Annotated in this window: 71 protein-coding genes, 1 pseudogene and 2 other annotated features (1 of these 74 running past the window's edge); all 72 genes and pseudogenes read left to right on the forward strand. The window is 42.5% G+C overall.

Annotation, left to right across the window (positions count from 1 at the left end):
• Positions 1 to 204: 204 nt before the first annotated feature.
• Positions 205 to 669 (forward strand): transcriptional regulator CtsR, encoded by a 465-nt coding sequence (gene ctsR, locus ACQXR1_RS20845; protein ID WP_014662512.1) that lies wholly within the window; start codon positions 205 to 207, stop codon positions 667 to 669.
• Positions 670 to 682: 13 nt separating this feature from the next.
• Positions 683 to 1240: a protein-arginine kinase activator protein McsA gene (mcsA, locus tag ACQXR1_RS20850; RefSeq protein WP_304593073.1), complete on the forward strand. Its 558-nt coding sequence runs from the start codon at positions 683 to 685 to the stop codon at positions 1238 to 1240.
• Positions 1240 to 2331 (forward strand): protein arginine kinase, encoded by a 1092-nt coding sequence (locus ACQXR1_RS20855; RefSeq protein ID WP_003235007.1) that lies wholly within the window; start codon positions 1240 to 1242, stop codon positions 2329 to 2331. Before mcsA ends, ACQXR1_RS20855 begins: the two co-directional genes overlap by 1 nt.
• On the forward strand, positions 2328 to 4760 hold the full coding sequence (gene clpC / locus ACQXR1_RS20860) for an ATP-dependent protease ATP-binding subunit ClpC (protein WP_430772801.1): 2433 nt from the start codon (positions 2328 to 2330) through the stop codon (positions 4758 to 4760). The genes ACQXR1_RS20855 and clpC overlap by 4 nt, the downstream gene beginning before the upstream one ends.
• Positions 4761 to 4852: 92 nt before the next feature.
• Entirely contained in the window at positions 4853 to 6229 is a 1377-nt protein-coding gene (gene radA, locus ACQXR1_RS20865; protein ID WP_015252992.1) for a DNA repair protein RadA, read from the forward strand.
• A 3-nt stretch (positions 6230 to 6232) separates the two neighbouring features.
• Positions 6233 to 7315 carry a DNA integrity scanning diadenylate cyclase DisA gene (gene disA / locus ACQXR1_RS20870; RefSeq protein WP_306289248.1) on the forward strand — a complete coding sequence of 361 codons (1083 nt, stop codon included), beginning with the start codon at positions 6233 to 6235 and terminating at the stop codon, positions 7313 to 7315.
• Between the two features lie 115 nt (positions 7316 to 7430).
• Positions 7431 to 8531: a PIN/TRAM domain-containing protein gene (locus ACQXR1_RS20875; RefSeq protein WP_014662517.1), complete on the forward strand. Its 1101-nt coding sequence runs from the start codon at positions 7431 to 7433 to the stop codon at positions 8529 to 8531.
• Between the two features lie 14 nt (positions 8532 to 8545).
• Positions 8546 to 9244 carry a 2-C-methyl-D-erythritol 4-phosphate cytidylyltransferase gene (gene ispD / locus ACQXR1_RS20880; RefSeq protein WP_069148827.1) on the forward strand — a complete coding sequence of 233 codons (699 nt, stop codon included), beginning with the start codon at positions 8546 to 8548 and terminating at the stop codon, positions 9242 to 9244.
• Complete coding sequence (gene ispF, locus ACQXR1_RS20885) at positions 9237 to 9713, forward strand: 2-C-methyl-D-erythritol 2,4-cyclodiphosphate synthase (protein WP_014475594.1); 477 nt, start codon at positions 9237 to 9239, stop codon at positions 9711 to 9713. Before ispD ends, ispF begins: the two co-directional genes overlap by 8 nt.
• A gap of 90 nt (positions 9714 to 9803) precedes the next feature.
• Complete coding sequence (gene gltX, locus ACQXR1_RS20890; protein WP_014662519.1) at positions 9804 to 11255, forward strand: glutamate--tRNA ligase; 1452 nt, start codon at positions 9804 to 9806, stop codon at positions 11253 to 11255.
• A 2-nt stretch (positions 11256 to 11257) separates the two neighbouring features.
• Positions 11258 to 11488 (forward strand) — a binding site (T-box leader).
• Positions 11489 to 11556: 68 nt separating this feature from the next.
• On the forward strand, positions 11557 to 12210 hold the full coding sequence (gene cysE, locus ACQXR1_RS20895; protein WP_003225749.1) for a serine O-acetyltransferase: 654 nt from the start codon (positions 11557 to 11559) through the stop codon (positions 12208 to 12210).
• Positions 12207 to 13607, forward strand: a complete 1401-nt coding sequence (gene cysS, locus ACQXR1_RS20900; RefSeq protein WP_014478619.1) for a cysteine--tRNA ligase — start codon at positions 12207 to 12209, stop codon at positions 13605 to 13607. Before cysE ends, cysS begins: the two co-directional genes overlap by 4 nt.
• Positions 13608 to 13610: 3 nt before the next feature.
• Positions 13611 to 14042: a mini-ribonuclease 3 gene (locus tag ACQXR1_RS20905; protein ID WP_040081037.1), complete on the forward strand. Its 432-nt coding sequence runs from the start codon at positions 13611 to 13613 to the stop codon at positions 14040 to 14042.
• A complete protein-coding gene (gene rlmB / locus ACQXR1_RS20910) occupies positions 14026 to 14775 on the forward strand; it encodes a 23S rRNA (guanosine(2251)-2'-O)-methyltransferase RlmB (protein ID WP_003225755.1) in 750 nt (249 codons plus the stop codon). The genes ACQXR1_RS20905 and rlmB overlap by 17 nt, the downstream gene beginning before the upstream one ends.
• A 6-nt stretch (positions 14776 to 14781) precedes the next feature.
• Complete coding sequence (rae1, locus tag ACQXR1_RS20915) at positions 14782 to 15294, forward strand: ribosome-dependent mRNA decay endonuclease Rae1/YacP (protein WP_003225756.1); 513 nt, start codon at positions 14782 to 14784, stop codon at positions 15292 to 15294.
• A gap of 62 nt (positions 15295 to 15356) precedes the next feature.
• Positions 15357 to 16013, forward strand: coding sequence for an RNA polymerase sporulation sigma factor SigH (sigH, locus tag ACQXR1_RS20920; protein WP_003225758.1), 657 nt, complete (start codon positions 15357 to 15359; stop codon positions 16011 to 16013).
• Positions 16014 to 16105: 92 nt separating this feature from the next.
• The gene (rpmG, locus tag ACQXR1_RS20925) at positions 16106 to 16255 is read left to right on the forward strand and encodes a 50S ribosomal protein L33 (protein WP_003156421.1); all 150 of its coding nucleotides are present in this window, start codon (positions 16106 to 16108) and stop codon (positions 16253 to 16255) included.
• A gap of 33 nt (positions 16256 to 16288) precedes the next feature.
• The gene (gene secE / locus ACQXR1_RS20930) at positions 16289 to 16468 is read left to right on the forward strand and encodes a preprotein translocase subunit SecE (protein ID WP_004399676.1); all 180 of its coding nucleotides are present in this window, start codon (positions 16289 to 16291) and stop codon (positions 16466 to 16468) included.
• Positions 16469 to 16646: 178 nt separating this feature from the next.
• Complete coding sequence (nusG, locus tag ACQXR1_RS20935) at positions 16647 to 17180, forward strand: transcription termination/antitermination protein NusG (RefSeq protein WP_003225764.1); 534 nt, start codon at positions 16647 to 16649, stop codon at positions 17178 to 17180.
• Positions 17181 to 17347: 167 nt separating this feature from the next.
• Complete coding sequence (rplK, locus tag ACQXR1_RS20940) at positions 17348 to 17773, forward strand: 50S ribosomal protein L11 (protein WP_003156430.1); 426 nt, start codon at positions 17348 to 17350, stop codon at positions 17771 to 17773.
• A gap of 94 nt (positions 17774 to 17867) precedes the next feature.
• Positions 17868 to 18566, forward strand: coding sequence for a 50S ribosomal protein L1 (gene rplA / locus ACQXR1_RS20945; protein WP_003242022.1), 699 nt, complete (start codon positions 17868 to 17870; stop codon positions 18564 to 18566).
• Positions 18567 to 18611: 45 nt separating this feature from the next.
• Positions 18612 to 18752 (forward strand) — a sequence feature (ribosomal protein L10 leader region).
• Between the two features lie 65 nt (positions 18753 to 18817).
• Entirely contained in the window at positions 18818 to 19318 is a 501-nt protein-coding gene (rplJ, locus tag ACQXR1_RS20950; protein WP_014662526.1) for a 50S ribosomal protein L10, read from the forward strand.
• Positions 19319 to 19363: 45 nt separating this feature from the next.
• Complete coding sequence (gene rplL / locus ACQXR1_RS20955) at positions 19364 to 19735, forward strand: 50S ribosomal protein L7/L12 (RefSeq protein ID WP_003156436.1); 372 nt, start codon at positions 19364 to 19366, stop codon at positions 19733 to 19735.
• Between the two features lie 89 nt (positions 19736 to 19824).
• Positions 19825 to 20430, forward strand: coding sequence for a class I SAM-dependent methyltransferase (locus ACQXR1_RS20960; RefSeq protein ID WP_014662527.1), 606 nt, complete (start codon positions 19825 to 19827; stop codon positions 20428 to 20430).
• Positions 20431 to 20674: 244 nt separating this feature from the next.
• Positions 20675 to 24256, forward strand: coding sequence for a DNA-directed RNA polymerase subunit beta (gene rpoB, locus ACQXR1_RS20965; RefSeq protein ID WP_009966326.1), 3582 nt, complete (start codon positions 20675 to 20677; stop codon positions 24254 to 24256).
• Positions 24257 to 24317: 61 nt separating this feature from the next.
• Entirely contained in the window at positions 24318 to 27917 is a 3600-nt protein-coding gene (gene rpoC / locus ACQXR1_RS20970) for a DNA-directed RNA polymerase subunit beta' (RefSeq protein WP_004399688.1), read from the forward strand.
• A 178-nt stretch (positions 27918 to 28095) separates the two neighbouring features.
• Complete coding sequence (locus tag ACQXR1_RS20975) at positions 28096 to 28344, forward strand: 50S ribosomal protein L7ae-like protein (RefSeq protein WP_003242012.1); 249 nt, start codon at positions 28096 to 28098, stop codon at positions 28342 to 28344.
• 113 nt (positions 28345 to 28457) lie between these two features.
• Entirely contained in the window at positions 28458 to 28874 is a 417-nt protein-coding gene (gene rpsL, locus ACQXR1_RS20980) for a 30S ribosomal protein S12 (protein ID WP_003225781.1), read from the forward strand.
• 41 nt (positions 28875 to 28915) lie between these two features.
• The gene (gene rpsG / locus ACQXR1_RS20985) at positions 28916 to 29386 is read left to right on the forward strand and encodes a 30S ribosomal protein S7 (protein ID WP_003225784.1); all 471 of its coding nucleotides are present in this window, start codon (positions 28916 to 28918) and stop codon (positions 29384 to 29386) included.
• A 52-nt stretch (positions 29387 to 29438) separates the two neighbouring features.
• Entirely contained in the window at positions 29439 to 31517 is a 2079-nt protein-coding gene (gene fusA / locus ACQXR1_RS20990; RefSeq protein ID WP_014662529.1) for an elongation factor G, read from the forward strand.
• Positions 31518 to 31636: 119 nt separating this feature from the next.
• Positions 31637 to 32827 carry an elongation factor Tu gene (tuf, locus tag ACQXR1_RS20995; protein ID WP_003242008.1) on the forward strand — a complete coding sequence of 397 codons (1191 nt, stop codon included), beginning with the start codon at positions 31637 to 31639 and terminating at the stop codon, positions 32825 to 32827.
• Positions 32828 to 32926: 99 nt separating this feature from the next.
• Positions 32927 to 33883 carry an alpha/beta fold hydrolase gene (locus ACQXR1_RS21000; RefSeq protein ID WP_430772802.1) on the forward strand — a complete coding sequence of 319 codons (957 nt, stop codon included), beginning with the start codon at positions 32927 to 32929 and terminating at the stop codon, positions 33881 to 33883.
• 236 nt (positions 33884 to 34119) lie between these two features.
• The gene (gene rpsJ, locus ACQXR1_RS21005; RefSeq protein ID WP_003156464.1) at positions 34120 to 34428 is read left to right on the forward strand and encodes a 30S ribosomal protein S10; all 309 of its coding nucleotides are present in this window, start codon (positions 34120 to 34122) and stop codon (positions 34426 to 34428) included.
• A gap of 39 nt (positions 34429 to 34467) precedes the next feature.
• Complete coding sequence (rplC, locus tag ACQXR1_RS21010; protein ID WP_014662531.1) at positions 34468 to 35097, forward strand: 50S ribosomal protein L3; 630 nt, start codon at positions 34468 to 34470, stop codon at positions 35095 to 35097.
• A gap of 27 nt (positions 35098 to 35124) precedes the next feature.
• Positions 35125 to 35748 (forward strand): 50S ribosomal protein L4, encoded by a 624-nt coding sequence (gene rplD, locus ACQXR1_RS21015; RefSeq protein WP_003225792.1) that lies wholly within the window; start codon positions 35125 to 35127, stop codon positions 35746 to 35748.
• On the forward strand, positions 35748 to 36035 hold the full coding sequence (rplW, locus tag ACQXR1_RS21020; RefSeq protein ID WP_003156467.1) for a 50S ribosomal protein L23: 288 nt from the start codon (positions 35748 to 35750) through the stop codon (positions 36033 to 36035). The genes rplD and rplW overlap by 1 nt, the downstream gene beginning before the upstream one ends.
• Positions 36036 to 36066: 31 nt before the next feature.
• Positions 36067 to 36900: a 50S ribosomal protein L2 gene (rplB, locus tag ACQXR1_RS21025; protein WP_003225795.1), complete on the forward strand. Its 834-nt coding sequence runs from the start codon at positions 36067 to 36069 to the stop codon at positions 36898 to 36900.
• Between the two features lie 57 nt (positions 36901 to 36957).
• Entirely contained in the window at positions 36958 to 37236 is a 279-nt protein-coding gene (gene rpsS / locus ACQXR1_RS21030) for a 30S ribosomal protein S19 (protein WP_003156472.1), read from the forward strand.
• A gap of 16 nt (positions 37237 to 37252) precedes the next feature.
• Entirely contained in the window at positions 37253 to 37594 is a 342-nt protein-coding gene (rplV, locus tag ACQXR1_RS21035) for a 50S ribosomal protein L22 (protein ID WP_014662532.1), read from the forward strand.
• A gap of 3 nt (positions 37595 to 37597) precedes the next feature.
• The gene (rpsC, locus tag ACQXR1_RS21040; protein ID WP_003242001.1) at positions 37598 to 38254 is read left to right on the forward strand and encodes a 30S ribosomal protein S3; all 657 of its coding nucleotides are present in this window, start codon (positions 37598 to 37600) and stop codon (positions 38252 to 38254) included.
• Position 38255: 1 nt separating this feature from the next.
• Positions 38256 to 38690 (forward strand): 50S ribosomal protein L16, encoded by a 435-nt coding sequence (rplP, locus tag ACQXR1_RS21045; RefSeq protein ID WP_003225801.1) that lies wholly within the window; start codon positions 38256 to 38258, stop codon positions 38688 to 38690.
• A complete protein-coding gene (gene rpmC, locus ACQXR1_RS21050) occupies positions 38680 to 38880 on the forward strand; it encodes a 50S ribosomal protein L29 (RefSeq protein WP_003156482.1) in 201 nt (66 codons plus the stop codon). The genes rplP and rpmC overlap by 11 nt, the downstream gene beginning before the upstream one ends.
• A gap of 22 nt (positions 38881 to 38902) precedes the next feature.
• Positions 38903 to 39166: a 30S ribosomal protein S17 gene (gene rpsQ / locus ACQXR1_RS21055; RefSeq protein ID WP_003225804.1), complete on the forward strand. Its 264-nt coding sequence runs from the start codon at positions 38903 to 38905 to the stop codon at positions 39164 to 39166.
• A 40-nt stretch (positions 39167 to 39206) separates the two neighbouring features.
• Positions 39207 to 39575, forward strand: coding sequence for a 50S ribosomal protein L14 (gene rplN, locus ACQXR1_RS21060; RefSeq protein WP_003225805.1), 369 nt, complete (start codon positions 39207 to 39209; stop codon positions 39573 to 39575).
• 36 nt (positions 39576 to 39611) lie between these two features.
• Positions 39612 to 39923 carry a 50S ribosomal protein L24 gene (gene rplX, locus ACQXR1_RS21065; protein ID WP_003156486.1) on the forward strand — a complete coding sequence of 104 codons (312 nt, stop codon included), beginning with the start codon at positions 39612 to 39614 and terminating at the stop codon, positions 39921 to 39923.
• Positions 39924 to 39949: 26 nt separating this feature from the next.
• Positions 39950 to 40489, forward strand: a complete 540-nt coding sequence (gene rplE, locus ACQXR1_RS21070) for a 50S ribosomal protein L5 (RefSeq protein ID WP_003225809.1) — start codon at positions 39950 to 39952, stop codon at positions 40487 to 40489.
• 22 nt (positions 40490 to 40511) lie between these two features.
• Positions 40512 to 40697: a 30S ribosomal protein S14 gene (gene rpsN / locus ACQXR1_RS21075; RefSeq protein ID WP_003156488.1), complete on the forward strand. Its 186-nt coding sequence runs from the start codon at positions 40512 to 40514 to the stop codon at positions 40695 to 40697.
• Between the two features lie 31 nt (positions 40698 to 40728).
• Positions 40729 to 41127 (forward strand): 30S ribosomal protein S8, encoded by a 399-nt coding sequence (rpsH, locus tag ACQXR1_RS21080; protein WP_003241998.1) that lies wholly within the window; start codon positions 40729 to 40731, stop codon positions 41125 to 41127.
• Between the two features lie 29 nt (positions 41128 to 41156).
• Positions 41157 to 41696 (forward strand): 50S ribosomal protein L6, encoded by a 540-nt coding sequence (gene rplF / locus ACQXR1_RS21085; RefSeq protein ID WP_014662533.1) that lies wholly within the window; start codon positions 41157 to 41159, stop codon positions 41694 to 41696.
• Positions 41697 to 41728: 32 nt separating this feature from the next.
• Positions 41729 to 42091, forward strand: coding sequence for a 50S ribosomal protein L18 (gene rplR / locus ACQXR1_RS21090; protein ID WP_003225816.1), 363 nt, complete (start codon positions 41729 to 41731; stop codon positions 42089 to 42091).
• Positions 42092 to 42115: 24 nt separating this feature from the next.
• Positions 42116 to 42616, forward strand: a complete 501-nt coding sequence (gene rpsE / locus ACQXR1_RS21095; RefSeq protein ID WP_003328273.1) for a 30S ribosomal protein S5 — start codon at positions 42116 to 42118, stop codon at positions 42614 to 42616.
• Positions 42617 to 42629: 13 nt separating this feature from the next.
• A complete protein-coding gene (gene rpmD, locus ACQXR1_RS21100; RefSeq protein WP_003156497.1) occupies positions 42630 to 42809 on the forward strand; it encodes a 50S ribosomal protein L30 in 180 nt (59 codons plus the stop codon).
• Positions 42810 to 42839: 30 nt separating this feature from the next.
• Positions 42840 to 43280, forward strand: a complete 441-nt coding sequence (gene rplO, locus ACQXR1_RS21105) for a 50S ribosomal protein L15 (RefSeq protein WP_014662534.1) — start codon at positions 42840 to 42842, stop codon at positions 43278 to 43280.
• A 1-nt stretch (position 43281) separates the two neighbouring features.
• Entirely contained in the window at positions 43282 to 44577 is a 1296-nt protein-coding gene (gene secY, locus ACQXR1_RS21110) for a preprotein translocase subunit SecY (RefSeq protein WP_071581919.1), read from the forward strand.
• A 54-nt stretch (positions 44578 to 44631) separates the two neighbouring features.
• Positions 44632 to 45285, forward strand: a complete 654-nt coding sequence (locus tag ACQXR1_RS21115; protein ID WP_040081028.1) for an adenylate kinase — start codon at positions 44632 to 44634, stop codon at positions 45283 to 45285.
• A complete protein-coding gene (gene map / locus ACQXR1_RS21120) occupies positions 45282 to 46028 on the forward strand; it encodes a type I methionyl aminopeptidase (protein WP_003225828.1) in 747 nt (248 codons plus the stop codon). The genes ACQXR1_RS21115 and map overlap by 4 nt, the downstream gene beginning before the upstream one ends.
• 25 nt (positions 46029 to 46053) lie before the next feature.
• Positions 46054 to 46361: pseudogene (locus ACQXR1_RS21125) on the forward strand (KOW domain-containing RNA-binding protein).
• Positions 46339 to 46557: a translation initiation factor IF-1 gene (gene infA, locus ACQXR1_RS21130; protein WP_003156508.1), complete on the forward strand. Its 219-nt coding sequence runs from the start codon at positions 46339 to 46341 to the stop codon at positions 46555 to 46557. Before ACQXR1_RS21125 ends, infA begins: the two are co-directional and overlap by 23 nt.
• Positions 46558 to 46590: 33 nt before the next feature.
• The gene (gene rpmJ, locus ACQXR1_RS21135; protein WP_003156543.1) at positions 46591 to 46704 is read left to right on the forward strand and encodes a 50S ribosomal protein L36; all 114 of its coding nucleotides are present in this window, start codon (positions 46591 to 46593) and stop codon (positions 46702 to 46704) included.
• Positions 46705 to 46726: 22 nt separating this feature from the next.
• Complete coding sequence (gene rpsM, locus ACQXR1_RS21140) at positions 46727 to 47092, forward strand: 30S ribosomal protein S13 (protein ID WP_003235095.1); 366 nt, start codon at positions 46727 to 46729, stop codon at positions 47090 to 47092.
• A 20-nt stretch (positions 47093 to 47112) separates the two neighbouring features.
• Positions 47113 to 47508 carry a 30S ribosomal protein S11 gene (gene rpsK, locus ACQXR1_RS21145; RefSeq protein ID WP_009966385.1) on the forward strand — a complete coding sequence of 132 codons (396 nt, stop codon included), beginning with the start codon at positions 47113 to 47115 and terminating at the stop codon, positions 47506 to 47508.
• Between the two features lie 176 nt (positions 47509 to 47684).
• Positions 47685 to 48629, forward strand: coding sequence for a DNA-directed RNA polymerase subunit alpha (locus ACQXR1_RS21150; protein ID WP_003225835.1), 945 nt, complete (start codon positions 47685 to 47687; stop codon positions 48627 to 48629).
• Positions 48630 to 48707: 78 nt separating this feature from the next.
• Entirely contained in the window at positions 48708 to 49070 is a 363-nt protein-coding gene (gene rplQ, locus ACQXR1_RS21155; protein ID WP_003225836.1) for a 50S ribosomal protein L17, read from the forward strand.
• A gap of 127 nt (positions 49071 to 49197) precedes the next feature.
• On the forward strand, positions 49198 to 50043 hold the full coding sequence (locus tag ACQXR1_RS21160; RefSeq protein ID WP_014662538.1) for an energy-coupling factor ABC transporter ATP-binding protein: 846 nt from the start codon (positions 49198 to 49200) through the stop codon (positions 50041 to 50043).
• Complete coding sequence (locus tag ACQXR1_RS21165; RefSeq protein ID WP_014662539.1) at positions 50019 to 50888, forward strand: energy-coupling factor ABC transporter ATP-binding protein; 870 nt, start codon at positions 50019 to 50021, stop codon at positions 50886 to 50888. The genes ACQXR1_RS21160 and ACQXR1_RS21165 overlap by 25 nt, the downstream gene beginning before the upstream one ends.
• On the forward strand, positions 50885 to 51682 hold the full coding sequence (locus ACQXR1_RS21170; protein WP_014662540.1) for an energy-coupling factor transporter transmembrane component T family protein: 798 nt from the start codon (positions 50885 to 50887) through the stop codon (positions 51680 to 51682). The genes ACQXR1_RS21165 and ACQXR1_RS21170 overlap by 4 nt, the downstream gene beginning before the upstream one ends.
• A 9-nt stretch (positions 51683 to 51691) precedes the next feature.
• On the forward strand, positions 51692 to 52435 hold the full coding sequence (truA, locus tag ACQXR1_RS21175; protein WP_430772803.1) for a tRNA pseudouridine(38-40) synthase TruA: 744 nt from the start codon (positions 51692 to 51694) through the stop codon (positions 52433 to 52435).
• Between the two features lie 161 nt (positions 52436 to 52596).
• Positions 52597 to 53034 carry a 50S ribosomal protein L13 gene (rplM, locus tag ACQXR1_RS21180; protein ID WP_003241966.1) on the forward strand — a complete coding sequence of 146 codons (438 nt, stop codon included), beginning with the start codon at positions 52597 to 52599 and terminating at the stop codon, positions 53032 to 53034.
• A 20-nt stretch (positions 53035 to 53054) separates the two neighbouring features.
• Entirely contained in the window at positions 53055 to 53447 is a 393-nt protein-coding gene (gene rpsI, locus ACQXR1_RS21185) for a 30S ribosomal protein S9 (protein WP_004399691.1), read from the forward strand.
• A 443-nt stretch (positions 53448 to 53890) separates the two neighbouring features.
• Complete coding sequence (locus ACQXR1_RS21190; RefSeq protein ID WP_430772804.1) at positions 53891 to 54658, forward strand: class I SAM-dependent methyltransferase; 768 nt, start codon at positions 53891 to 53893, stop codon at positions 54656 to 54658.
• A gap of 184 nt (positions 54659 to 54842) precedes the next feature.
• Positions 54843 to 55286, forward strand: coding sequence for a YbaK family protein (locus ACQXR1_RS21195; RefSeq protein ID WP_430772805.1), 444 nt, complete (start codon positions 54843 to 54845; stop codon positions 55284 to 55286).
• A 59-nt stretch (positions 55287 to 55345) separates the two neighbouring features.
• Positions 55346 to 55964, forward strand: partial view of an N-acetylmuramoyl-L-alanine amidase CwlD gene (cwlD, locus tag ACQXR1_RS21200; protein ID WP_014662544.1) — the 5' portion only. 95 nt of this gene lie beyond the right edge of the window; the window shows 619 of its 714 coding nt (coding positions 1–619); its start codon is at positions 55346 to 55348; its stop codon lies off the right edge, out of view.

Here is a 55964-nt window from a genome sequence, read left to right on the forward strand (position 1 = left end):
GTTCTGTTTTATTGGTATCATAAAATTCCACTTAACTGTATAATATAATAACTTTATACCGAATTTTAAATCAGCATTCAGGTTTTATGGGCTGGGAAAATGGAAATAATAAAGGATAGAGCGAGAAAGTTGAAAATTCCTGAGAAACGGCTTATAGTAAGATTAAAGTCAAATATAGTCAAAGTCAGTAAAGGAGGGGGTTGAGTGGGACATAATATTTCTGACATCATTGAACAATATTTAAAACGAGTGTTAGATCAAAATGGCAAGGAAATTTTAGAGATTAAACGAAGTGAAATTGCAGATAAATTTCAATGCGTTCCTTCCCAAATAAATTATGTCATCAACACCAGGTTTACAAGCGAAAGAGGATATATTGTTGAGAGCAAACGCGGGGGCGGCGGATACATCAGGATCATTAAAATTAAAATGAACAATGAAGTTGTCCTGATCAATAATATTATTTCTCAAATTAGTACCCATTTGTCTCAAGCAGCCTCTGATGACATTATTTTAAGGCTATTAGAAGACAAGGTGATTTCAGAAAGAGAAGCAAAAATGATGGTCAGCGTAATGGACCGCTCAGTTTTACACATTGACTTGCCTGAACGTGATGAATTAAGAGCAAGAATGATGAAGGCTATGCTGACTGCTTTAAAATTAAAATAAGCGGGTGAAAAGATTGATTTGTCAAGAGTGCCACGAGAGACCAGCCACTTTTCACTTTACAAAGGTTGTTAACGGAGAAAAAATAGAAGTTCATATTTGTGAACAATGTGCCAAAGAAAATAGTGATTCATATGGTATAAGTGCAAATCAAGGTTTCTCTATTCATAATTTACTTTCGGGTTTGCTGAACATGGATTCTTCATTTCAAAATGCAGGGACTCAAATGTTCAGTCACTCGGAGCAAATATCTGCTTGTCCGAAATGCGGAATGACGTTTCAGCAATTCAGAAAAATTGGCCGCTTTGGATGTTCTGAATGTTACAAAACATTCCATAGCAACATTACACCTATCCTACGTAAAGTGCACAGCGGAAACACTGTGCATGCAGGGAAGATACCGAAACGAATAGGCGGCAATCTTCATATTAGACGGCAGATTGATATGCTGAAAAAAGAATTAGAATCCTTAATCCATCAAGAAGAATTTGAAAACGCAGCTCATGTGAGAGATCAAATTCGTTCTTTGGAACAATCACTCAAAAGTACAGATAGTGAGGAGGAACAGGGGTAATGTCGCTAAAGCATTTTATTCAGGACGCACTAAGCAGTTGGATGAAGCAGAAAGGACCTGAAAGTGACATTGTACTCAGTAGCCGCATACGTTTAGCAAGGAACTTTGAACATATTCGGTTCCCTACGCGGTATTCCAATGAAGAAGCCTCATCCATCATACAGCAATTTGAAGATCAGTTTTCAGAGCAAGAAATTCCTGGAATCGGCAAATTCGTTTTGATTAGAATGAATGATGCACAGCCTTTAGAAAAGCGTGTACTTGTTGAAAAGCATCTAATCAGTCCGAATTTGACAGAGTCTCCTTTTGGCGGCTGTTTGCTTTCTGAAAATGAGGAAGTAAGCGTCATGCTAAATGAAGAGGATCATATTAGAATACAATGTCTTTTCCCTGGATTTCAGCTCCTAGAAGCAATGAAAGCCGCGAACCAGGTCGATGACTGGATTGAAGAAAAAGTTGATTATGCATTCAATGAGCAGAGAGGGTACTTAACCAGCTGTCCTACAAACGTAGGTACAGGTTTAAGGGCTTCGGTCATGATGCATCTGCCGGCGCTGGTTTTAACTAGGCAAATAAATCGAATTATACCGGCAATTAATCAATTAGGCTTAGTTGTTAGAGGAATTTATGGGGAAGGCAGCGAAGCAGTAGGGAATATCTTTCAAATTTCAAATCAGATCACGCTTGGTAAGTCAGAGCAGGATATTGTAGAGGATCTTAACAGTGTTGCTGCTCAGTTGATTGAACAAGAACGATCTGCCCGAGAAGCGATTTATCAAACTTCTAAAATCGAACTTGAGGATCGGGTATATCGGTCTTATGGGGTCTTGTCTAATTGCCGGATGATAGAATCGAAAGAAACTGCAAAGTGCCTTTCAGATGTTCGGTTAGGCATAGACTTAGGCATAATAAAAGGACTTTCAAGCAACATACTTAACGAACTTATGATTTTGACGCAGCCAGGGTTTTTACAGCAATACTCGGGAGGCGCTTTGCGTCCGAACGAAAGGGACATTCGAAGAGCGGCTCTCATCAGAGAACGGCTTCACTTAGAAATGAATGGGAAAAGACAGGAGGATGAATCGATATGATGTTTGGAAGATTTACAGAACGAGCTCAAAAAGTACTGGCGCTAGCACAGGAAGAAGCACTTCGGTTAGGTCATAATAACATTGGCACTGAGCATATTTTATTAGGACTGGTAAGAGAAGGAGAGGGCATTGCTGCTAAAGCTCTTCAAGCGCTTGGACTCGGTTCAGATAAAATTCAGAAAGAAGTAGAAAGTTTGATCGGGCGCGGGCAGGAAATGTCTCAAACGATTCATTATACTCCTAGAGCTAAAAAAGTCATTGAGCTTTCAATGGATGAGGCAAGAAAACTCGGTCATTCTTATGTTGGAACAGAACATATTCTTCTTGGTCTGATTCGTGAAGGAGAAGGTGTTGCTGCGAGAGTTCTGAATAATCTCGGTGTCAGCTTAAATAAAGCAAGACAGCAGGTGCTCCAGCTTCTAGGAAGTAATGAAACAGGATCATCAGCGGCAGGAACAAACAGCAATGCGAATACGCCTACGCTTGATAGCTTGGCAAGAGACTTGACTGCTATTGCGAAGGAAGACAGTCTTGATCCTGTAATCGGCAGAAGTAAGGAAATCCAGCGTGTCATTGAAGTGTTAAGCCGTAGAACGAAAAACAACCCTGTTCTCATTGGTGAACCAGGTGTTGGTAAGACTGCTATCGCAGAAGGTTTGGCACAGCAAATTATCAATAATGAAGTACCCGAAATCTTACGTGATAAACGTGTGATGACATTAGACATGGGAACGGTTGTTGCCGGCACAAAATATCGCGGAGAATTTGAGGATCGCCTGAAGAAGGTCATGGATGAAATTCGCCAGGCAGGAAATATCATTCTATTCATCGATGAGCTCCATACATTAATCGGGGCAGGCGGAGCAGAAGGTGCTATTGATGCATCTAATATCTTAAAACCTTCACTTGCTCGCGGTGAGCTCCAATGTATTGGAGCAACGACTCTTGATGAGTACCGTAAATATATTGAAAAAGACGCAGCATTGGAACGCCGTTTTCAGCCGATCCAGGTTGATCAGCCATCTGTCGATGAAAGTATTCAAATTTTACAAGGTCTTCGTGACAGATACGAAGCCCACCACCGTGTTTCTATCACTGATGATGCCATTGAAGCTGCGGTTAAGCTTTCTGACAGATATATTTCTGACCGCTTCCTTCCGGATAAAGCCATTGACTTAATCGATGAAGCAGGTTCAAAGGTGAGACTGCGCTCATTTACAACGCCTCCTAACTTAAAAGAGCTTGAGCAGAAGCTTGATGAGGTTCGTAAAGAGAAGGATGCGGCAGTGCAAAGCCAAGAGTTTGAAAAAGCTGCTTCCTTGCGTGATACTGAGCAGCGCTTGCGCGAGCAAGTAGAGGATACGAAGAAATCATGGAAAGAGAAGCAAGGACAGGAAAACTCAGAGGTTACTGTGGATGATATTGCGATGGTTGTATCCAGCTGGACCGGTGTGCCTGTATCTAAAATCGCCCAAACTGAAACTGATAAGCTTCTCAATATGGAAAACATTCTTCACTCTCGTGTCATCGGCCAGGATGAAGCGGTTGCAGCTGTTGCAAAAGCCGTCAGACGTGCGAGAGCAGGGTTAAAAGATCCTAAACGCCCAATTGGCTCATTCATTTTCTTAGGCCCTACAGGTGTAGGTAAAACAGAGCTTGCGCGAGCACTTGCTGAATCCATTTTTGGCGATGAAGAATCCATGATCAGAATAGATATGTCTGAATACATGGAAAAACACTCAACTTCAAGACTTGTCGGTTCACCTCCGGGATACGTGGGATACGATGAAGGCGGTCAATTGACTGAGAAAGTCAGAAGAAAACCTTACTCTGTTGTGCTTCTTGATGAGATTGAGAAAGCGCACCCTGATGTCTTCAATATCCTTCTGCAAGTTCTTGAAGACGGCCGATTGACTGATTCTAAAGGACGTACAGTCGATTTCCGCAATACCATTTTGATCATGACATCAAACGTCGGAGCAAGTGAGCTGAAACGCAATAAATATGTCGGCTTTAACGTTCAGGATGAGACTCAAAATCATAAAGACATGAAAGATAAAGTGATGGGTGAATTGAAACGGGCGTTTAGACCTGAGTTCATCAACCGTATCGATGAAATTATCGTCTTCCATTCACTTGAGAAAAAACATCTTACTGAAATCGTGTCATTAATGTCTGATCAATTGACGAAACGCCTGAAAGAACAGGATCTTTCTATCGAATTGACTGATGCTGCAAAAGCAAAAGTTGCGGAAGAGGGCGTTGATCTGGAGTACGGAGCCCGTCCGTTAAGAAGAGCGATCCAAAAACACGTAGAGGATCGTTTATCTGAAGAACTCCTCAGAGGAAATATTCATAAAGGACAGCATATTGTTCTTGATGTAGAAGATGGCGAATTTGTCGTAAAAACGACTGCTAAAACGAATTAATATAAAAGACAGAAATGAGGCATACAGCATGTAAGTGTATGCCTCACTTTCATATCAAGAAATAGTAACAAGGGAGAGGTCTTACACTATATATGGCTAAAACAAAATCGAAATTCATCTGCCAATCCTGCGGCTACGAGTCTCCAAAATGGATGGGGAAATGTCCGGGCTGCGGTGCTTGGAATACAATGGTTGAAGAAATGATTAAAAAAGCACCGGCCAATCGGAGAGCGGCTTTTTCTCATTCTGTTCAAACTGTACAGAAACCTTCACCTATTACATCAATCGAAACATCAGAAGAACCCCGCGTTAAAACCCAGCTTGGCGAGTTTAACAGAGTACTCGGCGGAGGTGTCGTTAAAGGCTCCCTCGTTTTAATCGGCGGTGATCCTGGTATCGGAAAGTCAACCCTATTACTGCAGGTTTCCGCTCAATTATCAGGCTCATCAAACAGTGTCCTGTATATTTCGGGAGAAGAATCTGTAAAGCAAACGAAGCTTCGAGCTGACCGCCTCGGCATTAATAATCCGTCACTGCATGTTTTATCTGAAACCGATATGGAGTATATTTCGTCTGCTATACAAGAGATGAATCCTGCGTTTGTCGTTGTTGACTCTATTCAAACGGTATACCAAAGCGATATCACATCAGCACCGGGCAGTGTGTCACAGGTCAGAGAATGTACCGCCGAGCTAATGAAAATTGCAAAAACAAAAGGTATCCCGATTTTTATCGTGGGACACGTGACGAAAGAAGGGTCTATTGCAGGGCCGAGACTGTTGGAGCATATGGTTGACACTGTTTTATATTTTGAAGGAGAACGCCACCATACTTTCCGCATTTTGCGGGCTGTAAAAAACCGTTTCGGATCTACAAACGAAATGGGCATATTTGAAATGCGGGAAGAGGGGCTCACTGAGGTTTTGAATCCTTCAGAAATTTTCTTAGAGGAACGCTCTGCGGGTTCCGCGGGCTCGAGTATCACTGCTTCTATGGAGGGCACTAGACCGATTCTCGTTGAAATTCAGGCACTCATCTCGCCAACAAGCTTTGGAAACCCAAGGCGTATGGCAACGGGAATAGACCACAACAGGGTTTCTCTGTTAATGGCTGTATTAGAAAAAAGAGTGGGGCTGCTGCTGCAAAATCAGGATGCTTATTTGAAAGTGGCTGGCGGCGTTAAGCTTGATGAACCCGCAATTGATCTTGCCATTGCGATCAGTATCGCATCAAGCTTTAGAGACACACCTCCAAATCCTGCAGATTGTTTTATTGGAGAAGTGGGATTAACCGGAGAAGTGCGACGGGTTTCAAGAATTGAACAGCGTGTGAAAGAAGCGGCAAAGCTTGGTTTTAAACGCATGATCATACCAGCGGCTAATCTGGATGGATGGACAAAACCAAAAGGGATTGAGGTTATCGGAGTAGCAAATGTTGCAGAGGCGCTTCGTACTTCATTAGGAGGATAATAGATGGAAAAAGAGAAAAAAGGGGCGAAACACGAGTTAGACCTGTCATCTATATTGCAGTTTGTTGCTCCGGGTACACCGCTCAGAGCGGGGATGGAGAACGTCTTGAGAGCAAATACAGGCGGTCTGATCGTTGTTGGATATAATGATAAAGTAAAAGAAGTGGTGGATGGAGGATTTCACATCAACACGGCTTTTTCTCCGGCGCATTTGTATGAGCTGGCTAAAATGGATGGCGCGATCATTTTAAGTGATTCGGGTCAAAAGATCCTATATGCGAATACACAGCTGATGCCGGATGCCACAATTGCTTCATCAGAAACAGGAATGCGGCACAGAACTGCCGAAAGAGTAGCTAAGCAAACCGGCTGTCTTGTGATCGCTATTTCTGAAAGAAGAAATGTCATAACGTTATATCAGGAAAACATGAAGTATACACTAAAGGACATAGGATTTATTTTAACCAAGGCGAACCAAGCCATTCAAACACTTGAAAAATATAAGACAATCCTCGATAAAACGATTAATGCACTGAATGCGTTAGAGTTTGAGGAGCTTGTTACCTTCAGTGATGTCTTGTCTGTCATGCATCGTTATGAAATGGTGTTGAGAATTAAAAACGAAATAAATATGTATATCAAAGAGCTGGGGACAGAAGGACATCTGATCAAACTGCAAGTCATTGAATTGATTACGGATATGGAAGAAGAGGCCGCTTTATTTATTAAGGATTATGTAAAAGAAAAGATTAAAGATCCGTTTGTTCTTTTGAAGGAGCTGCAGGATATGTCCAGTTATGATCTGCTGGATGATTCCATTGTGTATAAGCTTCTCGGTTACCCTGCTTCTACTAATCTTGATGATTATGTATTGCCGAGAGGATACAGGCTGTTAAATAAGATACCGCGTCTTCCGATGCCGATTGTCGAAAATGTTGTAGAAGCATTTGGAGTCCTGCCAAGGATTATTGAGGCGAGTGCAGAAGAATTAGATGAAGTAGAGGGAATCGGTGAAGTACGAGCCCAAAAAATCAAAAAAGGATTAAAACGCCTGCAAGAGAAGCATTATTTAGACAGACAACTGTGATTTCGGTTAAAACCTTATGAATACGGGTATATTAATGTTGGTTTTTGTTTATTCTGATATTCGTAGGATGCATAAGACTTTGTGAAATTAAAATGTTAAAAAAGGAGGTGGGGGTATGTTAAAACGAATAGTTCAGGCGTTCTTCATTATTTTTGGCGGCGTTGTTGGTATATTTCTAATACCTGAATTGTTTGTACTGTTAAATATACAGGACATACCTTTAATAACAAACGCATATACGTCTGCGGCAATTGGGGCAATTATCTTTTTTCTCATCAGTATATGGGGTACAGAATACGTTGTGAACTGGGTGAAGTGGATAGAGGATTCATTGTTAAAAGCGCCGGTTCCAGATTTGTTATTTGGAAGTCTAGGCCTGGTTTTTGGACTTATAATTGCTTATCTTATCGTAAATGTTATTCCTTTAGACAATATACCTTACCGCATATTCAGCACAATTATCCCTGTATTTTTGGCTTTCTTCCTCGGTTATCTCGGCTTCCAGGTGGGCTTTAAGAAAAAGGATGAATTGATCAGCCTGTTTTCCATTTCCGCCAGAATGCAAAAGAAAAAAGGATCAGCTGAAGAAGAACATGAGGTTCAAGACAAGAAGCTGAAAATTTTGGACACTAGTGTTATTATTGATGGGAGAATAGCAGATATTTGCCAGACTGGATTTTTAGAGGGAGTTATCGTGATTCCGCAGTTTGTCCTTGAGGAGTTGCAGCATATTGCCGACTCTTCCGATGTGTTAAAACGAAACAGAGGACGCCGCGGTCTTGATATCCTGAACCGCATTCAGAAAGAATTAGACATTGAAGTTGAAATTTACGAAGGCGACTTTGAGGATATTCAGGAGGTTGACAGTAAGCTCGTCAAACTTGCGAAGCTGACATCTGGGGTCGTTGTGACGAATGATTTTAATTTAAATAAAGTATGCGAGCTTCAGAAGGTAGCAGTATTAAACATTAATGACCTTGCTAATGCGGTCAAGCCTGTTGTGCTTCCTGGCGAGGAAATGAATGTTCAGGTCATTAAGGATGGGAAAGAGCATAATCAGGGAGTTGCCTACTTGGATGATGGTACGATGATTGTCGTTGAAGAAGGACGCAATTATATCGGCAAGCATATTGATGTACTCGTCACAAGTGTGCTGCAGACAGCAGCGGGACGAATGATTTTTGCGAAGCCTAAGCTGTTGGAGAAGGCGCTGTAAAGGGAGAAAAAACAATGAGTTATGATGTGGTGATTCCTGCAGCCGGACAGGGAAAGCGGATGAAGGCAGGGAGAAATAAACTGTTCATTGAGCTGAAAGGAGACCCGGTGATCATACACACGTTAAGAGTGTTTGACAGCCACCGGCAGTGTGAAAAAATCATTTTGGTGATTAACGAGCAGGAGCGGGAGCACTTTCAGCAATTGCTGACCGATTATCCGTTTCAAACATCGATTGAGCTTGTTGCAGGCGGAGATGAGCGTCAGCACAGTGTTTATAAGGGGCTGAAAGCCGTAAAGCAAGAAAAGATTGTCCTTGTACATGACGGTGCCCGCCCATTTATAAAACATGAACAAATTGACGAACTGATCGCAGAGGCGGAACAGACAGGAGCGGCCATCCTCGCTGTTCCGGTAAAAGATACAATTAAACGCGTTCAAGATTTACAAGTCAGCGAGACGATTGAACGTTCAAGCTTGTGGGCTGTCCAAACGCCACAAGCTTTTCGTCTTTCTTTATTGTTGGAGGCTCACGCTGAGGCCGAGCGCAAGGGATTTTTAGGGACGGATGACGCCAGCCTCGTTGAACAGATGGAAGGCGGTTCGGTCCGTGTTGTAGAAGGCAGTTATACAAATATTAAGCTGACGACGCCAGACGATTTGACGTCAGCTGAAGCTATCATGGAATCAGAAAGTGGGAATAAACATGTTTAGAATTGGACAAGGATTTGATGTGCATCAATTAGTGGAGGGCCGTCCTCTAATTATTGGCGGAATTGAAATCCCGTACGAAAAAGGGCTGCTTGGCCATTCTGATGCAGACGTATTGCTGCATACTGTCGCTGACGCCTGCCTGGGAGCTGTGGGTGAAGGTGACATTGGCAAGCATTTTCCTGACACAGATCCTGAGTTCAAGGACGCAGACTCTTTCAAATTACTTCAGCATGTTTGGGGAATCGTGAAACAAAAAGGGTATGTCCTTGGGAACATTGATTGCACCATCATAGCGCAAAAGCCGAAGATGCTGCCATACATAGAAGATATGAGAAAAAGAATCGCTGAAGGCCTTGAGGCAGAGGTTTCACAGGTAAATGTAAAAGCAACAACGACAGAAAAGCTTGGATTTACAGGACGGGCGGAAGGAATAGCTGCTCAGGCGACAGTACTGATACAAAAAGGCTAACTTGTTTTGATGCTGGGTCTATTTGGTGGTAGAATAGATTCATACATTTTTGTCTGAGGCCATACATGACATGAAAGGAAGTATTTGAAAATGGGAAACGAAGTACGCGTCCGTTATGCACCGAGTCCAACCGGACATTTGCATATTGGAAATGCCAGAACGGCGCTTTTTAATTATTTATTTGCTCGCAATCAAGGCGGTAAGTTTATCATTCGTGTTGAGGACACTGATAAAAAGCGCAATATTGAGGGCGGAGAACAAAGCCAGCTGAATTATCTGAAGTGGCTAGGTATTGACTGGGATGAGAGTGTGGATGTCGGCGGAGAGTACGGCCCATACCGTCAGTCAGAGCGTAACGATATCTATAAAGTGTACTATGAAGAGCTCCTTGAAAAAGGGCTTGCTTATAAATGCTACTGTACGGAAGAAGAGCTTGAAAAAGAGCGTGAAGAGCAGATTGCCCGCGGAGAAATGCCACGGTATTCTGGGAAACACAGAGATCTGACTCAGGAAGAACAGGAGAAATTTATTGCTGAAGGCAGAAAGCCGAGTATTCGTTTCCGTGTGCCAGAAGGAAAAGTCATCGCCTTCAACGACATCGTAAAAGGCGAAATTTCTTTTGAATCAGATGGCATTGGCGACTTCGTTATTGTGAAAAAGGATGGAACGCCTACTTATAACTTCGCGGTAGCTATTGATGACTACTTAATGAAAATGACACACGTGTTGCGCGGTGAGGATCATATTTCTAACACACCGAAACAGATTATGATCTATCAAGCATTCGGGTGGGATATTCCTCAGTTCGGACATATGACGCTGATCGTAAACGAAAGCCGTAAAAAGCTCAGCAAACGTGATGAATCCATTATTCAATTCATCGAGCAGTACAAAGAGCTTGGTTACTTGCCAGAAGCACTGTTCAACTTTATCGGACTGCTAGGCTGGTCACCGGTTGGAGAAGAAGAGCTTTTCACAAAAGAGCAGTTTATTGAAATTTTTGATGTAAATCGTTTATCTAAATCACCAGCTTTGTTTGATATGCATAAGCTAAAATGGGTTAACAACCAATATGTGAAGAAGCTGGATCTTGATCAGGTTGTTGAACTGACGCTTCCGCATTTGCAAAAAGCCGGCAAAGTTGGTACTGAGCTTTCTGCTGAAGAACAAGAGTGGGTTCGCAAATTGATTTCCCTGTATCATGAGCAATTAAGCTACGGTGCCGAAATTGTTGAGCTGACTGATTTGTTCTTTGCGGATGAGATCGAGTATAATCAAGAAGCGAAAGCTGTTCTGGAAGAGGAGCAGGTTCCTGAAGTGCTCAGCACATTCGCTGCGAAGCTTGAAGAGCTTGAGGAGTTCACTCCAGATAATATCAAAGCATCGATCAAAGCAGTGCAGAAAGAAACTGGCCACAAAGGGAAAAAACTGTTTATGCCGATTCGTGTTGCTGTTACAGGGCAAACTCACGGTCCGGAACTGCCGCAATCAATCGAATTGATCGGTAAAGAGACTGCGATTCAGCGTTTGAAAAATATCTAAATAAATGATTGTTGACAGGGAAGAGTATAAAGCTTTAGGCCATTACAGAAAGGATCTTCATTGGCTGAGAGAGATCCATGAGCCGGGTTTTAGAAGTGCGCCCTTAAGACCTTTGAAGAACGTTTTTAAAAATCAGTATTCAAAGGCGGCCGCCGCCGTTACAGGCTGAAGTTGGGAGAGCAGGAGTCTGCTTTTCAAACAGAGTGGAACCGCGCGGTTAAAGCGTCTCTGTCATGTTTACATGCAGAGACGCTTTTTTTATTGGGCAGAGGAAATCAGATAGAGAAACGGGGGGAAGCATGTGTTTTTTAGAATGCTCAAAGAAGACATTGATACTGTTTTCGATCAAGATCCTGCAGCAAGAAGCTATTTTGAAGTGATTTTAACTTATTCCGGTTTACATGCTATATGGGCGCATCGGATTGCACATGCTTTATATAAACGAAAATTTTATTTCCTTGCACGCCTTATATCTCAAGTAAGCCGATTTTTTACCGGGATCGAAATCCACCCCGGCGCCACAATTGGGAGAAGATTTTTCATAGACCACGGCATGGGGGTTGTCATTGGGGAGACATGTGAAATCGGCAATAACGTAACCGTTTTTCAGGGGGTTACCCTTGGGGGAACGGGGAAAGAAAAGGGAAAAAGGCACCCAACGATTAAAGATGACGCATTGATAGCCACAGGTGCTAAAGTGCTCGGTTCAATTACGGTCGGTGAAGGCTCAAAGATTGGCGCTGGTTCAGTAGTGCTGCATGATGTTCCTGATTTTTCAACAGTTGTCGGTATCCCCGGACGGGTCGTTGTACAAAATGGCAAGAAGGTAAGACGCGATTTAAACCATCAGGATTTGCCCGATCCGGTTGCTGACCGCTTTAAGTCTTTGGAACAGCAGATTTTAGAGCTGAAGGCAGAACTTGAAGACAGAAAAGAAAGGATCAATCAAAAATGACAATCACACTTTATAATACATTGACTAGACAGAAGGAAACATTCGTTCCTCTTGAAGAGGGGAAAGTGAAAATGTACGTATGCGGACCGACAGTTTACAATTACATTCACATCGGGAACGCGCGTCCGGCTATCGTTTACGATACGGTTCGAAACTATTTGGAGTATAAAGGCTATGATGTGCAGTATGTCTCTAACTTCACAGACGTAGACGATAAATTAATTAAAGCGGCAAATGAGCTTGGTGAGGATGTGCCTACCATTTCAGAGCGTTTTATTAAAGCATATTTTGAAGATGTAGGTGCGCTCGGATGCCGAAAAGCCGACCTTCATCCGCGGGTGATGGAAAACATGGATGCCATTATCGAATTCGTAGATCAGCTCGTGAAAAAGGGCTACGCTTATGAATCAGAAGGTGACGTTTATTTCAAAACAAGAGCGTTTGAAGGATACGGAAAGCTTTCTCAGCAATCAATCGATGAGCTAAGATCAGGTGCACGCATCCGGGTCGGCGAGAAAAAAGAAGATGCTCTTGATTTCGCACTGTGGAAAGCGGCAAAAGAAGGGGAAATCTCTTGGGATAGCCCTTGGGGAAAAGGACGTCCGGGCTGGCACATTGAATGCTCAGCAATGGTGAAAAAGTATCTGGGTGACCAGATTGATATCCATGCGGGCGGACAGGATTTAACATTCCCTCACCATGAAAACGAAATTGCGCAATCTGAGGCATTGACAGGAAAAACGTTTGCGAAGTACTGGCTCCATAATGGCTATATCAATATTGATAATGAAAAAATGTCAAAATCACTGGGCAACTTTGTGCTTGTGCATGACATCATTAAACAGCATGATCCGCAGCTTTTGAGATTCTTTATGCTATCTGTTCATTATCGCCATCCGATTAACTATTCAGAAGAGCTTCTAGAAAATACGAAAAGCGCATTTAACCGTTTAAAAACAGCGTACAGCAATCTTCAGCACCGTCTGAACAGCAGTACGAATTTAACGGAAGATGACGATCAATGGCTTGAGAAAGTTGAAGAACACCGCAAAGCATTTGAAGAAGCGATGGACGATGATTTTAATACGGCGAATGCGATTTCTGTCTTGTTCGACTTAGCGAAACACGCCAATTACTATCTTCAGAAAGACCATACAGCTGATCATGTGATTACGGCGTTTATCGAGATGTTTGACCGTATTGTTTCTGTTCTCGGTTTTTCATTGGGTGAGCAGGAACTTCTCGATCAAGAGATTGAAGACTTAATCGAAAAGCGAAACGAAGCGCGCCGGAATCGCGATTTTGCGTTGTCAGACCAGATTCGCGACCAGCTGAAAAGCATGAATATCATTCTTGAAGATACGGCTCAAGGCACTCGCTGGAAACGGGGAGAATAACGGATGCTTGAATTTGATACGATAAAAGATTCAAAGCAGCTTAACGGTCTTGCGCTTGCTTATATAGGTGATGCCATTTTTGAAGTGTATGTAAGGCATCACCTGCTTAAGCAGGGCTTTACCAAACCAAATGATCTTCATAAGAAATCAAGCCGGATTGTTTCGGCAAAGTCGCAGGCTGAGATCCTATTTTTTCTGCAGAATCAATCATTTTTTACGGAAGAAGAGGAAGCGGTGCTGAAAAGAGGCAGAAATGCCAAGTCAGGAACAACACCTAAAAATACAGATGTTCAGACGTACCGCTATAGTACAGCATTTGAAGCGCTTCTGGGCTACCTTTTTCTAGAGAAAAGAGAGGAACGGCTTAGTCAGCTCGTAGCCGAAGCTATACAATTCGGGACGTCAGGGAGGAAAACAAATGAGTCAGCAACATGATTACGTCATAGGGAAGAATGCAGTGATCGAGACGTTAAAATCTGATCGGAAGCTGTATAAGCTGTGGATGGCGGAAAACACCGTAAAGGGACAGGCACAGCAAGTGATTGAGCTTGCGAAAAAGCAGGGAATCACGATTCAATACGTCCCGAGAAAAAAACTCGATCAAATGGTGACAGGACAGCATCAAGGCGTTGTGGCACAGGTTGCAGCGTATGAATATGCAGAACTGGACGATTTATATAAAGCGGCCGAAGAAAGAAATGAACAGCCTTTCTTCCTCATTCTGGACGAGCTTGAAGACCCTCATAATCTTGGTTCCATTATGAGAACAGCTGATGCGGTCGGCGCTCATGGCATCGTCATTCCAAAACGGAGAGCTGTCGGGCTGACAACAACAGTGGCAAAAGCTTCAACAGGGGCAATTGAACACATTCCTGTAGCAAGAGTCACCAATTTGGCACGGACGTTAGAAGAGATGAAAGAACGGGGAATCTGGGTTGTCGGAACGGATGCGTCCGCGCGTGAGGATTACCGCAATATGGACGGCAATATGCCTTTGGCTTTAGTCATCGGAAGTGAAGGAAAAGGGATGGGCCGACTCGTGAAAGAAAAGTGTGACTTTCTTATTAAACTCCCGATGGCCGGAAAGGTAACTTCACTAAATGCATCTGTCGCGGCTGGACTTTTGATGTATGAAGTCTACCGGAAACGAAACCCTCTGGGAGAATAAAGACCCATGGATATCCTGTTAGTAGACGGATACAACATGATAGGAGCCTGGCCGCAGCTGAAGGATTTAAAAGCGAACAGTTTCGAAGAGGCGAGAGACGTACTGATTCAGAAAATGGCGGAATATCAATCGTATACAGGAAACAGGGTTATTGTTGTTTTTGACGCGCATCTCGTAAAAGGGCTTGAGAAAAAACAGACCAACCATCGAGTTGAAGTGATTTTTACAAAAGAAAATGAGACGGCTGATGAGCGGATAGAAAAGCTCGCTCAGGCTTTGAATAATATCGCGACTCAAATTCACGTTGCGACCTCTGACTATACTGAGCAATGGGCGATTTTCGGACAGGGGGCATTGCGGAAATCGGCCCGGGAGCTTTTGAGAGAGGTAGAAGCGATTGAAAGGCGAATAGAGAGACGGGTAAGAAAAATCACTTCCGAAAAGCCGGCGGGTAAAATTGCTTTATCGGAAGAGGTTTTGAAAACGTTTGAAAAGTGGAGGCGGGGAGACTTAGATTAAGTTGACGCTTTTTTGTCCAATACTGTATAATATTTCTATCTACGTGCGCCGGGGGGATCGGAGTGAATCTACAGAACAACAAGGGAAAATTCAACAAAGAGCAGTTTTGCCAGTTGGAGGACGAGCAGGTCATTGAAAAGGTTCATGTTGGGGACAGTGATGCGTTAGATTACTTGATTACGAAGTACCGAAACTTTGTTCGGGCGAAAGCAAGATCCTATTTCTTAATAGGGGCGGACAGAGAAGATATTGTTCAGGAAGGTATGATAGGCCTCTATAAGTCTATTCGTGACTTCAAAGAGGACAAGCTTACCTCTTTCAAAGCTTTCGCAGAATTATGTATTACCCGCCAAATTATTACCGCAATAAAGACAGCTACTCGCCAGAAACACATTCCTTTGAATTCCTACGTCTCATTAGATAAACCGATTTTTGATGAAGAATCAGACCGAACGCTGCTTGATGTCATTTCAGGGGCGAAAACCTTAAATCCTGAGGAAATGATCATTAATCAGGAAGAATTTGATGACATTGAAATGAAAATGGGAGAACTACTAAGTGATTTAGAGAGAAAAGTACTCGTCTTATATCTCGACGGGAGAAGTTACCAAGAGATTTCCGATGAACTGAACCGACATGTGAAATCGATCGACAATGCCCTTCAGCGTGTGAAACGCAAGCTGGAGAAGTACTTGGAAATTCGCGAAATCAGTTTGTAATAGGAATTTAAGCTATATTGACAGTATTTTTCTGACTATGATATGTTACTAAAGATAAGAACTAATGTCTATTTAGAAAAAGGTGTAATGACATGAGAAAAAAGATTACGTTAGCATGCAAGACATGCGGAAACCGTAATTATACGACAATGAAGAGCTCTGCATCAGCGGCTGAGCGATTAGAAGTAAAGAAATACTGCAGTACTTGCAATTCACATACAGCTCATCTTGAAACAAAATAGTTTTTGCGCTTTTAAATTGTGGAGGTCTTTTACATGCGTATTATGAAATTCTTTAAAGATGTTGGGAAAGAAATGAAAAAGGTAAGCTGGCCTAAAGGAAAAGAGTTAACGCGTTATACCATTACGGTAATTTCAACAGTTATCTTTTTTGTTATCTTTTTTGCCCTCCTTGACACAGGAATTTCTCAATTAATTCGTTTAATAGTTGAATAATGATCAGCAATACGTGCTATAATAGATCATAATATTACTTGCCAAAACCCGTTCAGCGGGTTTTTTATTGTGGCTTAAAATGAAAGTTATCATAGGCTTGCCGCCTATTTTTTGAAGCGTTATGGTAATTCACTAAAACCAAATGCGGGGAGGGAAGGACTGGACAGTCCTGAAGAGAATGGAAAAGAATTGGTATGTTGTTCACACGTACTCTGGTTACGAGAATAAAGTAAAAGCCAACTTGGAAAAACGTGTTGAATCAATGGGGATGCAGGATAAAATTTTCCGTGTAGTCGTACCCGAAGAAGAAGAAACGGATATCAAAAACGGCAAGAAAAAAGTCGTGAAAAAGAAAGTATTCCCTGGTTATGTGCTTGTTGAAATTGTAATGACAGACGACTCTTGGTATGTTGTCCGCAACACGCCGGGCGTTACTGGATTCGTAGGATCTGCCGGATCAGGTTCAAAACCGACGCCGCTTCTTCCGGGCGAAGCAGAAACCATTCTGAAGAGAATGGGCATGGACGAACGCAAAACTGATATTGACTTTGAACTGAAAGAGACAGTGAAAGTAATAGACGGACCTTTTGCTAACTTTACTGGATCGATTGAAGAGATTGATTATGACAAAAGCAAGGTCAAAGTTTTCGTTAATATGTTCGGCCGCGAAACGCCGGTTGAGCTGGAATTTACCCAAATCGATAAATTGTAATGTGAAAAAACTTGAAATTGCTATATATAAATGATAATATAGCAAAGGTACGTCTTGGACTTATCCAAGGCAACTAGCATGATATTTCGTCATTCATATAAAGAATGAAACCTTGAGTGGGAGGGTTTACCCTATTACCACATCACGGACTTAAGGAGGTGTGTCTCGTGGCTAAAAAAGTAGTTAAAGTTGTAAAATTGCAAATTCCTGCTGGAAAAGCTAACCCAGCACCACCAGTTGGACCTGCACTTGGTCAAGCCGGTGTTAACATCATGGGATTCTGTAAGGAGTTTAACGCTCGTACAGCTGACCAAGCTGGTTTAATCATTCCTGTTGAAATTTCGGTTTACGAAGACCGTTCATTTACATTTATTACAAAAACTCCACCTGCTGCAGTATTGCTTAAAAAAGCAGCTGGAATTGAGTCTGGTTCTGGTGAACCAAACCGTAATAAAGTGGCAACCGTTAAGCGCGATAAAGTACGCGAAATCGCTGAAACGAAAATGCCTGACTTAAACGCAGCAGACGTTGAAGCGGCAATGCGCATGGTTGAAGGTACTGCCCGCAGTATGGGTATTGTAATCGAGGATTAATTTGTTTCTTGTCGGGTTGCGAGTTTTAACAAGTTCGCAACCCTTATTCGTGGGAGGTTATTCCGCTATAACCACATAAGGAGGAAATTTTAAAATGGCTAAAAAAGGTAAAAAGTACGTTGAAGCTGCTAAGCTTGTAGACCGTTCTAAAGCTTACGACGTTTCTGAAGCAGTAGCTCTCGTTAAAAAAACAAACACAGCTAAATTCGACGCTACAGTTGAAGTGGCTTTCCGTTTAGGGGTTGACCCTCGTAAAAACGACCAGCAAATCCGCGGAGCAGTTGTGCTTCCAAACGGAACTGGTAAAACTCAGCGCGTTCTCGTTTTCGCAAAAGGCGAAAAAGCGAAAGAAGCTGAAGCTGCTGGTGCAGATTACGTAGGCGATACTGACTACATCAACAAAATTCAACAAGGCTGGTTCGATTTCGACGTAATCGTAGCTACACCTGACATGATGGGTGAAGTTGGTAAAATCGGTCGTGTACTTGGACCAAAAGGTTTAATGCCAAACCCTAAAACTGGTACAGTTACTTTCGAAGTTGAAAAAGCGATCGGCGAAATCAAAGCTGGTAAAGTTGAATACCGCGTAGATAAAGCTGGAAACATTCATGTTCCTATCGGTAAAGTTTCTTTCGAGGATGAAAAACTTGTTGAGAACTTCACAACAATGTATGATACAATCCTGAAAGCTAAACCTGCCGCAGCTAAAGGCGTTTACGTGAAAAACGTTGCTGTAACTTCTACTATGGGACCTGGTGTCAAAGTAGACTCTTCAACTTTTAACGTAAAATAATATTGACATGACATCAACATTCTGATATGATTCAAAATGTTGTAAAATAGAATATCATTTATACCGTAGACAGTAGGGGCCTAATCGCTTAATCATCCTACCGAGGTGTATATTATCACAGCTATTACGTTACGTATGCTTGTATATACAGCCTCCATGTCTCATGGAGGCTTTTTATATGGAATCCGTCGTCTCAGTCGTGATCACCTAACGGTATAAGTGTTACACAAGAATCTACAGGAGGTGTAACCATGAGCAGCGCAATTGAAACTAAAAAAGTTGTTGTTGAAGAAATTGCTTCTAAACTGAAAGAAAGTAAATCAACGATCATCGTTGACTATCGCGGACTTAACGTTTCTGAAGTAACTGAACTTCGTAAACAGCTTCGCGAAGCTAACGTTGAGTTCAAAGTTTACAAAAATACGATGACTCGCCGTGCGGTTGAACAAGCTGAGCTTAATGGTTTGAATGATTTCTTAACTGGACCGAACGCGATCGCATTCAGCACTGAAGATGTTGTCGCTCCGGCTAAAGTTCTGAATGACTTCGCTAAAAATCACGAAGCTCTTGAAATCAAAGCTGGCGTAATCGAAGGTAAAGTTTCTACTGTTGAAGAAGTGAAAGCTCTTGCTGAACTTCCATCACGCGAAGGCTTGCTTTCTATGTTGCTTAGCGTACTTCAAGCTCCAGTTCGCAACTTTGCTCTTGCTGCAAAAGCTGTGGCAGAACAAAAGGAAGAACAAGGCGCTTAATCTAATCAGTTTTTCATAAATTAAAACAAAATGGAGGAATTACAAATGGCTTTAAATATCGAAGAAATCATTGCTTCCGTTAAAGAAGCAACTGTACTTGAATTGAACGACCTAGTAAAAGCAATCGAAGAAGAATTTGGCGTAACTGCTGCTGCTCCTGTAGCTGTAGCTGGCGGAGCTGCTGCAGGCGGAGCTGCTGAAGAGCAAAGCGAATTCGATCTTATCCTTGCTGGTGCTGGATCTCAAAAAATCAAAGTTATCAAAGTTGTACGTGAAATCACTGGTCTTGGCTTGAAAGAAGCTAAAGAACTTGTTGACAACACTCCAAAACCACTTAAAGAAGGTATTGCTAAAGAAGAAGCTGAAGAGCTTAAAGCTAAACTTGAAGAAGTTGGCGCTTCTGTAGAAGTTAAGTAATCTTCACTTACCTGGAGGGGAAGCTCGCTTTTATGAGGCGAGCTTTTTCTTTGCCATTCTTTAAGCCATGAAAAAAGGAGGTTCTAATAATGAGTGAGCACTATTATTCAGAAAAACCTTCAGTGAAAAGCAACAAGCAAACCTGGTCTTTTAGGCTTCGGAATAAAGATTTCACGTTTACCAGCGACAGCGGGGTTTTTTCTAAAAAAGAAGTTGATTTCGGCTCCCGCCTGCTGATTGATTCTTTTGAAGAGCCTGAGGTTGAGGGCAGCATTTTGGATGTAGGCTGCGGGTACGGGCCGATTGGTTTATCGCTTGCCAGCGACTTTAAAGACCGGACTATCCACATGATTGATGTTAATGAGAGAGCCGTAGAACTATCAAATGGAAATGCGGAACAGAACGGAATAACAAACGTTAAGATTTATCAAAGCGATTTGTTTTCAAACGTTGATTCTGCTCAAACATTTGCTTCTATTCTTACAAATCCCCCAATCCGAGCCGGAAAAAAAGTTGTCCATGCTATCTTTGAGAAAAGCGCTGAACACTTAAAAGCTTCAGGTGAGTTGTGGATCGTCATACAGAAAAAGCAAGGCGCGCCTTCTGCCATTGAAAAGCTCGAGGAACTGTTCGATGAAGTTTCTGTCGTTCAAAAAAAGAAAGGCTATTATATCATAAAAGCAAAAAAAGTTTGACTCGGTATTTTAACTATGTTAATATTGTAAAATGCCAATGTATATATTTTGCTTGATATGATGAATTGTCAATATCTATGTATAAATTATACAAGTATGGAAATGCTAATAAAATCGGTATTTGTTTTTGGATGTGGTTTTCTTAATTAGAAACCCTTTTTTCTTTTGTCTTGTAAAAGTATTTCTTTCTTTGGAAGAAATGCTTATTACACATATAATACGCATGATTTGAGGGGTGAATCAGTTGACAGGTCAACTAGTTCAGTATGGACGACACCGCCAGCGCAGAAGCTATGCTCGCATTAGCGAAGTGTTAGAATTACCAAATCTCATTGAAATTCAAACCTCTTCTTATCAGTGGTTTCTTGATGAGGGTCTTAGAGAGATGTTTCAAGACATATCACCAATTGAGGATTTCACTGGTAACCTCTCTCTTGAGTTCATTGATTATAGTTTAGGTGAGCCTAAATATCCTGTAGAGGAATCAAAAGAACGTGATGTGACTTACTCAGCTCCGCTAAGAGTGAAGGTTCGTTTAATTAACAAAGAAACTGGAGAGGTAAAAGACCAAGATGTCTTCATGGGTGATTTCCCTATTATGACAGATACAGGTACTTTTATCATTAACGGTGCGGAACGCGTTATCGTTTCCCAGCTTGTTCGGTCTCCAAGTGTATATTTCAGTGGTAAAGTAGACAAGAACGGTAAAAAAGGTTTTACCGCAACTGTCATTCCAAACCGTGGCGCATGGTTAGAATACGAAACTGATGCGAAAGATGTTGTTTATGTCCGCATTGATCGCACACGTAAGTTGCCGGTTACGGTTCTTTTGCGTGCTCTCGGCTTCGGCTCCGATCAAGAGATTCTTGATCTCATAGGAGAAAACGAATACCTGAGAAATACGCTTGATAAAGATAACACAGAAAACAGCGACAAAGCGCTGCTTGAAATTTACGAGCGTCTCCGTCCTGGAGAGCCGCCTACAGTAGAAAATGCGAAAAGCTTGCTTGATTCTCGTTTCTTTGATCCGAAACGATACGATCTTGCCAATGTAGGACGCTATAAAATTAATAAAAAACTTCATATTAAGAATCGCCTCTTCAATCAGAGACTTGCTGAAACGCTCGTTGATCCTGAAACAGGAGAAATCCTTGCTGAAAAAGGTCAGATTCTTGATAGAAGAACACTTGATAAAGTACTGCCATACTTAGAAAACGGAATCGGTTTCAGAAAGCTGTATCCGAATGGCGGTGTTGTTGAAGATGAAGTGACTCTTCAATCCATTAAAATCTTTGCTCCGACTGATCAAGAAGGAGAACAGGTTATTAATGTAATCGGCAATGCTTACATTGAAGAAGAGATTAAAAACATCACGCCTGCTGATATTATTTCTTCAATCAGCTACTTCTTCAACCTGCTGCACGGAGTAGGCGACACAGATGATATCGATCATCTTGGAAACCGCCGTTTACGTTCTGTAGGCGAGCTTCTCCAGAACCAATTCCGTATCGGTTTAAGCCGTATGGAGCGTGTGGTTCGTGAGAGAATGTCAATTCAAGATACGAATACAATTACGCCTCAGCAGCTGATCAATATTCGTCCTGTTATTGCGTCCATTAAAGAGTTCTTTGGAAGCTCACAGCTTTCTCAATTCATGGATCAGACGAACCCGCTTGCTGAATTAACGCATAAGCGCCGTCTGTCAGCATTAGGACCGGGCGGATTGACACGTGAGCGTGCCGGAATGGAAGTGCGTGACGTTCACTACTCCCACTATGGCCGTATGTGTCCGATTGAAACGCCTGAGGGCCCGAACATCGGTTTGATCAACTCACTATCATCTTATGCAAAAGTAAACCGTTTTGGCTTTATTGAAACGCCATATCGCCGCGTTGACCCTGAAACAGGGAAGGTAACGGGCAGAATCGATTACTTAACTGCTGATGAAGAGGATAACTATGTTGTCGCTCAAGCGAACGCTCGTCTTGATGACGAAGGCGCCTTTATTGATGACAGCATCGTAGCTCGTTTCCGCGGGGAGAACACCGTTGTTTCCAGAAATCGTGTAGACTACATGGATGTATCGCCTAAGCAGGTTGTATCTGCTGCGACAGCATGTATCCCGTTCTTAGAAAACGATGACTCCAACCGTGCCCTAATGGGAGCGAACATGCAACGTCAGGCTGTGCCTTTGATGCAGCCGGAAGCGCCATTTGTTGGAACTGGTATGGAATACGTATCAGGAAAAGACTCTGGTGCCGCTGTTATTTGTAAACACCCTGGTATCGTTGAACGCGTAGAAGCGAAAAACGTTTGGGTTCGCCGTTATGAAGAAGTGGACGGTCAAAAAGTAAAAGGAAACCTGGATAAATACAGCCTGCTGAAATTTGTCCGCTCTAACCAAGGTACGTGCTACAACCAGCGTCCGATCGTAAGTGTCGGCGATGAAGTGGTAAAAGGAGAAATCCTTGCTGACGGCCCTTCTATGGAGCTTGGTGAACTTGCACTTGGCCGTAACGTAATGGTTGGCTTCATGACATGGGATGGCTACAACTATGAGGATGCCATCATCATGAGTGAACGCCTTGTAAAGGATGATGTTTATACATCTATCCACATTGAAGAATACGAATCAGAAGCACGTGATACGAAACTTGGACCTGAAGAAATCACTCGCGATATTCCAAACGTCGGTGAAGATGCGCTTCGCAATCTTGATGACCGCGGAATCATCCGTATTGGGGCAGAAGTAAAAGACGGAGATCTTCTTGTTGGTAAAGTAACGCCTAAAGGCGTAACTGAACTGACTGCAGAAGAACGCCTGCTTCACGCCATCTTTGGCGAGAAAGCCCGCGAGGTTCGTGATACTTCTCTTCGTGTGCCTCACGGCGGCGGAGGAATTATCCATGACGTTAAAGTCTTCAACCGTGAAGACGGAGACGAACTTCCTCCAGGTGTTAACCAGTTAGTACGCGTATATATCGTTCAGAAACGTAAGATTTCTGAAGGGGATAAAATGGCCGGTCGTCACGGTAACAAAGGTGTTATCTCTAAGATTCTTCCTGAAGAGGATATGCCTTACCTTCCTGACGGCACACCAATTGATATCATGCTTAACCCGCTGGGCGTACCATCACGTATGAACATCGGGCAGGTATTGGAACTTCATATGGGTATGGCCGCTCGTTACCTCGGCATTCACATTGCATCTCCTGTATTTGACGGAGCGCGTGAAGAGGATGTCTGGGAAACACTTGAAGAAGCCGGCATGTCTCGTGACGCCAAAACAGTGCTTTACGACGGACGTACTGGAGAGCCGTTTGATAACCGTGTATCTGTCGGTATCATGTACATGATCAAACTGGCTCACATGGTTGACGATAAACTTCATGCACGTTCTACAGGCCCTTACTCACTTGTTACGCAGCAGCCTCTTGGCGGTAAAGCGCAATTTGGCGGACAGCGTTTCGGTGAGATGGAGGTTTGGGCACTTGAAGCTTATGGTGCGGCTTACACTCTTCAAGAAATTCTGACTGTTAAGTCTGATGACGTGGTTGGACGTGTGAAAACATACGAAGCCATTGTTAAAGGCGACAATGTTCCTGAACCAGGTGTTCCGGAATCATTCAAAGTATTAATCAAAGAACTTCAAAGCTTAGGTATGGATGTCAAAATCCTTTCTGGTGATGAAGAAGAAATAGAAATGAGAGATTTAGAAGACGAAGAAGATGCGAAACAAGCTGACGGCCTGGCATTATCAGGTGATGAAGAGCCGGAAGAAACAGCATCTGCAGACGTTGAACGTGATGTAGTAACAAAAGAATAATCTCTAGTTATAAAGGCAAGTGACATCGGTTAATCCGAAGATAAAAAGGGAGGTAGGCCCCTTGCTAGATGTGAACAATTTTGAGTATATGAACATCGGTCTTGCTTCACCGGATAAAATCCGTTCATGGTCTTTTGGTGAAGTGAAAAAGCCTGAAACGATAAACTATCGTACGTTAAAACCTGAAAAGGACGGTCTATTCTGCGAACGCATTTTCGGACCGACTAAGGACTGGGAATGTCATTGCGGGAAGTACAAGCGAGTTCGTTATAAAGGCGTAGTTTGTGACCGCTGCGGAGTCGAAGTAACACGGGCTAAAGTCCGTCGTGAGAGAATGGGGCACATTGAACTGGCTGCCCCAGTTTCTCACATTTGGTATTTCAAAGGTATTCCAAGCCGTATGGGTCTTGTGCTGGATATGTCACCTCGTGCTTTAGAAGAAGTGATTTACTTTGCTTCTTACGTTGTAACTGACCCGGCAAATACACCGCTTGAAAAGAAACAGCTTCTGTCTGAGAAAGAATACCGTGCTTATCTTGATAAATACGGTAATAAATTCCAAGCATCTATGGGTGCTGAAGCAATTCATAAACTTCTTCAAGATATCGATCTTGTAAAAGAAGTTGATATGTTAAAAGAAGAGCTGAAAACTTCACAAGGACAACGACGTACTCGTGCGATCAAACGTCTTGAAGTTTTAGAAGCCTTCCGTAACTCAGGAAACAAGCCTTCTTGGATGATCCTTGATGTGCTTCCTGTTATTCCTCCGGAGCTTAGACCGATGGTTCAGCTAGATGGCGGACGTTTTGCGACTTCTGATTTGAACGATCTTTATCGTCGTGTCATCAACCGTAACAATCGTTTGAAACGCCTTCTGGACCTTGGTGCGCCAAGCATCATCGTTCAAAACGAAAAGCGTATGCTTCAAGAGGCTGTCGATGCCTTAATTGACAACGGCCGCCGCGGACGCCCTGTAACAGGTCCTGGTAACAGACCGTTAAAATCTCTTTCTCACATGTTGAAAGGGAAGCAAGGCCGTTTCCGTCAAAACCTTCTTGGTAAACGTGTCGATTACTCCGGACGTTCTGTAATCGTTGTTGGTCCTCATTTGAAAATGTACCAATGCGGATTACCGAAGGAAATGGCGCTTGAACTCTTCAAGCCTTTCGTTATGAAAGAACTTGTTGAAAAGGGTCTTGCTCACAACATTAAGAGTGCGAAACGCAAAATTGAGCGCGTACAGCCTGAAGTTTGGGATGTATTAGAATCAGTTATTAAGGAGCACCCAGTACTGCTGAACCGTGCCCCTACACTTCACAGATTAGGTATTCAGGCGTTTGAACCAACGCTTGTTGAAGGACGCGCAATCCGCCTTCACCCGCTCGTATGTACAGCTTACAACGCTGACTTTGACGGTGACCAAATGGCGGTTCACGTACCATTATCTGCTGAAGCACAAGCTGAAGCACGCATCTTGATGCTTGCTGCTCAAAACATCTTGAACCCTAAAGATGGTAAACCGGTTGTAACACCGTCTCAGGATATGGTACTTGGTAACTATTACCTGACACTTGAGCGTGCCGGTGCTGTCGGTGAAGGCATGGTCTTCAAGAATACAGACGAAGCGCTTCTTGCTTATCAAAACGGATATGTTCACCTTCATACGAGAGTAGCTGTTGCAGCTAACTCCCTTAAGAATGTGACATTTACCGAAGAACAGCGCTCAAAATTGTTAATTACAACTGTCGGTAAGCTTGTCTTCAATGAAATTCTTCCGGAATCATTCCCTTACATGAATGAACCAACGAAGAGCAACATTGAAGAGAAAACACCTGACCGTTTCTTCTTGGAAAAAGGTGCTGACGTTAAAGCTGTCATCGCACAGCAGCCAATCAATGCACCGTTCAAAAAAGGTATTCTGGGTAAAATCATCGCGGAAATCTTTAAACGATTCCATATCACGGAAACGTCTAAAATGCTTGACCGCATGAAAAACCTAGGTTTCAAATATTCAACAAAAGCTGGTATTACAGTTGGGGTTTCTGACATCGTCGTACTCGATGATAAACAAGAAATTCTTGAAGAAGCGCAAAGCAAAGTTGACAACGTTATGAAGCAGTTCCGCCGCGGTCTTATCACTGAAGAAGAACGCTATGAGAGAGTCATCTCTATCTGGAGTGCTGCAAAAGACGTTATCCAAGGCAAACTGATGAAATCACTTGATGAACTCAACCCGATCTACATGATGAGTGACTCTGGTGCCCGTGGTAACGCATCTAACTTTACGCAGCTTGCCGGAATGCGCGGTCTGATGGCCAACCCGGCTGGACGTATCATTGAGTTGCCGATCAAATCAAGTTTCCGTGAAGGTCTGACAGTATTGGAGTACTTTATCTCCACACACGGTGCGCGTAAAGGTCTTGCCGATACCGCTCTTAAAACTGCTGACTCAGGTTACCTTACACGCCGTCTCGTTGACGTTGCGCAGGATGTTATCATCCGTGAAACTGATTGCGGAACTGACCGAGGCATTCTTGCTAAGCCTCTTAAAGAAGGAACTGAAACAATTGAGCGCTTAGAAGAACGCTTAATCGGCCGTTTTGCACGAAAACAAGTGAAGCACCCTGAAACAGGTGAAGTGCTTGTGAATGAAAACGAACTAATCGATGAAGATAAGGCGCTGGAGATTGTCGAAGCTGGCATTGAAGAAGTGTGGATCCGTTCTGCCTTCACATGTAATACGCCTCATGGTGTATGTAAACGATGCTATGGCCGAAATCTTGCAACTGGCTCCGATGTTGAAGTCGGTGAAGCTGTCGGAATCATTGCTGCCCAATCAATCGGTGAGCCTGGTACACAGTTAACAATGCGTACATTCCATACAGGCGGGGTTGCCGGAGACGATATCACACAGGGTCTTCCGCGTATCCAAGAGCTTTTCGAAGCGCGTAATCCGAAAGGTCAGGCAACAATTACAGAAATCGACGGTACAGTCGTTGAGATTAATGAAGTTCGTGATAAGCAGCAGGAAATTGTGGTTCAAGGAGCAGTGGAAACACGTTCTTATACGGCACCTTACAACTCCCGCCTGAAAGTAGCGGAAGGAGATAAAATTACTCGTGGCCAAGTACTGACAGAAGGTTCAATTGATCCGAAAGAACTTCTTAAAGTGACTGACCTGACGACTGTTCAAGAGTATCTTCTCCATGAGGTTCAAAAGGTTTACCGTATGCAGGGTGTTGAAATCGGTGATAAACACGTAGAAGTAATGGTTCGCCAGATGCTTCGTAAAGTACGCGTAATTGATGCCGGTGACACTGATGTGCTTCCAGGTACATTGCTTGACATCCACCAATTTACTGAAGCGAACAAAAAGGTGTTGCTCGAAGGCAATCGACCTGCTACAGGCCGTCCTGTCTTACTCGGTATTACAAAAGCATCTCTTGAAACTGATTCATTCTTATCTGCTGCTTCCTTCCAGGAAACAACGCGTGTCCTTACAGATGCAGCGATCAAAGGTAAGCGTGACGAGCTTCTCGGCTTGAAAGAGAATGTTATCATCGGTAAGCTTGTTCCAGCTGGTACAGGAATGATGAAATACCGTAAAGTAAAACCAGTATCAAATGTTCAGCCGACTGACGATATGGTTCCGGTTGAATAACTGATTTCATTCTGCTGAAAGACTGTTTTTGCAGTCTTTCAGCAGATATATTTATTAAAAAGTCACTCTATGAGAAGATAGAAACTAAAAAATGTCATACCTTGTTGACATTCGTCTCCTAGAATGATAATATAACCAAGGTGCTCGAAATAAACCTGTTACTTTGGAGGATATGTTTATGTCTTATGATAAAGTATCACAGGCCAAATCAATTATTATTGGTACGAAGCAAACAGTGAAAGCTCTAAAGCGAGGTTCAGTAAAGGAAGTAGTCGTTGCAAAGGACGCAGATCCGATACTTACGTCAAGTGTTGTTTCACTTGCGGAAGATCAAGGTATCTCTGTCTTAATGGTTGAATCCATGAAAAAGCTCGGCAAAGCCTGCGGAATTGAGGTAGGAGCAGCCGCTGTTGCCATTATTTTATAACGTACTTTTGTTTTTGCGTAAGATTCCATCTTGTGTAAAGACATTGTTTTTTGCCTTTTGATGAACCACCTGGGTATGTGGGTTATAAAACGTAATGAAGGGAGGAAAAAATCATGCCTACAATTAATCAGCTAATTCGCAAAGGACGCGTGAGTAAAGTAGAAAACTCAAAGTCTCCTGCACTTAACAAAGGATACAACAGCTTTAAAAAAGAGCACACTAACGTATCTTCTCCACAAAAACGCGGGGTATGTACTCGTGTTGGTACAATGACACCGAAAAAACCGAACTCAGCACTTCGTAAATATGCTCGTGTTCGTTTGACTAACGGAATCGAGGTTACTGCTTACATTCCTGGTATCGGTCACAACCTGCAAGAGCACAGTGTTGTACTTATCCGCGGTGGACGTGTAAAAGACTTACCAGGGGTACGTTACCACATCGTTCGTGGTGCGCTTGATACTGCTGGAGTTGAAAACCGTGCACAAGGCCGTTCTAAATACGGTACGAAAAAACCTAAAGCAAAATAATAAACGAAAATACGCATAATTGATGAAGGGAGGATATTCAGATGCCACGTAAAGGTCCTGTAGCAAAAAGAGACGTTTTACCTGATCCGATTTACAACTCTAAGCTTGTATCTCGTCTAATCAACAAAATGATGATCGATGGTAAAAAAGGTAAGTCTCAAACAATCCTATACAAGTCATTCGATATCATTAAAGAACGTACTGGCAATGATGCAATGGAGGTTTTCGAACAAGCATTGAAAAACATCATGCCTGTACTTGAAGTAAAAGCACGCCGTGTAGGTGGTGCGAACTACCAAGTTCCTGTAGAAGTTCGTCCTGAACGTCGTACGACTCTTGGACTTCGCTGGTTAGTAAACTACGCTCGTCTTCGTGGAGAAAAAACGATGGAAGAGCGTTTAGCTAACGAAATCCTTGACGCAGCTAACAACACTGGTGCTGCTGTTAAGAAACGTGAAGATACTCATAAGATGGCTGAAGCAAACAAAGCATTTGCTCACTATCGTTGGTAGGATTTATATACTAAAAAACACAATTTCCCAATAAGGAAGGAGAAATTACCCAATGGCAAGAGAGTTCTCCTTAGACAAAACTCGTAATATCGGGATCATGGCTCACATTGATGCCGGTAAAACGACTACTACAGAACGTATCTTGTTCTATACTGGTCGTATCCACAAAATTGGCGAAACTCATGAAGGAGCTTCACAAATGGACTGGATGGAGCAGGAACAAGAACGTGGTATCACAATCACTTCCGCTGCGACAACTGCACAGTGGAAAGGATACCGCGTAAACATCATCGATACTCCAGGACACGTAGACTTCACAGTTGAAGTTGAACGTTCTCTTCGTGTACTTGATGGTGCTGTTGCTGTACTTGACGCGCAATCAGGCGTTGAGCCTCAAACAGAAACTGTTTGGCGTCAGGCAACAACTTACGGAGTACCGCGTATCGTTTTTGTTAACAAAATGGACAAAATCGGTGCAGACTTCCTTTACTCTGTAGGAACTTTAAGAGATCGTCTTCAAGCAAACGCTCATGCAATTCAATTGCCGATCGGTGCTGAAGATAATTTCGAAGGTATCATCGACCTTGTAGAAAACGTTGCGTATTTCTACGAAGATGACCTCGGAACTCGTTCTGATGCAAAAGAAATCCCTGAAGAGTATAAAGAGCAAGCTGAAGAGCTTCGCAACAGCCTTATTGAAGCTGTATGTGAGCTTGATGAAGAGCTTATGGATAAATACCTTGAGGGTGAAGAAATCACAATTGACGAGTTAAAAGCAGGTATCCGTAAAGGTACATTAAATGTTGAATTCTACCCTGTTCTTGTTGGTTCTGCTTTCAAAAACAAAGGTGTTCAACTCGTACTTGATGCTGTTCTTGACTACCTTCCTGCACCAACTGACGTTGCTGCAATCAAAGGTACACGTCCTGATACAAATGAAGAGATTGAGCGTCATTCTTCTGATGAAGAGCCATTCTCTGCATTAGCATTTAAAGTTATGACTGACCCTTACGTTGGTAAGTTGACGTTCTTCCGTGTGTACTCTGGAACACTTGATTCCGGTTCATACGTGAAAAACTCTACTAAAGGCAAACGTGAGCGTGTTGGACGTATTCTTCAAATGCACGCTAACAGCCGTGAAGAAATCTCTACTGTATACGCAGGGGATATCGCAGCTGCTGTAGGTCTAAAAGATACAACTACTGGAGATACTCTATGTGATGAGAAGGATCTTGTTATCCTTGAGTCAATGGAATTCCCAGAACCAGTTATCGACGTTGCTATTGAGCCTAAATCAAAAGCTGACCAAGATAAAATGGGTATCGCTTTAGCGAAACTTGCTGAAGAAGATCCTACATTCCGTACTCAAACAAACCCAGAAACTGGCCAAACGATCATCTCTGGTATGGGTGAACTTCACCTTGATATCATTGTTGACCGTATGAAGCGCGAATTTAAAGTAGAAGCCAATGTTGGTGCTCCTCAAGTTGCGTACCGTGAAACATTCCGTACCGGTGCAAAAGTTGAAGGTAAATTTGTACGTCAGTCTGGTGGACGCGGTCAGTTCGGACACGTTTGGATCGAATTCGAACCAAACGAAGAAGGCGCGGGCTTTGAATTTGAAAATGCGATTGTTGGTGGGGTCGTTCCTCGTGAATACATCCCAGCTGTTCAAGCAGGTCTGGAAGATGCACTTGAAAATGGTGTACTAGCAGGCTTCCCGCTTATCGACATTAAAGCTAAACTTTTCGACGGTTCTTACCATGATGTTGACTCAAACGAAATGGCATTTAAAGTTGCTGCTTCTATGGCATTGAAAAATGCAGTCAGCAAATGTAACCCAGTTCTTCTTGAACCAATCATGAAAGTAGAAGTGGTTATTCCAGAAGAATACATGGGAGATATCATGGGTGATATCACTTCACGTCGCGGACGCGTAGAAGGTATGGAAGCACGCGGTAACGCTCAAGTTGTTCGTGCTATGGTTCCTCTTGCTGAAATGTTCGGTTACGCTACTGCACTTCGTTCTAATACGCAAGGTCGCGGTACGTTCACTATGTTCATGGATCACTACGAAGAAGTGCCGAAGAGCGTTTCTGAAGAAATTATCAAAAAAAATAAAGGCGAATAATTGATTTTGCCGCTTAACTCAAGTATAACTACTATTGTAAGATGAGGAAGTGAAAGCTTTCTTTCACTTCCTATCACTCTATACATTACTAATTAAAAGCTCTTAAGGAGGATTTTAGAATGGCTAAAGAAAAATTCGACCGTTCCAAATCACATGCCAATATTGGTACAATTGGACACGTTGACCATGGTAAAACAACTTTAACTGCTGCTATCACAACAGTACTTCATAAGAAATCTGGTAAAGGTACAGCTATGGCGTACGATCAAATTGATGGTGCTCCAGAAGAACGTGAGCGCGGTATCACAATCTCTACTGCACACGTTGAGTACGAAACTGAAACTCGTCACTATGCACACGTTGACTGCCCAGGACACGCTGACTATGTTAAAAACATGATCACTGGTGCTGCGCAAATGGACGGAGCTATCCTTGTAGTATCTGCTGCTGATGGCCCAATGCCACAAACTCGTGAGCACATCCTTCTTTCTAAAAACGTTGGTGTACCATACATCGTTGTATTCTTAAACAAATGCGACATGGTAGACGACGAAGAGCTTCTTGAACTAGTTGAAATGGAAGTTCGCGATCTTCTTAGCGAATACGACTTCCCTGGTGATGATGTACCAGTAATCAAAGGTTCTGCTCTTAAAGCTCTTGAAGGTGACGCTGAGTACGAAGCTAAAATCTTCGAACTTATGGATGCGGTTGATGAGTACATCCCAACTCCAGAACGCGACACTGAAAAACCATTCATGATGCCAGTTGAGGACGTATTCTCAATCACTGGTCGTGGTACAGTAGCGACTGGACGTGTAGAACGCGGACAAGTTAAAGTCGGTGACGAAGTTGAAATCATCGGTCTACAAGAAGAGAACAAGAAAACAACTGTTACAGGTGTTGAAATGTTCCGTAAGCTTCTTGATTATGCTGAAGCTGGTGACAACATTGGTGCCCTTCTTCGTGGTGTATCTCGTGAAGAAATCCAACGTGGTCAAGTACTTGCTAAACCAGGTACAATCACTCCACACAGCAAATTCAAAGCTGAAGTTTACGTTCTTTCTAAAGAAGAGGGTGGACGTCACACTCCATTCTTCTCTAACTACCGTCCTCAGTTCTACTTCCGTACAACTGACGTAACTGGTATCATCCATCTTCCAGAAGGCGTAGAAATGGTTATGCCTGGAGATAACACTGAAATGAACGTTGAACTTATCTCTACAATCGCTATCGAAGAAGGAACTCGTTTCTCTATTCGTGAAGGCGGACGTACTGTTGGTTCAGGCGTTGTTTCTACAATCACTGAGTAATAGTATGATTTTAAACGAGACCCCCTGCGGGTCTCGTTTTTTGTTTGCTTATCTTTTTCTTGTATAATAGGATCTATCATATTCGAGGGGCTACTATCTATGATTCCTGAAAAGAGATCAATCGCAATCATGAAAGAACTGAGCATTGAAAATACAAAGCAAATGCTGATGATTAATGGAGCTGATATTGAAAATCCATTGCTGCTTTTTTTACATGGCGGGCCGGGTACGCCGCAAATCGGATACATTAGACATTATCAAAAAGAGCTGGAACGGTATTTCACTGTAGTTCATTGGGATCAGAGAGGATCAGGGCTTTCATATTCTAAACGAATTTCGCAACACTCCATGACAATAAATCACTTCATTAAAGATACAATCCATGTCACTCAATGGCTCTTAGCTCACTTTTCAAAAACAAAACTATATCTGGCCGGTCATTCTTGGGGGTCAATGCTGGCGCTTCATGTAGTGCAGCAGCGCCCGGACTTGTTTTACGCTTATTATGGAATCAGTCAGGTTGTCAGTCCTCACGATGAAGAATCAACTGCTTATCGACATATTCGTAAAACTTCTGAAGAAAAAAAAGCCAGCATATTATCTTTGCTAACACGTTTCATTGGTGCTCCGCCTTGGAAGCAGGATATCCAGCATCTTATCTATCGATTTTGCGTTGAGGTAAGCAGAGGAGGATTCACTCGCCTGCATCGACATTCTCTTGCTGTTTTATTTCAAATGCTTACTGGTAATGAGTATGGTGTGCGAAACATTCATAGCGTCCTCAATGGACTGCGCTTCAGCAAAAAACATTTAACAGATGAGTTGTACAGGTTTAATGCTTTTAGATCTGTTCCTTCTATTAAAGTACCGTGTGTTTTCATTTCAGGGAAACATGACTTGATTGTTCCAGCTGAAATATCGAAACAGTATTATCAAGAACTTGTGGCGCCCGAAAAGCGCTGGATTCAATTTGAGAATTCAGCTCATACCCCGCATATTGAAGAGCCGTCATTATTCGCTAGTACACTAAGTCGTCATGCACGGTACCATTTATGATAGGTCCTTGATAAATAAGAAAAACCACTGTATAATATAAAAAGTGTGCAAACCATGCATATTTTAAATAAGTCTTGCAACATACGCCTATTTTCTGTATAATGGTGTATGTTGGTCTTTGACTGCGATGAAGTGAGAGGTTGCTGACACACCCGGCCGCTTTGCCATGGCAAGGTGTTCAGGTTTTTCTCGCGGAGAACTGTCTAACGTGATGTAGGCGAAAAGGAGGGAAAATAATGGCAAAACAAAAAATTCGTATTCGTTTGAAAGCATATGATCATAGAATCCTTGATCAATCTGCAGAGAAGATTGTTGAAACGGCAAAACGTTCTGGTGCCAGCGTATCTGGTCCGATTCCGTTGCCAACTGAAAAATCAGTTTACACAATCCTTCGTGCGGTGCACAAATACAAAGATTCTCGTGAGCAATTTGAAATGCGTACACATAAACGTTTAATCGACATTGTGAACCCAACACCACAAACTGTTGATGCTCTTATGCGATTAGACTTACCATCTGGTGTCGATATCGAAATTAAACTTTAATTCTAAAATATAGAATGATCTTAATAGGAGGTGTGACGAATGACCAAAGGAATCTTAGGAAGAAAAATTGGTATGACGCAAGTATTCGCTGAGAACGGTGATCTTATTCCGGTAACTGTTATCGAGGCTGCTCCAAACGTTGTTCTTCAAAAGAAAACAGCTGAAAACGACGGTTACGAAGCAATCCAGCTTGGTTTTGACGACAAGCGTGAAAAGCTTTCTAACAAACCTGAAAAAGGACACGTTGCAAAAGCGGAAACTGCTCCTAAGCGCTTCGTTAAAGAATTACGCGGAGTGGAAATGGATGCGTATGAAGTTGGTCAGGAAGTCAAGGTTGAAATTTTCTCTGCTGGAGAAATCGTAGATGTAACAGGAGTATCTAAAGGTAAAGGTTTCCAAGGTGCGATCAAGCGCCACGGACAATCTCGCGGACCTATGTCTCACGGTTCACGCTACCACCGTCGTCCTGGTTCAATGGGACCTGTAGATCCTAACCGTGTATTCAAAGGTAAATTATTACCTGGACGTATGGGCGGAGAGCAAATCACTGTTCAAAACCTTGAAATCGTAAAAGTTGATGCAGAACGCAATCTTCTTTTGATCAAAGGTAACGTACCTGGTGCGAAGAAAACTTTAATCACTGTTAAAAGTGCTGTTAAATCTAAATAACTCTCTTAGGAAAGGAGGAAATTGATCATGCCAAAAGTAGCATTATACAACCAAAACGGTTCTACTGCTGGTGACATCGAATTAAATGCTTCTGTATTTGGTATCGAACCAAATGAGAGTGTTGTATTCGACGCTATTCTTATGCAAAGAGCTTCCTTACGTCAAGGAACTCACAAAGTAAAAAATCGTTCTGAAGTACGCGGCGGAGGTCGTAAACCATGGCGTCAAAAAGGTACTGGACGTGCCCGTCAAGGTTCAATCCGTTCACCGCAATGGCGCGGAGGTGGTGTCGTATTCGGCCCAACACCACGCAGCTATTCTTATAAATTACCTAAAAAAGTTCGCCGCTTGGCAATCAAATCAGTATTGTCTTCTAAAGTGAACGACAACAACATCATCGTTCTTGAAGATCTTACTCTTGATACGGCTAAAACAAAAGAAATGGCAGCTATCCTTAAAGGATTATCTGTTGAGAAAAAAGCTTTAATCGTAACTGCGGATGCAAACGAAGCAGTAGCTTTATCTGCTCGTAACATTCCTGGAGTTACTGTTGTTGAAGCTAACGGAATCAACGTTTTAGACGTTGTCAACCACGAGAAGCTTCTGATTACAAAAGCAGCGGTTGAAAAAGTAGAGGAGGTGCTTGCATAATGAAAGATCCTCGTGATGTTCTAAAGCGCCCCGTCATTACTGAACGTTCTGCTGATTTAATGACTGAAAAGAAATATACTTTTGAAGTTGATGTAAGAGCTAACAAAACAGAAGTGAAAGACGCGGTTGAAAGCATCTTTGGAGTGAAAGTTGACAAAGTCAACATCATGAACTACAAAGGTAAATCAAAACGTGTTGGACGCTACACTGGTATGACTAGCCGTCGCAGAAAAGCGATCGTAAAACTTACTGCAGACAGCAAAGAAATCGAAATTTTTGAAGCTTAATTATCTGTAAAAAGAAGGAGGGAAATTCAAAATGGCGATTAAAAAGTATAAACCGACCTCTAATGGACGTCGTGGCATGACAACTTCAGATTTTGCTGAAATCACGACTGACAAGCCGGAAAAATCCTTGCTTGCTCCCCTTCACAAAAAAGGCGGACGTAACAACCAAGGTAAATTGACTGTACGTCACCAAGGTGGCGGACATAAACGCCAATACCGTGTTATCGACTTCAAACGCGATAAAGATGGTATACCTGGACGCGTTGCTACAGTTGAATACGATCCAAACCGTTCAGCTAACATCGCTCTAATCAACTATGCAGACGGAGAAAAACGTTACATTCTTGCTCCTAAAGGAATTCAAGTGGGTACTGAAATCATGTCAGGTCCTGAAGCTGACATTAAAGTAGGTAATGCACTTCCACTTATCAACATCCCTGTTGGTACAGTTGTGCATAACATTGAATTAAAACCTGGTAAAGGCGGACAGCTTGTACGTTCAGCTGGTACATCTGCTCAGGTTCTTGGTAAAGAAGGTAAATACGTTCTTGTACGTCTTAACTCTGGTGAAGTTCGCATGATTCTTTCTGCTTGCCGTGCTTCTATCGGTCAAGTAGGTAACGAACAGCACGAACTTATCAACATTGGTAAAGCTGGACGTTCTCGCTGGAAAGGCATCCGTCCTACAGTTCGTGGTTCTGTAATGAACCCTAACGATCACCCACACGGTGGTGGTGAAGGACGTGCGCCAATCGGACGTAAATCACCAATGTCTCCATGGGGTAAACCAACTCTTGGATTCAAGACTCGTAAGAAAAAGAACAAATCCGATAAATTTATCGTACGTCGTCGTAAAAATAAATAACGGGGTTGTCTACGGTTCTTTTCGGACCGTAGTGCAATCACGAAGGGAGGTTCCAAAATGGCTCGCAGCTTAAAAAAAGGACCATTTGTCGATGGACACTTGATGACTAAAATCGAGAAATTAAATGAAACAGACAAGAAACAAGTCGTAAAAACTTGGTCTCGTCGTTCTACTATTTTCCCACAGTTTATTGGTCACACAATCGCAGTCTATGACGGACGTAAACACGTGCCTGTATTCATCTCTGAAGATATGGTAGGGCACAAGTTGGGTGAATTCGCTCCAACTCGTACGTACAAAGGTCATGCTAGTGATGACAAAAAAACAAGACGCTAAGAGAGGAGGCTTTTAAATGCAAGCTAAAGCTGTTGCAAGAACAGTCCGTATTGCTCCTCGTAAAGCACGTCTAGTAATGGACCTGATTCGAGGCAAGCAAGTAGGTGAGGCAGTATCAATCTTGAACCTTACACCAAGAGCTGCTTCTCCAATTATCGAGAAAGTATTAAAATCCGCTATTGCAAATGCTGAGCATAACTATGAAATGGACGTTAACAACCTGGTTATTTCTCAAGCATTCGTTGACGAAGGCCCTACGTTAAAAAGATTCCGCCCACGTGCTATGGGACGTGCGAGCCAAATCAACAAACGTACGAGCCACATTACAATCGTTGTATCAGAAAAGAAGGAGGGATAAGTAGTGGGTCAAAAGGTAAATCCAGTCGGTCTTCGTATCGGAGTCATTCGTGATTGGGAATCTAAGTGGTACGCTGGTAAAGATTACGCTGACTTCCTGCACGAAGATTTAAAAATTCGTGAATACATTAGCAAACGCCTTTCTGACGCTTCTGTTTCTAAAGTAGAAATCGAGCGTGCAGCAAACCGCGTTAACATTACGATCCACACAGCTAAGCCTGGTATGGTTATCGGTAAAGGCGGTTCTGAAGTCGAAGCACTTCGCAAAGCCCTTAACAGCCTTACTGGCAAGCGTGTACACATTAACATTCTTGAAATCAAAAGAGCAGATCTTGATGCACAGCTAGTTGCTGACAACATCGCTCGTCAATTAGAAAACCGTGTTTCTTTCCGCCGTGCGCAGAAACAACAAATCCAACGTACTATGCGTGCTGGAGCACAAGGTGTGAAAACAATGGTTTCTGGTCGTCTTGGCGGTGCAGATATCGCTCGTTCTGAATACTACAGTGAAGGAACTGTTCCATTGCACACATTACGTGCGGACATTGACTATGCAACATCTGAAGCTGATACTACTTACGGTAAGCTTGGTGTGAAAGTCTGGATCTATCGTGGAGAGGTTCTTCCTACTAAGAAGAAAACTGAGGAAGGAGGAAAATAATATGTTATTACCAAAACGCGTTAAATATCGCAGAGAGCATCGCGGAAAAATGCGTGGCCGTGCGAAAGGCGGTACTGAAGTACATTTCGGTGAATTCGGTATCCAAGCTCTTGAAGCTTCTTGGATCACTAACCGTCAAATCGAAGCTGCACGTATTGCGATGACTCGTTACATGAAACGTGGCGGTAAAGTTTGGATCAAAATTTTCCCTTCTAAACCTTACACTGCTAAACCACTTGAGGTTCGTATGGGATCCGGTAAAGGGGCTCCAGAAGGTTGGGTAGCTGTTGTAAAACCGGGCAAAGTTTTATTTGAGATTTCTGGTGTGTCTGAAGAGGTTGCTCGTGAAGCGCTTCGTCTTGCATCTCACAAATTGCCAATTAAAACGAAGTTCGTAAAACGTGAAGAAATTGGTGGTGAATCAAATGAAAGCTAATGAAATTCGTGACCTTACCACTGCTGAAATTGAACAAAAAGTAAAGTCTCTTAAAGAAGAACTTTTCAATCTTCGCTTTCAATTAGCGACAGGACAACTTGAAAATACTGCTCGCATTCGTGAAGTGCGCAAAGCTATCGCGCGCATGAAAACTGTGATTCGTGAAAGAGAAATTGCTGCTAATAAATAATCACTGAGGGGAGGTCGTGAGCATGAGCGAACGTAACCAACGCAAGGTTTACCAAGGCCGTGTTGTTTCTGACAAAATGGATAAAACCATCACTGTTGTTGTTGAGACATACAAAAAACATACACTTTACGGTAAACGCGTAAAATACTCAAAAAAATTCAAAGCACATGATGAAAATAATCAAGCTAAAATCGGTGACATCGTTAAGATTATGGAAACTCGTCCATTGTCTGCAACTAAGCGTTTCCGTCTAGTTGAAGTTGTCGAAGAAGCTGTTATTATCTAATAAAGTTCGGAATTCTTTTTCCGAAGGGAGGTAACAAATAATGATTCAACAAGAGACTCGTTTAAAAGTAGCTGACAACTCTGGCGCACGTGAAGTACTTACTATTAAAGTTCTTGGTGGTTCTGGACGTAAAACAGCTAACATTGGTGATGTAATTGTTTGCACGGTTAAACAAGCAACACCAGGAGGCGTTGTCAAAAAAGGTGAAGTCGTAAAAGCTGTTATCGTTCGCACTAAAAGCGGAGCGCGCAGAAGTGATGGTTCATACATCAGCTTCGATGAGAATGCATGTGTTATCATCCGTGACGACAAGAGCCCACGCGGAACTCGTATCTTCGGACCAGTTGCTCGTGAATTGCGTGAAAACAACTTTATGAAAATTGTTTCTCTAGCTCCAGAAGTTATCTAATGAAATAAATGCCTTACTCAAGGAGGTGCGATCAGGATGCATGTAAAAAAAGGCGATAAAGTTATGGTTATCTCTGGTAAAGATAAAGGCAAACAAGGAACAATCCTTGCTGCTTTCCCTAAAAAGGACCGCGTTTTAGTTGAAGGTGTTAACATGGTAAAGAAACACTCTAAACCAACTCAAGCTAACCCTCAAGGCGGTATTTCTAATCAAGAGGCGCCAATTCATGTATCAAACGTTATGCCGCTCGATCCTAAAACAGGTGAAGTGACTCGCGTAGGATACAAAGTGGAAGATGGCAAAAAAGTTCGTGTAGCAAAAAAATCTGGGCAAGTTCTAGATAAATAGTATTAAAAGGAAGGGAGGTCTATCTCATGAACCGCCTTAAAGAAAAGTACAATAAAGAAATTGCACCTGCTTTAATGACTAAATTCAACTATGATTCAGTCATGCAAGTGCCTAAAATCGAAAAAATCGTAATCAACATGGGTGTTGGTGACGCTGTTCAAAACGCAAAAGCAATCGACAGTGCTGTTGAAGAATTAACGTTTATCGCAGGTCAAAAACCTGTCGTTACTCGTGCGAAGAAATCAATTGCTGGATTCCGTCTTCGTGAGGGAATGCCTATCGGTGCGAAAGTAACTCTTCGCGGAGAGCGCATGTATGATTTCCTTGATAAACTTATTTCTGTATCTTTACCGCGTGTACGTGACTTCCGCGGGGTTTCTAAAAAATCTTTCGACGGTCGCGGTAACTACACACTTGGTATCAAAGAACAGTTAATCTTCCCTGAAATTGACTACGATAAAGTAACAAAGGTTCGAGGAATGGACATCGTTATCGTAACAACTGCTAATACTGACGAAGAAGCTCGTGAGCTATTAACTCAAGTAGGTATGCCGTTCCAGAAATAATCAATGAAAGGGAGGCGAAATCGTGGCTAAAAAGTCTATGATTGCGAAACAACAACGTACACCAAAGTTTAAAGTACAAGAGTACACACGCTGTGAACGCTGCGGACGTCCGCATTCAGTCATTCGTAAATTTAAACTTTGCCGTATTTGTTTCCGTGAGCTTGCATATAAAGGACAAATTCCTGGCGTGAAAAAAGCCAGCTGGTAATCCCCAAGAAAGGGAAGGAGGTAATTATATAATGGTTATGACAGATCCAATTGCAGATATGCTAACTCGTATTCGCAATGCAAACATGGTACGTCATGAGAAGCTTGAAATTCCTGCTTCTAAATTGAAAAGAGAAATTGCTGAAATTTTAAAGCGTGAAGGTTTCATTCGTGACGTTGAGTTCGTAGAAGACAGCAAACAAGGTATCATCCGCGTTTTCTTGAAATACGGACAAAACAACGAGCGCGTTATCACTGGTCTTAAAAGAATCAGCAAGCCTGGTTTGCGTGTTTATGCTAAATCTAATGAAGTACCTCGCGTACTTAACGGTCTTGGAATCGCGATTATTTCTACATCACAAGGTGTTTTAACGGACAAAGAAGCCCGTGCAAAACAAGCTGGTGGAGAAGTTCTAGCATACGTTTGGTAAGAAGTTTATCATGAATGGAGGTGTTTGGTATGTCTCGTGTAGGTAAGAAGCTACTTGAGATTCCTTCTGATGTTACAGTAACGTTAAATGATAACAACACTGTAGCTGTGAAAGGACCAAAAGGAGAATTAACTCGTACGTTTCACCCTGATATGGAGATTAAAGTAGAGGACAATGTGCTTACAGTCGTTCGTCCTTCTGATCAAAAAGAGCACCGTGCCCTGCATGGTACGACTCGTAGTCTGCTTGGCAACATGGTTGAGGGTGTATCTAAAGGATTTGAAAGAGGTTTGGAATTAGTCGGTGTCGGTTACCGTGCTTCTAAATCCGGAAATAAACTTGTTTTAAACGTTGGATACTCTCATCCTGTTGAGATCGTTCCTGAAGAAGGCATCGAAATCGAAGTTCCTTCTCAAACTAAAGTAGTTGTAAAAGGTACAGACAAAGAACGTGTAGGAGCTATTGCTGCTAACATCCGTGCTGTACGTTCTCCAGAGCCTTACAAAGGTAAAGGAATCCGCTACGAAGGTGAAGTTGTTCGCCGTAAAGAAGGTAAATCTGCTAAGTAAGATCGCTTAAAGTGAAGAAAGGAGTGACCTAGATGATTACGAAAACTAGCAAAAATGCTGCTCGTCTTAAAAGACACGCTCGTGTTCGCGCTAAACTTTCCGGTACTGCTGAAAGACCGCGTCTGAACGTTTTCCGTTCTAACAAGCACATTTACGCTCAAATCATCGATGATGTAAATGGTGTAACACTTGCTAGTGCATCTACTCTCGATAAAGACTTGAACGTTGAAAGCACTGGAGATACTTCTGCTGCTACTAAAGTTGGAGAATTAGTTGCAAAACGCGCTGCTGAAAAAGGCATTTCTGACGTAGTATTTGACCGTGGCGGATACTTATACCATGGACGTGTAAAAGCTTTGGCTGATGCCGCTCGTGAAGCTGGACTTAAATTTTAATAAAAGAAGGAGGGACACATGATTATGCGTCGTATTGACCCAAGCAAATTAGAGTTAGAAGAACGCTTAGTTACGGTTAACCGCGTAGCGAAAGTTGTTAAAGGTGGTCGTCGTTTCCGCTTCGCAGCTCTAGTCGTTGTCGGTGACAAAAACGGACACGTAGGATTCGGTACTGGTAAAGCACAAGAAGTACCAGAAGCGATCCGCAAAGCTGTTGAAGATGCGAAAAAGAATTTGATTGAAGTACCAATGGTTGGAACTACAATTCCACACGAAATCATCGGACGTTTCGGTGCAGGTAACATCTTGTTAAAACCTGCTTCTGAAGGTACTGGAGTTATCGCTGGAGGCCCTGTACGTGCGGTACTTGAGCTAGCTGGTGTAGCTGATATCCTTTCTAAGTCTTTAGGTTCTAACACACCGATCAACATGATTCGTGCAACACTTCAAGGTTTAAGTGAACTTAAACGTGCTGAAGACGTTGCGAAGCTTCGTGGAAAATCTGTAGAAGAACTGTTAGGATAAGGAGGGAACATTAATGGCTAAATTAGAAATTACCCTCAAACGAAGTGTAATCGGTCGCCCGGAAGACCAACGCGTTACTGTAAGAACACTTGGTTTAAAGAAAACAAACCAAACTGTTGTTCATGAAGACAACGCTGCGATCCGTGGCATGATTAATAAAGTATCTCATTTAGTTTCTGTTAAAGAACAATAAAAATATTTGATCGGATAAGGAGGTGTCCTAATGAAACTTCATGAATTAAAACCTTCAGAAGGTTCACGCAAAACGCGTAATCGCGTAGGTCGTGGTATTGGTTCTGGTAACGGTAAAACAGCTGGTAAAGGTCACAAAGGTCAAAACGCTCGTTCTGGCGGCGGTGTACGCCCTGGATTCGAGGGGGGACAAATGCCTTTATTCCAACGTCTTCCTAAACGCGGTTTCACTAACATCAACCGCAAGGAATACACTGTAGTCAACCTAGACAAATTGAACGGTTTTGCAGAAGGAACGGAAGTCACTCCTGAACTTCTTCTTGAGACTGGTGTTATTAGCAAACTTAATGCAGGAGTAAAGATTCTTGGCAACGGTAAATTAGAGAAAAAATTAACTGTAAAAGCCAATAAATTCTCTGCTTCTGCGAAAGAAGCTGTTGAAGCTGCTGGCGGTACAGCTGAGGTGATCTAACTTGTTTAAAACAATCTCCAACTTTATGCGTGTGAGTGATATCAGGAATAAAATCATATTCACTTTACTCATGCTTATCGTCTTTCGCATAGGTGCGTTTATTCCTGTGCCTTATGTTAACGCTGAAGCGTTACAGGCACAGTCTCAAATGGGTGTTTTTGATCTCCTTAATACATTTGGCGGCGGTGCGCTTTACCAATTTTCCATTTTTGCAATGGGAATTACTCCTTATATCACGGCTTCGATCATCATTCAGCTGCTTCAGATGGATGTTGTACCGAAGTTTACCGAGTGGTCTAAGCAAGGTGAAGTTGGCCGCCGTAAATTAGCTCAGTTCACAAGGTACTTTACGATTGTGCTTGGGTTCATCCAGGCGTTAGGTATGTCTTATGGATTCAACAATCTGGCAAACGGTATGCTGATCGAAAAATCCGGTGTATCGACATATCTTATTATTGCTTTAGTGCTCACTGGCGGAACTGCCTTTTTAATGTGGCTTGGGGAACAAATTACGTCTCATGGAGTAGGCAACGGAATATCGATCATTATCTTCGCGGGGATTGTGTCTAGTATTCCAAAAACAATTGGGCAAATATATGAGACTCAATTTGTCGGCAGCAACGATCAGTTGTTTATTCATATTGTGACAATCGCACTTCTTGTGATTGCGATTTTAGCAGTTATTGTTGGAGTTATTTTCATTCAGCAAGCCGTACGGAAAATTGCGATTCAATATGCTAAAGGCACAGGTCGTTCACCTGCTGGCGGAGGTCAGTCTACACACCTTCCATTGAAAGTGAATCCTGCAGGGGTTATTCCGGTAATCTTTGCGGTTGCGTTTTTGATAACGCCGCGGACGATCGCGTCATTCTTTGGAACAAACGATGTGACAAAGTGGATTCAAAACAACTTTGATAATACGCATCCGGTGGGTATGGCGATATATGTTGCGTTGATTATTGCCTTTACGTACTTTTATGCTTTTGTGCAGGTAAACCCTGAACAAATGGCTGATAACCTTAAAAAACAGGGTGGCTATATCCCGGGGGTTCGTCCAGGGAAAATGACTCAAGATAGAATTACGAGCATTTTGTATCGACTTACGTTTGTGGGTTCTATATTCTTAGCCGTGATTTCCATTCTTCCTATCTTTTTCATTCAATTCGCTGGATTGCCTCAAAGTGCACAAATTGGCGGAACATCTTTGTTAATTGTTGTCGGGGTAGCCTTGGAGACAATGAAACAACTAGAAAGCCAGTTGGTGAAACGAAACTACCGTGGATTTATGAAAAACTAGAGGAAATGGATTTATCCATTCCCTCTTAATAAAGAGAGGACGGGGGAAATCCGAATGAACTTAGTCTTAATGGGGCTTCCTGGTGCCGGCAAAGGCACACAGGGCGAACGAATTGTTGAGGATTATGGGATTCCTCATATCTCAACAGGAGATATGTTCCGTGCTGCTATGAAAGAAGAAACACCACTCGGACTCGAAGCAAAATCTTATATTGATAAGGGAGAGCTCGTACCTGACGAAGTCACAATCGGAATTGTAAAAGAAAGACTTGGCAAAGATGATTGTGAAAGAGGTTTTCTTCTGGACGGATTTCCGCGAACAGTCGCTCAAGCCGAAGCTCTTGAAGAAATTCTTGAGGAATACGGCAAGCCGATTGATTATGTCATTAACATTGAGGTCGACAAAGACGCTCTTATGGAACGTCTGACTGGACGCAGAATTTGCAGTGTTTGCGGCACAACCTATCATTTAGTCTTTAATCCGCCGAAAACGCCGGGTGTTTGTGATAAAGACGGAGGCGAACTCTATCAACGGGCAGATGATAATGAGGAAACCGTCTCTAAACGGCTTGAGGTAAACATGAAGCAAACTCAGCCTTTACTCGATTTCTATTCAGAGAAAGGTTATCTTGCAAACGTGAATGGCCAACAGGACATTCAAGACGTTTATGCAGATGTGAAGGATCTTCTTGGAGGATTAAAAAAATGATTATCTGTAAAACCCCACGTGAACTTGGTATCATGCGGGAAGCAGGGCGGATCGTGGCTTTAACTCATGAAGAGTTAAAAAAGCACATTAAACCAGGAATCTCGACAAAAGAATTGGATCAAATTGCCGAACGTTTTATTAAGAAGCAGGGTGCAATCCCATCTTTTAAGGGGTATAATGGGTTTCGCGGGAGCATTTGCGTATCAGTTAATGAAGAACTCGTTCACGGCATTCCTGGCAGCAGGGTGCTGAAGGACGGTGACATCATCAGTATTGATATCGGTGCTAAATTAAATGGTTATCATGGTGACTCTGCATGGACATATCCGGTAGGAAACATCAGCGATGATGACAAAAAACTTCTGGAAGTGACAGAGGAGTCTTTATATAAAGGCTTGCAGGAAGCAAAACCAGGTGAACGTTTGTCGAATATTTCCCACGCAATACAAACGTATGTCGAAAATGAGCAGTTTTCAGTTGTTAGGGAGTATGTCGGACATGGTGTTGGTCAAGACTTGCATGAGGACCCGCAAATTCCTCATTACGGTCCACCCAACAAAGGACCACGGCTCAAACCTGGCATGGTTCTCGCTATTGAGCCTATGGTGAACGCTGGCAGCCGCTACGTGAAAACATTGGCTGATAACTGGACGGTTGTAACGGTAGATGGGAAAAAGTGTGCTCATTTTGAACATACGATTGCGATTACGGAAACGGGTTTTGATATACTGACGAGAGTCTAGATGATGAAAATAATTCCGAAGACAGATGTTTTCAAGCTTGATAGGGCAGAAAGCTTGGGTGAACATTGGCAAGACCGAATTCATCTTGCTGCTTGTCGTTGGAATTTTAACCATCATCAATGTACTAACAGCAGACGGAGAAAAGCGTACATTTCATTCTCCTAAGAAAAAGAATATCAATCATTTAACCCTTTATGATTGCGTATCTCCGGAAGTTCAGAACAGTATAAACGAAACAGGGCGTGTGACAAACTTCTTTTGAAATTTGTCAGAAAGCAAGTTACTGATTTGATGAAGGGAGAACACTTGAATGGCGAAAGACGATGTAATTGAAGTGGAAGGTACTATAGTCGAAACACTGCCAAACGCGATGTTCAAAGTTGAACTTGAAAATGGCCACACTGTTTTGGCTCATGTATCTGGTAAAATCCGCATGCACTTCATTCGCATTTTACCTGGAGACAAAGTTACGGTAGAATTATCTCCATATGACTTAACTCGTGGCAGGATTACGTACCGTTACAAATAAAGCACTCCGGAAACTGAAGGAGGTTGGAAACACATGAAAGTGAGACCATCAGTTAAACCAATCTGCGAAAAATGTAAAGTTATTCGCAGAAAAGGAAAAGTAATGGTGATCTGTGAAAATCCAAAGCATAAACAAAAACAAGGATAATTTATAAGGAGGTGCCCAGAGAATGGCTCGTATTGCTGGTGTAGATATCCCACGTGACAAACGTGTTGTTATTTCTTTAACATACATCTTCGGAATTGGCCGCACAACGGCTCAGCAAGTTTTAAAAGAAGCTGGAGTTTCAGAAGATACTCGTGTGCGCGATCTTACTGAAGAAGAACTTGGTAAAATCCGTGATATTATTGATAAACTGAAAGTAGAAGGTGACCTTCGCCGTGAAGTTTCTCTTAATATCAAACGTCTGATTGAAATCGGAAGCTACCGCGGAATCCGTCATCGCAGAGGATTACCTGTTCGCGGACAAAACTCTAAAAACAATGCGCGTACTCGTAAAGGTCCGCGTCGTACTGTAGCTAACAAGAAAAAATAAGTAAGGGAGGTTCTTAAACAATGGCTGCTGCTCGTAAATCTAACACGCGTAAACGTCGCGTGAAAAAGAATATTGAGTCTGGTATTGCTCATATTCGTTCAACTTTCAATAACACGATCGTTACGATCACTGACACTCATGGTAATGCTATTTCTTGGTCTAGTGCTGGAGCTTTAGGATTCAGAGGTTCTCGTAAATCTACTCCTTTCGCTGCGCAAATGGCTGCAGAAACAGCTGCTAAAGGTTCAATCGAACATGGTCTTAAAACTCTAGAGGTTACTGTTAAAGGACCTGGTTCAGGCCGTGAAGCTGCAATCCGTGCACTTCAAGCTGCTGGACTAGAAGTCACTGCTATCAGAGACGTAACTCCTGTTCCTCATAACGGATGCCGTCCACCAAAACGTCGCCGCGTGTAATTTGTTTGTATAGATTTTGTGTCCCTGTCAATAATGGGTTATGATACAGTTATTTATGAAACGAATGCACCGACTCGTTGCCTGAGCACATACGGGACTAAACAATGGGGAATTTCGGATGGAATCTCATATGATTCTATTCGAGGTTTCGACGTTTTGAAGGAGGGTTTTAAGTAATGATCGAGATTGAAAAACCAAAAATCGAAACGGTTGAAATCAGCGACGATGCCAAATTTGGTAAGTTTGTCGTAGAGCCACTTGAGCGTGGATATGGTACAACTCTGGGTAACTCCTTACGTCGTATCCTCTTATCCTCACTCCCTGGTGCCGCTGTAACATCAATCCAGATAGATGGTGTACTGCACGAATTCTCGACAATTGAAGGCGTTGTGGAAGATGTTACAACGATTATCTTACACATTAAAAAGCTTGCATTGAAAATCTACTCTGATGAAGAGAAGACGCTAGAAATTGATGTACAGGGTGAAGGAACTGTAACGGCAGCTGATATTACACACGATAGTGATGTAGAGATCTTAAATCCTGATCTTCATATCGCGACTCTTGGTGAGAATGCGAGTTTCCGAGTTCGCCTTACTGCTCAAAGAGGACGTGGGTATACGCCTGCTGACGCAAACAAGAGAGACGATCAGCCAATCGGCGTGATTCCGATCGATTCTATCTATACGCCAGTTTCTCGTGTATCTTATCAGGTAGAGAACACTCGTGTAGGCCAAGTTGCAAACTATGATAAACTTACACTTGATGTTTGGACTGATGGAAGCACTGGACCGAAAGAAGCAATTGCGCTTGGTTCAAAGATTTTAACTGAACACCTTAATATATTCGTTGGTTTAACTGACGAAGCTCAACATGCTGAAATCATGGTTGAAAAAGAAGAAGATCAAAAAGAGAAAGTTCTTGAAATGACAATTGAAGAATTGGATCTTTCTGTTCGTTCTTACAACTGCTTAAAGCGTGCGGGTATTAACACGGTTCAAGAGCTTGCGAACAAGACGGAAGAAGATATGATGAAAGTTCGGAATCTAGGACGCAAATCACTTGAAGAAGTGAAAGCGAAACTAGAAGAACTTGGACTCGGACTTCGCAAAGACGATTGACTAGTTTCCCTTGTGAACTAGGATTTTCGTGTGTTTATTATTCAGAAAACAGCATTCCAATAAAGGAGGGGACATCACATGTCATACAGAAAACTAGGACGTACGAGTGCACAGCGTAAAGCTATGCTTCGTGATCTTACAACTGATTTGATCATCAACGAAAGAATCGAAACAACTGAAACACGTGCGAAAGAACTTCGCTCTGTAGTTGAAAAAATGATCACGCTTGGCAAACGCGGTGATCTTCACGCTCGCCGTCAAGCTGCTGCATACATCCGCAACGAGGTTGCAAACGAAGAAAATAACCAAGATGCACTTCAAAAATTATTCTCTGACATTGCAACTCGTTACGAGGAGCGCCAAGGCGGATACACACGTATTATGAAGCTTGGTCCTCGCCGTGGTGACGGAGCACCAATGGCAATTATCGAATTGGTTTAATCACATATTTTTGTGTGTCTAAAGAAGGGCGGGACAGTTTCTAACTGGATCTATGCCCTTTTTTTAGATACTGCAACTTTTTATATAGAGAAAAGCAGAGCATTAGCTGAGAGGAGGCCGGTTTTCCATGAATCAGAATCAGTTGATATCGGTAGAGGATATCGTATTTCGATATCGGAAGGACGCAGAAAGACGAGCACTAGACGGCGTCTCCCTGCAGGTGTATGAGGGTGAATGGCTTGCAATTGTAGGTCATAACGGTTCAGGGAAATCAACACTGGCACGGGCATTGAATGGTTTAATTCTTCCTGAATCAGGCGACATTGAGGTTGCCGGGATTCAATTGACAGAGGAATCAGTTTGGGAAGTGCGTAAGAAGATAGGTATGGTCTTTCAAAATCCGGATAACCAATTTGTCGGAACGACTGTTCGCGATGATGTGGCTTTTGGTTTAGAAAACAATGGTGTACCGCGGGAAGAAATGATTGAGAGAGTAGACTGGGCAGTAAAACAGGTAAATATGCAAGATTTTCTCGATCAAGAGCCGCACCATCTCTCCGGAGGCCAAAAGCAGAGAGTTGCGATTGCGGGAGTTATTGCCGCACGTCCTGATATTATTATCTTAGATGAAGCAACATCCATGCTTGATCCGATCGGGCGAGAAGAAGTGCTTGAAACGGTAAGACATTTAAAAGAACAGGGCATGGCGACTGTCATATCCATTACACATGATCTGAATGAGGCAGCAAAAGCAGACAGGATCATTGTCATGAATGGCGGTAAAAAATATGCTGAAGGGCCGCCTGAAGAGATTTTTAAATTGAATAAAGAACTTGTTCAAATCGGGCTTGATTTACCCTTCTCATTCCAGCTTAGCCAGCTTTTAAGAGAAAATGGACTGGCTTTGGAAGAAAACCATTTGACTCAGGAAGGGCTGGTGAAAGAGCTATGGACATTACAATCAAAGATGTAGAGCATCGCTATCAGATGAAGACGCCGTTCGAGCGCCTGGCACTGTATGATATCACTGCATCGATTAAAGAAGGAAGCTACGTAGCCGTTATCGGACATACAGGCTCTGGCAAGTCCACTCTTCTTCAGCACTTAAATGGTCTCCTGAAGCCGACGAAGGGACAGCTATCACTAGGCAGCACTGTCATTCAGGCAGGGAAAAAGAATAAAGAGCTGAAAAAACTTCGTAAAAAAGTCGGAATCGTTTTCCAATTTCCTGAGCATCAATTATTCGAAGAAACAGTTCTTAAAGATATATCGTTCGGACCGATGAACTTTGGGGTTAAAAAAGAGGATGCTGAACAAAAAGCGAGGGAGATGCTGAAGCTTGTAGGTTTATCAGAAGAGCTTCTGGACAGATCCCCTTTTGAATTAAGCGGCGGACAAATGCGCAGAGTTGCAATTGCAGGCGTACTTGCAATGGATCCTGAGGTGCTTGTTCTGGATGAACCGACTGCAGGATTGGACCCAAGAGGGCGAAAAGAGATTATGGACATGTTTTATGAGCTTCATCAACGTGGGAACCTGACGACGATCCTTGTGACACACAGCATGGAGGATGCAGCTGCCTACGCTGATGAAATGATTGTTATGCATAAAGGAACGATACAAGCATCAGGCAGTCCGCGTGAACTGTTTTTAAAGGGTGAAGAGATGGCTGGCTGGGGGCTGGATCTTCCTGAAACGATAAAATTTCAAAGACATCTTGAAGCTGCACTGGGTGTGAAATTTAATGAGCCTATGCTCACAATAGAAGATGCCGCAGCTGAAATCCGTGCTCTTTTTCAGGGGGAGAAGACCTTATGATGGACAGCATGATTATCGGCAAGTATGTACCGGGCTCCTCACTTGTGCACCGGCTTGACCCCAGAACAAAGCTTATTACGATCTTTTTATTTGTCTGTATCGTATTCTTAGCCAATAATGTGCAGACATATGCGTTGCTTGGATTGTTTACAGTTGGCGTCGTTTCTTTAACAAGAGTTCCTTTCTCTTTTTTAATGAAAGGGCTGAAGCCTATCATTTGGATTGTCCTCTTTACGTTCCTTCTTCACATTTTTATGACACATGAAGGATCGGTTATCTTTCAAATAGGTTTTTTCAAAGTCTATGAGGGCGGTCTGGTTCAGGGGATATTCATTTCCCTTAGATTCGTCTATCTGATTTTAATCACAACCTTATTAACGCTTACGACAACACCGATTGAGATTACCGATGGAATGGAGCAGCTGCTGAATCCATTGAAAAAATTAAAGCTTCCTGTCCACGAGCTGGCCCTAATGATGTCCATTTCTTTGCGGTTTATTCCGACGCTGATGGAGGAAACAGATAAGATCATGAAGGCTCAGATGGCGCGAGGCGTTGATTTTACAAGCGGACCTGTTAAAGATAGGGTGAAGGCTATTGTTCCGCTTCTTGTCCCCCTTTTCGTCAGTGCTTTTAAACGTGCTGAAGAGCTTGCGGTGGCAATGGAAGCAAGAGGCTATCAGGGCGGAGAAGGACGTACGAAATATAGAAAGCTTGTATGGACAGGAAAAGACACTTCTGTCATTGCCAGCTTGATGATATTAGCTGCTTTGTTATTTTTCTTAAGGGCTTAGAGGTGCTGTATGAGACTGAAATGCACGATTTCTTATGACGGACATTTGTTTAACGGTTATCAGGTTCAGCCGGGCAAAAGAACGGTTCAGGATGAACTTGAGAAGGCTTTGGCTGTCCTGCATAAGTCAAAAGAAAGAATTCCTGTCGTTTCGTCTGGAAGAACAGACAGCGGGGTTCACGCAGCCGGACAGGTGATTCATTTTGACACTCCGCTGGCTATCCCGGCGGAAAGATGGCCTTATGCCTTAAATGCACTGCTTCCGGACGATATCGCAGTCAAACAGGCAGAAATTGCGGATGATGGGTTCCATGCACGATTTAGCGCAGTCAAAAAAGAATATCGCTATTTTGTATACACGGAGAAACACCCGGACGTATTTAAACGGCATTACGCTTACCATTTTTCATATCGCCTTAATGTGCAGGACATGAGAGAAGCGGCAAAGCATCTTATAGGGACACATGATTTTACGAGCTTTTGCGCGGCTAAAACAGAAGTGCAGGACAAGGTAAGAACGATTTACGAGCTTGATTGGACTGAGACGGATGACGGCCTGCAAATGCGGATCACAGGCAGCGGTTTCTTATATAATATGGTCAGAATTATTGTCGGTACTTTGCTTGATGCAGGTATTGGAAAAATTTTTCCTGATGATGTAAAATCCATGCTGGAAGCGAAGGATCGCGAAGCGGCAGGACGCACAGCACCGGGGCACGGGCTATATTTATGGAACGTTTACTATGACAACTAAACCAGGTGTATAATATTTTCTTGACAGAGTCTGCATAAAGTTATAAGATATCATATGGTATGTATTTCAACCCCACGATAAGCCCCGGAACTTATTGTGTTGTGAAATAGAACGTAATCGAAGTTTATTGAAAATGACAGATCATTTAGGAGGGAAATTCAATGCGTACAACACCTATGGCTAACGCAAGTACTATTGAACGCAAGTGGTTAGTTGTTGATGCTGCTGGCAAGACTTTAGGTCGTCTTTCTTCAGAAGTTGCAGCTATCCTTCGCGGAAAACACAAACCAACTTACACACCACACGTTGATACTGGAGATCATGTGATCATCATCAACGCTGAAAAAATCGAGTTAACTGGTAAAAAGTTAACTGACAAAATCTACTACCGTCACACTCAACATCCAGGCGGATTAAAATCAAGAACTGCTCTTGAAATGCGTACAAACTACCCTGAGAAAATGCTTGAGCTTGCTATCAAAGGCATGCTTCCAAAAGGTTCTCTAGGTCGTCAAATGTTCAAAAAATTGAACGTATACCGTGGTTCTGAGCATCCACACGAAGCACAAAAACCTGAAGTTTACGAACTTCGCGGTTAATTAAAAAGGAGGTTACCAATTTGGCACAGGTTCAATATTACGGTACTGGCCGACGTAAAAGCTCTGTAGCGCGTGTGCGTTTAGTTCCAGGAGAAGGCCGTATCGTCGTTAATAATCGTGAAATCAGCGAACACATCCCATCTGCAGCTTTAATCGAAGATATCAAACAACCATTAACTTTGACTGAAACAGCTGGCACTTATGATGTTTTAGTAAACGTACATGGAGGCGGCTTATCTGGTCAAGCTGGAGCAATCCGTCACGGTATCGCTCGTGCATTGCTTGAAGCAGATCCAGAATACCGTACAACTCTTAAACGTGCAGGTCTTCTGACTCGTGACGCTCGTATGAAAGAACGTAAAAAATACGGTCTTAAAGGCGCTCGTCGTGCACCTCAGTTCTCAAAACGTTAATTTTGCGTTTTCAAAAAAGCTCTCGACCTTGTGTTGGGAGCTTTTTTCTTTTATTAGATCCGCAACAAAAAATGGACGAATGACGTTTATAAACAAATTGCTTGCTTATAAACGGTCTCACTTGTAATAATCATAATATCTTTCATTTCATAATCATTAGAAATGTGGTCATTGTTTATAATCGTTACGTCGCCAGCTCAGCCCATTCTATCCCTGTCACTCATCCGTTAAAGTTACTGCTGATTCTCATCTATTTCTTAGCCCAGAGGAACAATAGCTGACATTATTTAAAGAAGTAAGTGTAAATGTAATGACGTAAATCACATATCTCCTTTGTGATTTTTTTGCGTTTTTATGAACTTTTTTCTAAATATGCAAAGGGAAAGCGTTATCAATCTAGAAATATTTGTTATACTCTATACATTAAAGTAAGGAGAAGATTCATGAATGCGTTAGTAGCTCATAATAGCAAAGCCTGGGATAAAAAAGTAGAAACAGGCAATGAATGGACTGTTGCTGTTGATCAGCAGGTTATCGAACAAGCGAAAAAAGGCAATTGGGATATAAGAGTAACACCAATGAAAGATGTACCGAAGGATTGGTTTCCGCCTGTCAAAGGTCTGAAAATACTCTGTTTAGCATCAGGCGGCGGCCAGCAAGGTCCAATTTTGGCAGCTGCGGGGGCGGATGTCACCGTATTAGATAACTCCGAAAAACAGCTGAATCAGGATAGAATGGTTGCTGAGCGAGATGGCCTCACAATACACACTGTCAAAGGAAGCATGGATGATCTCAGTGTATTTAATAACGAATCATTTGATATCATTGTACATCCTGTTGCCAATGTTTTTGTTGAGAATGTCCTCCCGGTCTGGATGGAAGCACACCGTGTATTGAAAAGAAATGGCGTACTAATCTCAGGGTTTGTCAATCCTGTCGTATTTCTGTTTGATGTAGAATTAGAACAGCAAGGTATTTTAAAAGTAAAGCACTCCATTCCATATGCTGACCCAGATGATCTTCCGAAACATAAAGTGAAAAAACTAATCGATAATAATGAGGCTCTGGAATTCGGCCATTCCTTAGAAGACCAAATCAAAGGCCAAATAGATGCCGGTTTTATCGTCACTGGTTTTTATGAAGATAAAGGCGGGTTTGTGTTAGATCAATATATCCATACATATTCTGCAACAAGAAGCGTGAAAGTATGAAAAGCAGCGTCCTGTCAGAGGGGCTGCTTTTTTTATAACTAATTACAGAACGTTTGTTCCATCCCCTTCAGAAAGCTGCCTTTTTATCGATTCACACCTTCATTTGGGCGAATTTCCAACCGAATTCTGGCATTGTTTCATCATCCAAACCCCAAAATAATCGGTAAAAGGAGAGTGAATTTATATGGCAGAAGTACTGTCTTTTATGGATGTGAAACGGCAAAAGGATTTTGAATTAGAAAAGAACTTGCTCAAAGAACTCTCTCTGAGACAAATTATCCAGTCTGTTAAGGACTGTTTGGAACCATTATTCCCTTTTTTACATGATGAACGAGATATAATTAGCGAAGGCTGTATTGATTTTGCGATTGAAGCCTATTTGTTAGGCGGGCGTTTTGGGATATTCGGCTATAACGGAGAATCCATGCAAAGTATCAGTGCCCGCTCTGCAAGAGAAGAAGAAGAGCTTCGAATGGAGTTTTTTGATTATCTCTATAATTGGATACACGAGCAATACGCAACATTTGATAAAAACACTGTTTATGAAGCGGCACGCAAGTTTATTAAAGATTGGTGGACAGCAGGGTTTGTTCAAAGAGAAAAACAGTGTAAGCTTCGCATGCGGTAATCATATTTCCCGGCCCTGTCCCATAGTTATGTAATAACGGACAAGCGGGAGGGGAAGGGATGAGGAAAAAGCTTAAATGGCTCAGTTTTTTGCTAGGCTTCATCGTATTACTATTTCTGTTCAAGTATCAGTTCAGCAATAACGATTCTTGGAAGCCGTGGAGCCTGCCCTTGAGCGGGAAAATCATTTACCTAGATCCAGGGCATGGCGGGCCTGATGGCGGAGCAGTCGGCGGAAAGCTGTTAGAGAAGGATGTTACCCTGGAAGTCGCGTTTAGAGTCAGGGATTATCTACAAGAACAAGGAGCGCTTGTGATCATGACCAGAGAAAGTGATACTGATCTCGCTCCTGAAGGAACGAAGGGTTATAGCAGACGAAAAGCGGAAGACCTAAGACAGCGGGTCAAATTAATAAATCATTCAGAGGCAGAGCTCTATATCAGCATTCATCTCAATGCGATTCCGTCGCAAAAATGGAGCGGAGCCCAAAGCTTTTATTACGGAAAATATGCGGAAAATGAAAAAGTCGCAAAATACATTCAGGATGAGCTGAGAAGAAACCTTGAAAACACGACCCGGAAAGCAAAGCGTATTCATGGTATCTACTTAATGCAAAACGTCACTAAACCGGGGGCGCTTATAGAAGTCGGATTTTTATCCAATCCAAGTGAAGCAACGC

This window comes from Bacillus sp. ATD, from assembly GCF_050585765.1.
Taxonomy (GTDB): domain Bacteria; phylum Bacillota; class Bacilli; order Bacillales; family Bacillaceae; genus Bacillus; species Bacillus stercoris.

Bases quoted from the DNA above. Each gene is read 5' to 3' on its own strand.
- ACQXR1_RS20855 (WP_003235007.1), top strand. From the start codon at position 1,240: ATGTCGCTAAAGCATTTTATTCAGGACGCACTAAGCAGTTGGATGAAG.
- clpC (WP_430772801.1), top strand. From the start codon at position 2,328: ATGATGTTTGGAAGATTTACAGAACGAGCTCAAAAAGTACTGGCGCTA.
- radA (WP_015252992.1), top strand. From the start codon at position 4,853: ATGGCTAAAACAAAATCGAAATTCATCTGCCAATCCTGCGGCTACGAG.
- disA (WP_306289248.1), top strand. From the start codon at position 6,233: ATGGAAAAAGAGAAAAAAGGGGCGAAACACGAGTTAGACCTGTCATCT.
- ACQXR1_RS20875 (WP_014662517.1), top strand. From the start codon at position 7,431: ATGTTAAAACGAATAGTTCAGGCGTTCTTCATTATTTTTGGCGGCGTT.
- ispD (WP_069148827.1), top strand. From the start codon at position 8,546: ATGAGTTATGATGTGGTGATTCCTGCAGCCGGACAGGGAAAGCGGATG.
- ispF (WP_014475594.1), top strand. From the start codon at position 9,237: ATGTTTAGAATTGGACAAGGATTTGATGTGCATCAATTAGTGGAGGGC.
- gltX (WP_014662519.1), top strand. From the start codon at position 9,804: ATGGGAAACGAAGTACGCGTCCGTTATGCACCGAGTCCAACCGGACAT.
- cysS (WP_014478619.1), top strand. From the start codon at position 12,207: ATGACAATCACACTTTATAATACATTGACTAGACAGAAGGAAACATTC.
- ACQXR1_RS20905 (WP_040081037.1), top strand. From the start codon at position 13,611: ATGCTTGAATTTGATACGATAAAAGATTCAAAGCAGCTTAACGGTCTT.
- rlmB (WP_003225755.1), top strand. From the start codon at position 14,026: ATGAGTCAGCAACATGATTACGTCATAGGGAAGAATGCAGTGATCGAG.
- rae1 (WP_003225756.1), top strand. From the start codon at position 14,782: ATGGATATCCTGTTAGTAGACGGATACAACATGATAGGAGCCTGGCCG.
- rpmG (WP_003156421.1), top strand. From the start codon at position 16,106: ATGAGAAAAAAGATTACGTTAGCATGCAAGACATGCGGAAACCGTAAT.
- secE (WP_004399676.1), top strand. From the start codon at position 16,289: ATGCGTATTATGAAATTCTTTAAAGATGTTGGGAAAGAAATGAAAAAG.
- nusG (WP_003225764.1), top strand. From the start codon at position 16,647: ATGGAAAAGAATTGGTATGTTGTTCACACGTACTCTGGTTACGAGAAT.
- rplA (WP_003242022.1), top strand. From the start codon at position 17,868: ATGGCTAAAAAAGGTAAAAAGTACGTTGAAGCTGCTAAGCTTGTAGAC.
- rplJ (WP_014662526.1), top strand. From the start codon at position 18,818: ATGAGCAGCGCAATTGAAACTAAAAAAGTTGTTGTTGAAGAAATTGCT.
- rplL (WP_003156436.1), top strand. From the start codon at position 19,364: ATGGCTTTAAATATCGAAGAAATCATTGCTTCCGTTAAAGAAGCAACT.
- ACQXR1_RS20960 (WP_014662527.1), top strand. From the start codon at position 19,825: ATGAGTGAGCACTATTATTCAGAAAAACCTTCAGTGAAAAGCAACAAG.
- ACQXR1_RS20975 (WP_003242012.1), top strand. From the start codon at position 28,096: ATGTCTTATGATAAAGTATCACAGGCCAAATCAATTATTATTGGTACG.
- rpsL (WP_003225781.1), top strand. From the start codon at position 28,458: ATGCCTACAATTAATCAGCTAATTCGCAAAGGACGCGTGAGTAAAGTA.
- rpsG (WP_003225784.1), top strand. From the start codon at position 28,916: ATGCCACGTAAAGGTCCTGTAGCAAAAAGAGACGTTTTACCTGATCCG.
- fusA (WP_014662529.1), top strand. From the start codon at position 29,439: ATGGCAAGAGAGTTCTCCTTAGACAAAACTCGTAATATCGGGATCATG.
- tuf (WP_003242008.1), top strand. From the start codon at position 31,637: ATGGCTAAAGAAAAATTCGACCGTTCCAAATCACATGCCAATATTGGT.
- ACQXR1_RS21000 (WP_430772802.1), top strand. From the start codon at position 32,927: ATGATTCCTGAAAAGAGATCAATCGCAATCATGAAAGAACTGAGCATT.
- rpsJ (WP_003156464.1), top strand. From the start codon at position 34,120: ATGGCAAAACAAAAAATTCGTATTCGTTTGAAAGCATATGATCATAGA.
- rplC (WP_014662531.1), top strand. From the start codon at position 34,468: ATGACCAAAGGAATCTTAGGAAGAAAAATTGGTATGACGCAAGTATTC.
- rplD (WP_003225792.1), top strand. From the start codon at position 35,125: ATGCCAAAAGTAGCATTATACAACCAAAACGGTTCTACTGCTGGTGAC.
- rplW (WP_003156467.1), top strand. From the start codon at position 35,748: ATGAAAGATCCTCGTGATGTTCTAAAGCGCCCCGTCATTACTGAACGT.
- rplB (WP_003225795.1), top strand. From the start codon at position 36,067: ATGGCGATTAAAAAGTATAAACCGACCTCTAATGGACGTCGTGGCATG.
- rpsS (WP_003156472.1), top strand. From the start codon at position 36,958: ATGGCTCGCAGCTTAAAAAAAGGACCATTTGTCGATGGACACTTGATG.
- rplV (WP_014662532.1), top strand. From the start codon at position 37,253: ATGCAAGCTAAAGCTGTTGCAAGAACAGTCCGTATTGCTCCTCGTAAA.
- rplP (WP_003225801.1), top strand. From the start codon at position 38,256: ATGTTATTACCAAAACGCGTTAAATATCGCAGAGAGCATCGCGGAAAA.
- rpmC (WP_003156482.1), top strand. From the start codon at position 38,680: ATGAAAGCTAATGAAATTCGTGACCTTACCACTGCTGAAATTGAACAA.
- rpsQ (WP_003225804.1), top strand. From the start codon at position 38,903: ATGAGCGAACGTAACCAACGCAAGGTTTACCAAGGCCGTGTTGTTTCT.
- rplN (WP_003225805.1), top strand. From the start codon at position 39,207: ATGATTCAACAAGAGACTCGTTTAAAAGTAGCTGACAACTCTGGCGCA.
- rplX (WP_003156486.1), top strand. From the start codon at position 39,612: ATGCATGTAAAAAAAGGCGATAAAGTTATGGTTATCTCTGGTAAAGAT.
- rplE (WP_003225809.1), top strand. From the start codon at position 39,950: ATGAACCGCCTTAAAGAAAAGTACAATAAAGAAATTGCACCTGCTTTA.
- rpsH (WP_003241998.1), top strand. From the start codon at position 40,729: ATGGTTATGACAGATCCAATTGCAGATATGCTAACTCGTATTCGCAAT.
- rplF (WP_014662533.1), top strand. From the start codon at position 41,157: ATGTCTCGTGTAGGTAAGAAGCTACTTGAGATTCCTTCTGATGTTACA.
- rplR (WP_003225816.1), top strand. From the start codon at position 41,729: ATGATTACGAAAACTAGCAAAAATGCTGCTCGTCTTAAAAGACACGCT.
- rpsE (WP_003328273.1), top strand. From the start codon at position 42,116: ATGCGTCGTATTGACCCAAGCAAATTAGAGTTAGAAGAACGCTTAGTT.
- rpmD (WP_003156497.1), top strand. From the start codon at position 42,630: ATGGCTAAATTAGAAATTACCCTCAAACGAAGTGTAATCGGTCGCCCG.
- rplO (WP_014662534.1), top strand. From the start codon at position 42,840: ATGAAACTTCATGAATTAAAACCTTCAGAAGGTTCACGCAAAACGCGT.
- ACQXR1_RS21115 (WP_040081028.1), top strand. From the start codon at position 44,632: ATGAACTTAGTCTTAATGGGGCTTCCTGGTGCCGGCAAAGGCACACAG.
- map (WP_003225828.1), top strand. From the start codon at position 45,282: ATGATTATCTGTAAAACCCCACGTGAACTTGGTATCATGCGGGAAGCA.
- infA (WP_003156508.1), top strand. From the start codon at position 46,339: ATGGCGAAAGACGATGTAATTGAAGTGGAAGGTACTATAGTCGAAACA.
- rpmJ (WP_003156543.1), top strand. From the start codon at position 46,591: ATGAAAGTGAGACCATCAGTTAAACCAATCTGCGAAAAATGTAAAGTT.
- rpsM (WP_003235095.1), top strand. From the start codon at position 46,727: ATGGCTCGTATTGCTGGTGTAGATATCCCACGTGACAAACGTGTTGTT.
- rpsK (WP_009966385.1), top strand. From the start codon at position 47,113: ATGGCTGCTGCTCGTAAATCTAACACGCGTAAACGTCGCGTGAAAAAG.
- ACQXR1_RS21150 (WP_003225835.1), top strand. From the start codon at position 47,685: ATGATCGAGATTGAAAAACCAAAAATCGAAACGGTTGAAATCAGCGAC.
- rplQ (WP_003225836.1), top strand. From the start codon at position 48,708: ATGTCATACAGAAAACTAGGACGTACGAGTGCACAGCGTAAAGCTATG.
- ACQXR1_RS21160 (WP_014662538.1), top strand. From the start codon at position 49,198: ATGAATCAGAATCAGTTGATATCGGTAGAGGATATCGTATTTCGATAT.
- ACQXR1_RS21165 (WP_014662539.1), top strand. From the start codon at position 50,019: ATGGACATTACAATCAAAGATGTAGAGCATCGCTATCAGATGAAGACG.
- ACQXR1_RS21170 (WP_014662540.1), top strand. From the start codon at position 50,885: ATGATGGACAGCATGATTATCGGCAAGTATGTACCGGGCTCCTCACTT.
- truA (WP_430772803.1), top strand. From the start codon at position 51,692: ATGAGACTGAAATGCACGATTTCTTATGACGGACATTTGTTTAACGGT.
- rplM (WP_003241966.1), top strand. From the start codon at position 52,597: ATGCGTACAACACCTATGGCTAACGCAAGTACTATTGAACGCAAGTGG.
- ACQXR1_RS21190 (WP_430772804.1), top strand. From the start codon at position 53,891: ATGAATGCGTTAGTAGCTCATAATAGCAAAGCCTGGGATAAAAAAGTA.
- ACQXR1_RS21195 (WP_430772805.1), top strand. From the start codon at position 54,843: ATGGCAGAAGTACTGTCTTTTATGGATGTGAAACGGCAAAAGGATTTT.